This is a genomic window from Burkholderia sp. MSMB1498 (assembly GCF_001526245.1).
GTDB classification, from domain to species: Bacteria; Pseudomonadota; Gammaproteobacteria; order Burkholderiales; family Burkholderiaceae; genus Burkholderia; species Burkholderia savannae.
In genome coordinates, this window is sequence record NZ_LOYJ01000066.1 from 228359 (window position 1) to 286029 (window position 57671).

Here is a 57671-nt window from a genome sequence, read left to right on the forward strand (position 1 = left end):
CGGCGAGGGGCCGAACGGCGGGATGATCTTCGTCACGCTGAAGGACTGGAAGGAGCGCAAGCGCGCGCACGATCAGGTGCAGGCGATCGTCGCGCGGATCAACGAACGCTTCGCGGGCACGCCGAACACGACGGTGTTCGCGATGAATTCGCCCGCGTTGCTCGACCTCGGCTCGACGGGCGGCTTCGATTTCCGCTTGCAGGATCGCGGCGGGCTCGGCTACGCGGCGCTCGCCGCCGCGCGCGAGAAGCTGCTCGCCGACGGGCGCAAGAACCCCGTGCTCGCCGATCTGATGTTCGCCGGCACGCAGGACGCGCCGCAGTTGAAGCTCGACATCGATCGCGCGAAGGCGTCGGCGCTCGGCGTGTCGATGGACGAGATCAACGCGACGCTCGCGGTGATGTTCGGCTCCGACTACATCGGCGATTTCATGCACGGCGCGCAGGTGCGCCGCGTGATCGTGCAGGCCGACGGGCCGCACCGGCTCGATCCCGATGACGTGACGAAGCTGCGCGTGCGCAACGCACGCGGCGAGATGGTGCCGCTCGCGGCGTTCGCGACGCTGCAATGGACGATGGGCCCGCCGCAGCTGACGCGCTACAACGGCTTCCCGTCGTTTACGATCAACGGCTCGGCGGCGGCCGGGCACAGCAGCGGCGAGGCGATGGCGGCGATCGAGCGGATCGCGTCGGCGCTGCCCGCGGGCGTCGGCTATGCGTGGTCCGGGCAGTCGTACGAGGAGCGGCTGTCGGGCGCGCAGGCGCCGATGCTGTTCGCGCTGTCGGTGCTCGTCGTGTTTCTCGCGCTCGCGGCGCTGTACGAGAGCTGGTCGATTCCGTTCGCGGTGATGCTCGTCGTGCCGCTCGGCGTGATCGGCGCGGTGGCGGGCGTCACGCTGCGCGCAATGCCGAACGACATCTATTTCAAGGTGGGGCTGATCGCGACGATCGGGTTGTCCGCGAAGAACGCGATCCTGATCGTCGAGGTCGCGAAGGATCTGGTCGCGCAGGGGAGGTCGCTCGCCGACGCGGCGCTCGAAGCGGCGCGGCTGCGGCTGCGCCCGATCGTGATGACGTCGCTCGCGTTCGGCGTGGGCGTGCTGCCGCTCGCGTTCGCGACGGGCGCCGCGTCCGGCGCGCAGGTCGCGATCGGCACGGGCGTGCTCGGCGGCGTGATCAGCGCGACGCTGTTCGCGATCTTCCTCGTCCCGCTCTTTTTCGTGTGCGTCGGCCGCGTGTTCGACGTGAGCCCGCGCCGCCGCGGCGGCGCGAATGCGGCCCTGGAGATCAAGTGAAAGCGATGATGACACCTCTGTCCGTGCGAAACGGATCATGCCGTTCGGGGCGGCCGGGCGCGCCTCGGGCGTGGCCGATCGCGCTCGCGGCGGCGCTCGTCGCGGGCTGCACGCTCGCGCCGCGCTACGAGCGGCCGGCCGCGCCCGTGCCGGCGAGCTATGCGCGAACGGACGCGGCGGTGTCGCGGGATGCGGCGGCATCGGCGGCCGACGGCGGGGCGCGCGGCATGCCCGGCGCGCGTGACGCGGCGAACGCGAGCGGCGCGCACGAGATGCACGAACTGCATGAGCTGCAAGAGGTACACGACACGCACGACACGCGCCTCGACGACTGGCGCGCGTACTTCACCGATCCGTCGCTGCGCACGCTGATCGACGCGGCGCTCGCGAACAATCGCGACCTGCGGATCGCGACGCTGCGCATTCAGGAAGCGCGCGGCCTGTACGGCGTCGCGCGCGCGGACCGGCTGCCGTCGATCGACGGCAATCTCGGCTACGAGCGCACGCGCCAGTACGATCCGGTGCTGCGCGAGAGCGCGACGAGCACGCTGTATCGCGCGGGCGTCGGCGTGAGCGCGTTCGAGATCGATCTGTTCGGCCGCGTGAAGAGCCTGTCCGACGCGGCGCTCGCCGAATACTTCGCGACGGCCGAAGGGCGGCGCGCGGCGCACATCAGCCTGATCGCCGAGGTCGCGTCCGCTTACGTGGCCGAGCGCGCGCTCGTCGATCAACTGGCGCTCGCCGAGCGCACGCTCGCCGCGCGCGACGCGACGTACGCGCTCACGCAGCGCCGCTACGCGGCCGGCACGAGCACGGCGATCGAGCTGCGCACGGCCGAGATGCTCGTCGCGTCGGCGCGCGCGTCGAAGGCGGCGCTCGAGCGCGAGCATACGCAGGCGACGAGCGCGCTGAAGCTGCTCGCGGGCGATTTCACGACGACGTTGCCCGCCGGCGCGCCCGCGCTCGACGAGTTCGCCGTCGCGCCGGTGTCGCCGGGGCTGCCGTCGGATCTGCTCGAACAGCGGCCGGACATCCGGCAGGCCGAGCAGCGGCTCGTTGCGGCGAACGCGAACATCGGCGCCGCGCGCGCGGCGTTCTTCCCGCGCATCACGCTTACCACCGACGCCGGTTCGGTCAGCGATGCGTTCTCGGGGCTCTTCTCGGCCGGCTCGAGCGTGTGGACGTTCGCGCCGCGACTCACGCTGCCGATCTTCGCGGGCGGGCGCAATCGTGCGAACCTCGACGTCGCCGACGCGCGCAAGGACATCGCGGTGGCCGACTACGAGAAGACGATCCAGACGGCGTTTCGCGAAGTCGCCGACGCGCTCGCGGCCCGCGATCAGATCGACGCGCAGCTCGCCGCGCAGCAGGCGGCGTACGGCGCGGACGCCGAGCGGCTGCGGCTCGCGCAGCGGCGCTACGGCAGCGGCGTCGCGAGCTATCTCGAACTGCTCGACGCGCAGCGCAGCACGTTCGAATCCGGGCAGGAGCTGATTCGCCTGAAGCAGCTGCGGCTCACGAACGCGATCGCGCTGTATCGCGCGCTCGGCGGCGGCTGGTCGCGCGCCGCGTGCGGTGGCGGGGACATCTGTCCGCAAGCCTGAGCTAGCGTTCGAGCTGATCGGGCGCGCCGCGTGGCCTCGGCATGCGTGCCCGTCGGCTCAGGTAGTGCGCCGTGCGTGGCGTTGGCGCGTCGCAGCGTCGGATTCGTTGCGCGCCGGTGCGCCGCTTCTGGTTCGCTGAGCGCGAGGGCCGATCGTCCGGCCGTTGTGACGCTCGGCACGTCGATACGGAGGTCGATACGCACGTCGATACGCACGTCGATACGCAGATTCGGTGCGGCAAGCGCCGCTAGTCGACCCGCGCGCGTCGCCCGCGCGTGAATTCGCGAAGCATTCCCGCGACGCCGAACGCGTCGCTTCGCATCCGCGCCGCGGTTTTCAATTCTCGTCTTGTTGCCTCGCTGATTCCGCGTGGGCGACGCGCGCCCGCGAAATCCTATCCACCGCCTGCGCATTGCGCATCATCGCCCGGCTAACGGGCGCTCTCGCGCGTTAGCCGGGCCGGCCGCGTCGGCCGTGCGCGATCCGCATATTGGCGGCCTTCGCGATGCGCAACACGCGATGCGCACCCGTCGGCGAGCCGCACCGCTGCCGCTCGGCATCGTCGGCGAAGCGCCCGGCGCTCGCGCTCGGCGGGCGATCCGGCCGCTTCGCTTTCCGTTTCGCTTCCCGCTTTCCGCTTCGCTTCGCACGTCGCTTCTCATTGCACGCGTGACGCCGTTCGAACGTGCGTCGGCCGATCGTCTCGATCGGGGTAGCTCGCGCCAGCGCGCCGCCATCTCGCAACCCCGCGCGGCGCTCGATCGATTCGGGGCCCGCCGGCGCGTTGCGGATCGCATCCGGCAGCCGCCGAATCGCCGAATCGCCCCGATCCGCACGGCGGGGGAGGGCCGCCCCCGAGCGAATTCCACGGTCTTTTCGTTCGGCGACGTCGGCAAACGTTTGAGCACGCACACTCTCAATCGGCAAACGATTGCAAATGAATTAAATCGCTAATCGACTTATCTCATAAATACAAATGTGCAATTTAATTGTCAAATAAATTCAAATTCATGAATATTGAAATGATTGCATAAAATGAAAACATGTGAGCCGTGAGATTTCATGGATTCGCAAACGATTGCGTCAATAATTTTTAATGAGATTGATATCTCATAATTGATTGAAAGGAATATTTTGACGTTGCGATTTGACAACTCTTACAGAAAAGTCAAAAAGCAAACGTCTCTTCGGCACCTCGGGGCGGATCTGTCGGCGGCCTTCCATACCTACGTCGACACGCCGGCGAAAGGCCAATATTCCCAATTAAAACAATGCATTAACATCAAATAATCGGAGTCGCCGCTTGGCGTAAAAGTGCGGCAAATCGCCGCATTTCCGAAATTCTCCGGCACCACGAGCAAATCGTTTGTAAGGCGATAATCTGACAATGATTTACAAAATACTTTCCAAATCATATTGATAATTCGGCCCGTCGCGACGAACCAGGCCAACGCATTGCGGCGCATTTCCTTGCATTGCGAACACGTCCGACAAATCGTCAAAACCTCATTAGTCACGTTACGGAATCAGCCATGAAAAAAGCACTCCTGTCCGCCGTCGCCTTCGCCGCCCTGTCCACGTCGGCGTTCGCCGCCGGCAACGGCATCATCAACTTCACGGGCGAGATCGTCGCGGGCGCATGCGGCATCGACGCGGGCTCGGTGGATCAGACCGTGCGTCTCGGCTTCGTCCCGACCAACAAGTTCAAGGCGGCGGGCGACAAGTCGACTCCGCAGAACTTCGACATCAACCTCGTCGACTGCGACACGAGCGTCGCGAAGAACGCGTACTTCACGTTCACGGGCACGTCGAACGCGACGCAGCCGAAGCTGATCGCCACTGTCGGCTCGGCGAAGAACGTCGGCATCCGCCTGCAATCGGCGTCGGGCGAAGATCTCGACAACGGCGTGGAGCAGAAGGGCCCGCTCGTGCTGAGCAACGGCACGAGCGTCGCGCGCTTCTCCGCGATGTACGAAGCGACCGCCGCGAGCGTCACGCCGGGCACGGCCGACGGCGTCGCGAATTTCACCGTCCGCTACCAGTAAGCCCGCGCGGCTCGACGAGCCGCCCAGCGAGGAAAGGGCGCGCGCCCCTTCCTCGCGCGAATCCTTCTCGCATTCCCGTTTTCCCCGCGATCCCCATCCCGTTACGGTTTCAGTCAGTCGGCGTGCGAATCAGACTTTTCTTTCTCTGCGTGTCCATGCTGGTCGCCGGCAGCCATGCCCGGGCGACGGAGTTCAATTCGTCGTTCCTGAGCATCGACGGCAAGAACGAAGTCGACCTGTCGCAGTTCGCGCAGGCGGACTACACGCTGCCGGGCACCTATCTGCTCGACGTGCAGGTGAACGACGTGTTCTACGGCCTGCGGCAGATCGAATTCGTCGGCGAGCGTGAAGGGGCGGGCGCGCGCGCGTGCATCACGCCCGAGCTCGTCGCGCAGTTCGGCCTGAAGAAGTCGCTCGTCAACGACATGCCGCGCGTGATGGGCGGGCGCTGCGCGGATCTTTCCGCGATCGAGGGCGTGACGATCCGCTACCAGAAGGGCGAAGGGCGCCTGAAAATCACGATTCCGCAAGCGGCGCTCGAATTCACCGACACGTCGTACCTGCCGCCCGAGCGCTGGAGCGACGGCGTGAGCGGCGCGATGCTCGACTATCGCGTGCTCGCGAACGCGAACCACGCGTTCGGCGGCGGCGCGCAGCAGAACAACTCGGTGCAGGCGTACGGCACGATCGGCGCGAACTGGGGCGCGTGGCGCTTTCGCGGCGACTATCAGGCGCAGACGAACGCGGGCGGCTCCGTCTACGCGGACCGCGCGTTCCGCTTCAACCAGCTCTACGCGTACCGCGCGCTGCCGTCGATCCAGTCGACGCTGTCGTTCGGCGAGATCTACGTCGATTCGGACATCTTCAGCACGTTCTCGATGTCGGGCGTTGCGCTGAAGAGCGACGACCGGATGCTGCCGCCGTCGATGCGCGGCTACGCGCCGCTCGTCACGGGCGTCGCGCGCACGAACGCGATCGTCAAGGTGATGCAGGACGGCCGCGTGCTGTACATGACGAAGGTGTCGCCGGGCGCGTTCGCGCTGTCGAACCTCAACACGAGCGTGCAGGGCACGCTCGACGTCGTCGTCGAGGAAGAGGACGGCTCGGTCCAGCGCTTCCAGGTCGCGACCGCGTCGGTGCCGTTTCTCGCGCGCGAAGGGCAACTGCGCTACAAGAGCGCGCTCGGCAAGCCGCGCACGTTCGGCGGCGCGGGCATCACGCCGTGGTTCGGCTTCGCCGAGGCCGCGTACGGGCTGCCGTTGGACGTGACCGTCTACGGCGGGCTCATCGCGGCGTCCGGCTACACGTCGGTCGCGTTCGGCGTCGGCCGCGATTTCGGCCGCTTCGGCGCGCTGTCGGCGGACATCACGCATGCGCGCGCGACGCTCTGGTGGAGCGGCCGGACGAAGCACGGCAACTCGTACCGGATCAACTATTCGAAGCACTTCGACGCGCTCGACGCCGATGTGCGCTTCTTCGGCTATCGCTTCTCCGAGCGCGACTACACGAACTTCCAGCAGTTCTCGGGCGACCCGAGCGCGTCGAGTCTCGCGAACAGCAAGCAGCGCTATTCGGCGATGCTGTCGAAGCGCTTCGGCGACACGTCGGCCTACTTCTCGTACGACCAGACGACCTACTGGGCGCGCCCGTCCGATCAACGCATCGGCGTGACGCTCACGCGCGCGTTTTCGCTCGGCGGCCTGAAGAGCGTGAACATGAGCTTCTCCGCGTTCCGCACGCAAGGCGCGGGCGGCGGCGGCAACCAGGTGTCGCTGACGGCGACGCTGCCGCTCGGCGAGCGCCAGACGCTCACGTCGAGCGTGTCGGCCGGCCAGGGCGGCACGAGCGTGAACGCGGGCTACATCTACGACGGCATGAACGGCCGCACCTATCAGCTATACGGCGGCACGACCGACGGCCGCGCGTCGGCCAACGCGAGCTTGCGGCAGCGCACGCCTTCCTACCAGCTCACCGCTCAGGCGTCCACGGTCGCGAATTCGTACGCGTCGGCGTCGCTCGAGCTCGACGGCTCGTTCGTCGCGACGCGCTACGGCGTGACCGCGCACGCGAACGGCAACGGGGGCGACACGCGCCTGCTCGTGTCGACCGACGGGGTGCCCGGCGTGCCGCTGTCCGGCACTTACGCCCGCACGAATGCGCGCGGCTTTGCGGTGATCGACGGCGTGTCGCCGTACAACGTGTACGACGCGGCCGTGAGCGTGGAGAAGCTCGGCCTCGACACCGACGTGACGAACCCGATCCAGCGCACCGTGCTGACGGACGGCGCGATCGGCTACCTCAAGTTCAACGCGGCGCGCGGGCGCAACGTGTTCGTCACGCTGACGGGCGACGGCGGCGCGCCGGTGCCGTTCGGCGCATCGGTGCAGGACGCCGCGACCGGCAAGGAGCTCGGCATCGTCGGCGAGGCGGGTGCCGCGTACCTGACGCAGGTGCAGCCGCGCGCGAAGCTCGTCGTGCGCGCCGGCGCGAAGACGATCTGCACGCCCGCCGCGCTCCCCGACACGCTGCAGCTCGACGGCACGCCCGCGCCCGTCGCTTGCGAATCCGCGACGCAGCACGCGTCGCGCTGACCGATCCGAACGACCGAACGACCGAACGACCCGATGACGACCATGACCCCACGACTCCTTTCCGTTTCGAACGCGCGGCGCGTGGCCGCCGCGCTCCTCGCCGCGCTCGCGGGCGCCGCGCACGCGGCGATCGTGCCGGACCGCACGCGCGTGATTCTCAACGAAGGCGAGCAGGCCGCGATCGTGACGATCTCGAACAAGAGCGACGCGTATCCGTACCTCGTGCAGTCGTGGCTCGAGGACGAGCACGGCAACAAGATCACGACGCCGCTGATGGTCGTGCCGCCGCTGCAGCGCGTCGAGCCGAAGGAGCGCAACGTGCTGCGGATCGCGCGCATGCCGGGCGCGGCGCTGCCCGCCGATCGCGAATCGGTGTTCTATCTGAACATCCGCGAGGTGCCGCCGAAGACCGACACGCCGAACGCGCTGCAGATCGCGCTGCACACGCAGATGAAGCTGTTCTACCGGCCGGCCGGCGTGCAGCCCGCGCGCGACGAGGACCCGACGCTGCCGATGACGCTGCGCGTCGATGCGGCCGCGCGCCGGCTCGTGCTCGACAATCCGACGCCGTATCACATCACGGTCGTCGCGCTCGCGGCGGGCGCGAACAAGGCGCCGCTGCCGCTCGATCCGGTGATGGTGAATCCGAAGAGCGCGGCGAGCGTGCCGTTCTCGGCGTCGGCGGCGGGCGGCATCGCCGTTACGCACGTCGACGACTACGGCGGCCAGGTCACGGTCGAATACGCGTGCGACGGCAACGCATGCCGGAGCGTGAAGCAATGAGCGCGCGCCTGCGTTTTCCGCCGCGGCGCATGCCCGGCTGGCTCGCATGGATGTGCGCGGCGCTCCTCGTCGCGCTCGCGCAGCCCGCGTGGGCCGTGCGGTGCCTGACGAACAGCGGCCAGAGCTCGCTCACCGAGCCGATCGGCAACGTCGCGTCGTATCCGACCGACGCGCCCGACGGCTACGTGATCTGGATATCCGCGCCGCGCACGACGGACGGCTATTGCTACAAGGATCTCGGCGGCAAGGGCAATCTGGATATCGTCGACAACATCTACTTCTACGCGAATCCGGACGGCAAGAATCCGGCCGCGTGGGGGCTCGAGATCGGCATCCGCTATCAGGGCGTCGATCATTTCGGCGCGGGCAGCCGCCCCGGCACCGGCGTGCCGACGGGCTTCGCGGTGCCGCCGTGCCCGCAGGCGGACTTCAACGCGAAGCGCTGCCCGAAGATTCCGATCAGCATCACGTACCAGGTGGTCGTGCGCAAGAAGGGCGCGTGGGTGCAGCCGCCGAGCGACGTCTACACGGTGTTCCAGTTCGACGGCGAGAAGGGCTTGAACAACACGAACCCGAGCTTCCAGTACCGGCTGAGCGGCCTGCAGAACCTGAAGCCGACGCCGTGCATGGTCGACGTGACGGTCACGCCCGAGCCGGGGATCGTCAAGTTCGGGCAGATCCAGGCGTTGGGCAACGGCTTTTCGCCCGCCGTGCCGCGCAAGCAGTTCAGCCTCGCGCTCGCGAAGAAATGCAGCGTCCCGGTGCGCGTCGACGGTTACTTCGAGACCTCGCAGACCGTGCGCAACGGCCTGCTCGTGCCGCAGAGCGACAGCAACTTCGGCATCGGCATCGAGGACAGGAACGGCACGGCGATTCCGTTCAACCAGCAGTTCGTGCTCACGCAGATGCCGGGGAACGTGTCGTATCAGAACATCGTGCTCGACGCGGTGCTGAAGTCGTTCGGCGCGCCGAAGATCGGGCCGTTCACCGGGACGGCGACGATTCGGCTGTTCATCTACTGAGCGCGCCCGACCGGCCCGCGGCCGCCGCCGCGCACCGATGCCCCCCGAGCGTCATGCGTTCGACACCGCCGGTTCGGGCTGGCGGCGCCAGAACGTGCGGTACTCGTCGCAGGTATCGATGAGGCGCCGATGCGGGCCCGCCGCGACGAGCCGCCCGGCCGACAGAAACAGCACCTGGTCGGCCGCCTCGACGTTCGCGATACGGTGGGTGATCAGCACGAGCGTCGTGCGTCCGCGAAGACGCTCGCGAAGCATCGCGATGCCGAGCGCGTCGCTGTGCGGATCGAGCCCCGAGGTCGTTTCATCGAGGACGATCGCGGGGACGTCGACGCCCATCAGCCTGACGAGCTCGACCTTCTGCACCTGGCCGCCCGACAGGCGCGCGCCGCCTTCGCCCACTTCGCCGTCGAGATCGATGCGCCGGCCGTCCTTGTGGAACGCGAGGCGTTCGAGCAGCCGGGTCGCGTCGTCGTCGGTGAGCGTCGACGGGTAGTAGCGCACGTTCTCCCGCAGCGGGCGGTTGAAAAGCGCGACGTCCTGCGGGACGTATAGCGCGAAGCCGCTGCGCGCGGCGTCGTCGACGCCGTACAGGTCGACGCCGTCGTATGCGACGACGCCGTCGTCGGGCGGCAGCAGCCCGGCGACGATCTTCGCGAGCGTGGACTTGCCCGAGCCGTTGTGGCCGACGATCGCCGTGTAGCTGCCCGCCGGCAGGTCGAACGACAGCGGTTCGATCGCGAAGCGATCCGCCCGGCGAAACGCCAGCCGGCGAACCGCGATGTGCGCGGCCGAGCCGCCCGGCTGCGCTCGGGCGGCGCCGGCAGCGGGCGCGCGGGGCGCGATCTCGAGCGCTTCGCGCACGTTCGCGAGCGCCGCGCCCGCCTGGCGGAGCACGAACCCGTACGCGCCGAGCGGCAGCGCGAACTGCAGCACGTAGGTCTGCAGCAGCATGAAATCGCCGAGCGTGATCCGCGCGGCCGCGATGTCGCGCACGCACAGCACGAACATCGCCGCCATGCCGAGCGCGATGATGCCGTACTGATAGACGGCCGCGCGCGTGAGCAGCCACGACCGCCGCCAGTTGACGTCGAGCCGCGCGCCGGCTCTCGCCGCGACGTAGTCGATCTCCCGCGGCACCGCGCCGTTGTAGACGACGCGCGGCGCATTCGCGAGCACGTCGCCGAGCGCGGCCGACAGCGCGCCGGCGGCCTCGTTCGTCGTCGCGGCGCTCTTCTCGTACTGCTCGGCCGACAAGTGGGAGAACAGGAAATAGGCGGCCAGCACCGCGAACAGGATCGCGGCGTACCGCAGCGGCATCAGCAGCGAGATCAGCGCGAACGCGACGGCGAGCTGGATCACGACGGGCGTGATCTTCCACAGCACGCCTTCGACGATCACCTGCAGGCTGTACGGCAGGCGTTCGAGGAGGCCCTGCACGTAGCCGCTGTCGGCGCACGCGCGGCCGGCGAGCGCGGGAAGCTGCGCGCGCAGTGCACGACGCAGCAGCGCGTTCGACGCGGCGTTGACGATCCGGCCGGTGTACGCGAGCAGGACGATCGACGAGATCGCGGACGCGGACCACAGCACGGCGAACAGCACGATGTCGACGGACGCCTTCACGGTGTCGAAATGCGGGCGCGACAGCTCGTCGACCGCGAGCTTCAACGTGACCGGGCCGAGCAGCATGAACGCCGACGTCAGCGCCTCGATCAGCACGCCGGCGACGATCAGCTTTCTCGCATTCGTTTCCTTGTCGAGCATCAGACGGACGACGTCCGCCAGCGAGCGTAGTGCGGCAAGTTTCATGTCGATTCGCAATCGTGCCGGAAAGCCGGCGTTCGGGACGGGAGGGCGGGCATCTCGGCGCGCGGCGGCGCGATCCGCGGCCGCAACGGATGCGACGGATGCAACGGCCGCAACGGATGCAATGGCGAGGGCGTCATGCGGGGCGCGGCCAAACGCTTCGTCAGCATGCCACAACGTGCCGGTTCGCGACGAAATTCTGCCAGGATGCGCAAAAAACCTCCACGCACCCGACGAGCGCGAGGCTGATCGCGGCCGCATTCTGACCGACGCGCACCGCCTTGAGCGCGTGTTCGAGTTCGGCCTCGTCGATCCTGCCGCTTCGCATCAGCACGCCGTCGCGGATCAATGCGCGAAAAGCGTCGTCATGCGACACGATCCCTTTCACGAAGCCGATGCCGAACGACCCCTTGGTTCTGCGCCACAGCACGTCGACGGGCGTGTGCGCCGAGGCGATCTCGCGCAGCACGATCCGGTCGTTCCGGTGATCGAAGCTGTCGTAGCTCGGAAGGCCGAATGTCGCCTCGACGACCGGCTGCGCGAGATACGGATTGAGCCGGCTCGTATACGCGGCGTCGGTGACGGGCGTCATGATCGACACGAACCGGTCGAGCACCGAGATCGACTCGTCGGACGGCGCGTCCGCGCGCAGGTCCCGCCGCGTGCGGCCGCGCGCCTGCCGGGCCGCGGCGCGCGGCGCGAACAGCTTCGACATCGTCGGCTGCGACACCGACGCGTGCCGCCCGAACAGCCGCCTTCTCAGCGCGATCTTCGCCGCCATCAGCAGGATGCGCGGAATCGAGTCGTTGTGAAGCGTCGCGAGCTTCTCCGCCGTGCGAAGCGCGAACGACCACCCTTTGCCGCGAAGCGCGTCGAGCACCGCGTTCGCGTCCGGCACCGCCTTGAACAGCAGATCGCCGCCCTGGCCCTCGAGCAGCACCGACGAGGGGCCGATCGCGCTCGACACCGCCTTGTCGATGCCGAGAAACAGCATGTCCTGGCTCAGTGCGGCGGGCGGCGTTTGCACGATCCGTTCGGAGAACGGCAAATGGCGGTCGATGTCGATGCAGATGAGTTCCGCGCCGATCGAATCGGCCACGCGCGCCGCCATGTCGCGCTCGTAGAAATCGGGCGACGACATGGAGAACAGGTGGACGGCCGCGAGCGGCGCGCCCGCGCCGAGCGCCTTGCGCAGCAAGATCGCGCCCGCGGACGAATCGACGCCGCCCGACAGCGCGGCGCACACGTTCGGATGGCTGCTCGCGATGCTCGAATAAACGCCGTCGAGCGCGGCCGCGCACGACGCGCGGATATCGTCGGCCGCGTGCGCGCGCGGAAGCCACGCGCGCTCGATCGTGCATCGCCCGTCGGCGTCGACGACGAGCGCGCATCCGGGCGGCACCGTGCGCACCGCCGCGAATGGCGTTTCGTCGAGCGGGCCGAACTGCGTGCACGCGAATTCGATCAGGTAGTCGAGGTTCCAGTCGATCGACGCGCCGTCGAGCAGGTTCGCCGCCTGCGGATCGACGTCGACGCGGCCGTTTTCGCCGGTCCGGTAATAGAGCCGGACCGAATGCAGCGGGTCGGGCAGGAACAGGCGGCGGCCGCTCGCCGCTTCGTCGAGCACGGCGATGTACGCGCCCCAGACGAAGCGGGTGACGACCTCGCGCGCATCGGGCAGCGAGCGGGCGCGCGCGAGCGCGCGATCGAGGTTCGAGTGCGTGTCGCGCAGGTACGCGCGGCCGCGGCCGCCGGCTTCGAGCAGCGTGACGCCGATCGGCCGGTCGGGGCCGCCTTCGCCGGACAGCAGGCTGCGATAGCCGATTGCATCCGTCCACGCGCGCCGTTCAAGCCGCCAGCCCGAGCGGGGCGGCGCGTTCGTCGGGTCGGGGCGTTCGATAGATTTCGCCATAGCTCTTTTTCAGGTCCGGTTCGTCGCCGCACACGCGCCCGTCGACTTCGACCCAAGCATGGGCGACGAACGGCATCGGCCTCACGCCGATCACGAGTTGAGCGGGCACGTTCTCCCGCCTCAGATGCGTGGCGAGCGCGAGCGACATTTGCAGGCACGTGATGCGAAAGGGCGACCAGATCGACGCGCGCAGAAAGCGCTCGACCGTGTGCGACGCGTCGTTGCCGCGCGCCGGCGCGCCGTTCGCGGGGCGGGCGTCGAGCCGCTCGAGCACGGAAAGCGCGTGAAAGCCGCGCAGCTTGAGCGACGCCGCGCCGCGCACGATGCGCCAGAACGGCAGCCACTCGAAGCCGGACGCGTTGCGCTCGCCGAGCGCCCGGCTTGCCCAGATGCCCGAGTCGAACGTGTCGAAGCCCCACCCGCGGTAATCGGCGATGCGGCTTCGGGCGGGCGCCAGCGCTTCGGCGACGATAATTCGGTCGGATATCAACGGCCCCAATGCGCGCGGCGCATCGATTGGCTTGAAATCCAGATAATGGTCGGAAAAAGCCTTCGCACAGGCTTCGTCATAAAGAAAATAACGCGACCGTCGCATATCGAGTGCGACGATCGCTTGATCGAATACCGCAACATGACAACGGCGGGCTAGCATCATGGCTGTTTGTTCCGGTGGGGCGCGATGCCCCACCGGTTTCACGAATCGCTAATTAATTGAATCCGAAGCGCGAAATGACGCGATTGTCCGGCGTTTGGAAGCCCGGCGTGCCGTGCGTCGAGGAAACCGCGTCCAGGCTGACGCCGCTGGAGCCTTGGGCCGTGATACGGAGAAGCTTCGCCAAAAGTCGAACCATTTTAATCTCCTAAAAAGTATCGAATTCGCCAACCTCCTTACGTGTTAGTAAGGTGCCGGCGTTAGGTTTATAGCATCGCCCGGAAGGAAATTCAATCGGAATATTCTTTTCTTTTCGGAGGTAATTTTATATACGCGAATTCAATAATTTATCTCGTGCGGACGATTTATCTTCGATTGAAAATGGAAATCCGGATTTGTCGACTGAATTCCGGAATTTGGAAACAAAATAATATTCGCATTGCTTATCGGCGATCGCGCTTTCGCGATCACGGAGATCGGCGCGCCCGGCAGCGCCGGGCAATCCCGCCGAACTGCCGCGCCCGGCGATGCGTCAGCGCGCCGCCGGCCGCGCGCGAAGCCTGCTGCTTCGCACCAAATTTGACGCCCGAGCCCTCTGCATTCGTCCAATTTCAAAAAAATACCAGTCGGGTGTCTGATTTTTAGTGGCCCGCCGCACGGTCGGCGGCTATCGTTCGCACTACACAAGACGAACGGCGAAAGGCGCTGGCCCGATGCGCGCCGCACCGGAGACGCGCCCCGCGCGCCGTGGCCTGGAGAATAGGAGGAGCGAGTGCAGCCCGATCTCGAAGTCGTCGACGTGCGCCGCGGCGAGTCGTTCAAGGCGTGGTCGCATGGCTACCCGTACCGCACCGTGCGGTGGCACTTTCATCCGGAGTTCGAAGTGCATCTGATCGTCGAGACGACGGGCCAGATGTTCGTCGGCGATTACGTTGGCGGCTTCGGGCCCGGCAATCTCGTGCTGATGGGGCCGAACCTGCCGCACAACTGGGTCAGCGACGTGCCGGAAAGCAAGACGATCGCCGAGCGCAATCTCGTCGTGCAGTTCGGCCAGGCGTTCGCCGCGCGCTGCGCGGACAGTTTCACCGAGTGGCGGCACGTCGAGGGGCTGCTCGCCGACGCGCGGCGCGGCGTGCAGTTCGGCGCGCGCACGAGCGACGCGGTCAAGCCGCTCTTCGCCGAGCTGATCCACGCGCGCGGGCTGCGGCGCATCGTGCTGTTCCTGTCGATGCTGCAGCTCCTCGTCGACGCGCCCGATCGCGAGCCGCTCGCGAGCCCCGCGTATGAAGCCGATCCGTCGACCTTCGCGTCGACCCGCATCAACCACGTGCTCGCATACATCGGCAAGAACCTCGCGAACGAATTGCGCGAGACGGATCTCGCGCGGCTTGCCGGGCAGAGCGTGAGCGCGTTCTCGCATTACTTTCGCCGCCACACCGGCCTGCCGTTCGTCCAGTACGTGAACCGGATGCGCATCAATCTCGCGTGCCAGTTGCTGATGGACGGCGACGCGAGCGTCACCGACATCTGCTTCAGGAGCGGCTTCAACAACCTGTCGAACTTCAATCGCCAGTTCCTTGCGGTGAAGGGCATGTCGCCGTCGCGATTTCGCCGCTATCAGGCGCTGAACGATGCGAGCCGCGACGCGTCGGAGGCGGCCGCGCAGCGCGGCGCGGGCATCGCCGACGCGCCGGCGATCGTGCCCGCCGAGCAGGCGCGCGGCGGCGCCCGGCCGACTTCCGAAGTCCTGCTGTCCGGCTGAGCCGGGCCGCGTGCCCGAGCAACCCAGCAGTCACGCGTCTTCGGCGTGCCGCCCGAGCGGCGCGCGGGGCGCGCTCATGCCTAGAAAACGGAGACAACCATGATGCTTACCGCTTCCTCGACGCCGGCCGCCGGCAACCGGGCCGCGCGCGCGCTGCGCGCCGCGGCGTTCGCAATCGCGCTCGCCGGCGGCGCGGGCGCCGCGCACGCGGCGCCGCTCAAGATCGGCATGACGTTCCAGGAGCTCAACAATCCGTACTTCGTGACGATGCAAAAGGCGCTCAACGAAGCGGCCGCGTCGATCGGCGCGCAGGTGATCGTCACCGACGCGCATCACGACGTCAGCAAGCAGGTGAGCGACGTCGAGGACATGCTGCAGAAGAAGATCGACATCCTGCTCGTGAATCCGACCGATTCGACGGGCATTCAGTCGGCCGTCGCAGCGGCGAAGAAGGCGGGCGCGGTCGTCGTCGCGGTCGACGCGAACGCGAACGGCCCGGTCGATTCGTTCGTCGGCTCGAAGAATTTCGACGCGGGCGCGATGTCGTGCGACTACCTCGCGAAGGCGATCGGCGGCAGCGGCGAGGTCGCGATCCTCGACGGCATTCCGGTCGTGCCGATCCTCGAGCGCGTGCGCGGCTGCCGCGCGGCGCTTGCGAAATTCCCGAACGTGAAGATCGTCGACGTGCAGAACGGCAAGCAGGAGCGCGCGAGCGCGCTCACCGTCACCGAGAACATGATCCAGGCGCGCCCGTTGCTGAAGGGCATCTTCAGCGTCAACGACGGCGGCTCGATGGGCGCGCTGTCCGCGATCGACGCGTCGGGCAGGGACATCAAGCTCACGAGCGTCGACGGCGCGCCCGAGGCGATCGCCGCGCTCCAGAAGCCGAACTCGAAGTTCATCGAAACGTCCGCGCAGTTTCCGCGCGACCAGATCCGCCTCGCGATCGGCATCGGGCTCGCGAAGAAGTGGGGCGCCAACGTGCCGAAGACGATTCCGGTCGACGTGAAGCTGATCGACAAGGACAACGCGAAGAGCTTCAGCTGGTGAGCGAGCGAAGCGACGAGGCCGACGGCATGGACGAAGCCATGGACGAAGCGGGCGACGCGCGCCGAGCCGCCGCGGCCGGCGCGCTCGCGCGGACGGACGGCAGGCGCGGCGCGGCGCGCGCGAGCGAGGATGCGATGGACACGATACTGGCGCTGACCGGCATCACGAAGCGGTTTCCGGGCGTCGTTGCGCTGCGGGGGATCGATCTGCGCGTCGCGCGCGGCGAAATTCACGCGCTGCTCGGCGAGAACGGCGCGGGCAAGTCGACGCTGATGAAGATCCTGTGCGGCATCTACGAGCCGGACGAAGGCACGATCACGATCGACGGCGCGCCGCGCCGCTTCGCGAACTATCACGACGCGATCGCGGCCGGCGTGGGCATCGTGTTCCAGGAGTTCAGCCTGATTCCGGATCTGAACGCGGTCGACAATCTGTTCCTCGGCCGCGAGTGGCGCAACCGGCTCGGGCTGCGAAACCGCGCGCGGATGCGCCGCGCGGCGGCGGACATTTTCGCGCGGCTCGGCGTCGCGATCGATCTGTCGGCGCCGGTGCGCGAGCTGTCGGTCGCGCAGCAGCAGTTCGTCGAGATCGGCAAGGCGCTGTCGCTCGACGCGCGGATTCTGATCCTCGACGAGCCGACCGCGACGCTCACGCCCGCCGAGGCCGCGCATCTGTTCGGCGTGATGCGCGAGCTCAAGCGCCAGGGCGTCGCGATGATCTTCATCTCGCATCATCTCGACGAGATCTTCGAGGTGGGCGACCGGATCACCGTGCTGCGCGACGGGCAGTACGTCGGCACGACGGAGTGCGCGCGCACCGACGTCGGCGCGCTCGTCGAGATGATGGTGGGCCGGCGGATCGACAACACCTTTGCGCCGAAGCCGCGCCTCGCGCGCGACGCCGCGCTCGTGCTCGAAGTCGACGCGCTGCAGGTGCGCGAGGACGGCCCCGTGAACCGCTTCGCGCTGCGCGAGGGCGAGATCCTCGGCTTCGCGGGCCTCGTCGGCTCGGGGCGCACGTCGAGCGCGCTCGCGCTGATCGGCGCGAAGCCCGCGCGCGTGCGGCAGATGCGCGTGCGCGGCCGCGCGGTGCGCTTGGCGGACCCCGCCGACGCGCTCGCCGCAGGCATCGGCATCCTGCCGGAGAGCCGCAAAACGGAAGGGCTCATCACCGCATTCTCGATCCGGCACAACGTGGCGATCAACAACCTCGGCAAGCACCGCAGCCTGCGCTGGTTCATCGACGCGGGAGCCGAGACGCGCGCGACGCGCGAGCTGATGAAGCGGCTCGGCGTGAAGGCGCCGACGCCCGAGACGCGCGTGGATACGCTCTCGGGCGGCAACCAGCAGAAGGTCGTGATCGCGCGCTGGCTGAACCACCACACGCGAATCCTGATCTTCGACGAGCCGACGCGCGGCATCGACATCGGCGCGAAGGCCGAGATCTATCAACTGATGCGCGAGCTGACCGCGCGCGGCTATTCGATCGTGCTGATCTCGAGCGAGCTGCCGGAGATCGTCGGGATGTGCGATCGCGTCGCGGTGTTCCGGCAGGGCCGCATCGAGGCGATCCTCGACGGCGACGCGATCGATCCGAACACGGTGATGACTTATGCGACTTCAGACGTACGCGGAGCGAATCATGAACATGCATGAGCGGACGACGCCGCCGTCGTCTTCCTCTTCCGCGCCCGCCGCCGCGGGCGCAGCGCCGGCCGCGGGCCCGGGCGCGCCGCCGCCCGCCGGCGTGCGCGCGCGGCGCGCGTTCGCCGCGCTCAGGCGCTCGACGACGTTTTATCCGCTCGTCGGGCTCGCCGTCGTGTGCGTCGCGATGATGTTCGCGAGCGAGAGCTTCCTGAGCGCCGCGAACCTCGAGAACGTGCTGCGGCAGGTGTCGATCAACGCGATCATCGGCGTGGGGATGACCTGCGTGATCCTGACGGGCGGCATCGACCTGTCGGTCGGCTCGGTGATGGCGCTGTCGGGCACGCTGACGGCGGGCCTGCTCGTCGCGGGCGTGAACGGCGCGTTGGCGCTCGCCGCGGGCGTCGGCGCCGGCGTCGCGCTCGGCGCGGCGAACGGCTTTTTCGTCGCGTTCGCCGGCATGCCGCCCATCATCGTCACGCTCGCGACGATGGGCATCGCGCGCGGCCTCGCGCTCATCTACACGGGCGGCTATCCGATCGACGGGTTGCCCGACTGGGTCCGCTTCTTCGGCAGCGGCAACGTGCTCGGCGTGCAGACGCCCGTCGTCGCGATGCTCGCCGTCTACGCGCTCGCGTGGCTCATGCTGGAGCGCATGCCGTTCGGCCGCTACGTGTACGCGATCGGCGGCAACGAACACGCGACGCGGCTCTCCGGCGTGCGCGTCGCGCGCGTGAAGCTCGTCGTCTACACGTTCGCGGGGCTCACGTCCGCGCTCGCCGCGCTCGTGCTGACGGGACGCCTGATGAGCGGGCAGCCGAACGCGGGCGTCGGCTTCGAGCTCGACGCGATCGCGGCCGTCGTGATGGGCGGCACGTCGATCGCGGGCGGGCGCGGCGCGATCGTCGGCACGCTCGTCGGCGCGTTGCTGCTCGGCGTGCTGAACAACGGCCTGAACATGATCGGCGTGAATCCGTACGTGCAGAACGTGATCAAGGGCGGAATCATCCTGCTCGCGATCTACATCGGCCGCGAGCGGCGCAAGTGATGCACTTGACGCAAGTGACGCACGCGATGCGCACGCTGCGCGCGGCGGCGACGCGTACGGCGCGCGTCGCGCACTTCATGCACCCAACGCACCCAATGCACCCAACGCGCGTCGCGCACCTCACGTGCGTCATGCACGTCACGCGCCGCGCCGCGTCGCGGCAAGCGGCGGCCGATGCGGCTTGCGCCGCGCGGGCCGCACACGTGACGTACGCGGCGCGCGGAACGCCGAGCACGCGCGCCTCGCGCATCGGCCGCCCGGGCGTTGCCCGCTCGCCGGCCGTTTCATCCGGCATCCCTTTTCATTGAACCCAGCCAGACAAGCCCAGACCATGACGAATCGAGACAACGAAACCCGGCAGATGACGGCGATCGTCTGCCACGCCCCCGAGGACTACCGCGTCGAGCGCGTCGCGAAGCCGCGCGCGCGCGCGTGCGAGCTCGTGATCCGCATCGGCGCGTGCGGGATCTGCGCGAGCGACTGCAAGTGCCATTCCGGCGCGAAGATGTTCTGGGGCGGCCCGAGCCCGTGGGTCAAGGCGCCCGTGATTCCCGGCCACGAGTTTTTCGGCTACGTCGAGGAACTGGGCGAGGGTGCGGCCGAGCACTTCGGCGTCGCGCTCGGCGATCGCGTGATCGCCGAGCAGATCGTGCCGTGCGGCAAGTGCCGCTATTGCAAGTCGGGCGAGTACTGGATGTGCGAGGTCCACCACATCTTCGGCTTTCAGCGCGAGGTAGCCGACGGCGGGATGGCCGAATACATGCGGATTCCGCCGAACGCGATCGTCCACAAGATCCCGCTCGGCATCTCGCTCGAGGATGCCGCGATCATCGAGCCGCTCGCGTGCGCGATCCACACCGTGAATCGCGGCGACATCCAGCTTGACGACGTCGTCGTGATCGCGGGCGCGGGGCCGCTCGGCCTGATGATGACGCAGGTCGCGAGGCTGAAGACGCCCAAGCGGCTCGTCGTGATCGATCTCGTCGCCGAGCGGCTCGCGCTCGCGCGCGAGTACGGCGCGGACGTGACGATCGATCCGGCGCGCGAGGATGCGCTCGCGATCATCCGCGACCTGACGGGCGGTTACGGCTGCGACGTCTACATCGAGACGACCGGCGTGCCCGCGGGCGTCACGCAAGGCATGGACCTCATCCGCAAGCTCGGCCGCTTCGTCGAGTTCTCGGTGTTCGGCAAGGACACGACGCTCGACTGGTCGATCATCGGCGATCGCAAGGAGCTCGACGTGCGCGGCGCGCATCTCGGCCCGTATTGCTATCCTGTCGCGATCGATCTGCTCGCGCGCGGGCTCGTCACGTCGACGGGCATGGTCACGCACGGCTTCTCGCTCGAAGAGTGGGACGAAGCGATCCGGGTCGCGAATTCGCTCGACTCGATCAAGGTGCTGATGAAGCCGCGCGGCTGACCGCGCGCCGCTCACCGAAACGCGGAGGCGACATGGAATGCGTGATTGGTGTCGACATCGGCACCCAGAGCACGAAGGCGATCTTGGCCGGCGTCGACGGCGCGATCGTCGCGCAGCACGCCGTGGCGTACCGGCCGGACACGCCGAAGCCGCTGTGGGCCGAGCAGTGGCCCGCCGTGTGGTTCGACGCGGTGCGCGAATGCATCGCGCGCGTGGCGGCCGACGCGCGCGCGGCGGGCATCGGCGCGGCGTCGATCAAGGCGCTTTGCGTGAGCAGCCTGTACGGCGGCTCGGGCATTCCGGTCGATCGCGACATGCGGCCGCTCCATCCGTGCCTCATCTGGATGGACCGGCGCGCGACCGACGAAGTCGACTGGGTGCGCGCGCACGTCGACGTCGAGCGGCTCGGCGCGATCACGGGCAACGGCGTCGACAGCTACTACGGCTACATGAAGATGCTTTGGCTGCGGCACAAGCGGCCCGACGTGTGGGCGAACGTCCGCTACTTCGTGCCGCCGAACGCGTACGTCGCGTATCTGCTGACGGGCGAGCTCGCGGTCGACCACAGCGCGGCGGGCAACATCGGCGGCGTCTACGATCTGGGCCGCCGCGATTGGTCCGACGAGGCGCTCGACATGCTCGGCATCCCGGCGACGATGATGCCGGAGCGGCTCGTCGATTCCGACGCGGCGGTGGGCTGGCTGCTCGGGCGATGGGCGGACGAGCTCGGCCTCGCGGCCGGCACGCCCGTCATCGCGGGCGGCGTCGACGCGGCCGTCGCGACGTTCGCGGCGGGCGCCGCACGCCGAGGCCGGCACGTCGCGATGATCGGCACGAGCATGTGCTGGGGCTACATCGCCGAGACGACCGACGCGCGGCGCGGCCTCGTCAGCATGCCGCACGTGTTCGACGGCCGGCGCGACCTGTACGTGTTCGGCGGCGCGATCGCGGCGGGCGCGTCGGTGTCGTGGTTTCGCGAGCAGTTCTGCCACGCGGAGATCGAGGCCGCGCGCGCGAGCCCGGGCGGCGACGCACATCGCCTGCTCGAAGCCGCCGCCGCACAGGTGAGCGCGGGCAGCGACGGCGTGATGTTCCTGCCGTACCTGATGGGCGAGCGCAGCCCCGTGTGGGACGCGAAGGCGAGCGGCGCGTTCGTCGGCCTGTCGCTTTATCACACGCGCGCGCATCTGTATCGCGCGGTGCTCGAAGGCGTCACGTACGCGCTCAGGCACAACATCGCGGCGGGCGCGGCCGGCGCGCTCGCGCTCGACGAGCGGCTCGTCGTGGTCGGCGGCGCCGCGCATTCGGATCTGTGGATGCAGACCGTCGCGGACATCACGGGCTACCCGGTGTGGACGATCGCCGAGGACGTCGAAGCCGCGATGGGCGCGGCGCTGCTCGCGGCGCTCGGCGCGGGGCTCGTGTCGCGCGCCGCCGCGCGGCGCGGCTGGGTCACGCTCGCCGAGCGCGCGCGCCCTGACGCGCGGCGCACGGCGCTTCACGACGCGCGCTTCTCGCTCTACGCCGGGCTCTACCCGGCGCTCAAGCCCTTCATGCACGGATTGCAGACATCATGAGCGTCGCCTTCGATTTCAACGGCCGGTCGTTTCTCGTGACGGGCGCGTCGAGCGGGATCGGCCGCGCGACGGCGGTTGCGCTGCGCGGCTGCGGCGCGCGCGTCGTCGCGGCCGCGCGCAATCGGGGCGCGCTCGGGCGGCTCGCGGACGAGACCGGCTGCGAGCCGCTCGAGCTCGACGTCGGCGACGACGCATCGGTGAGCGCGGCGTTTTCCGGCGAGCGGGTGCGCGGCGCGTTCGACGGGCTCGTCAACTGCGCGGGCGTGACGAGCCTCGCCGCGGCGATCGACACGACGGCCGACGACTTCGACCGCGTGATGGCCGTCAACGCGCGCGGCGCGTTCGGGGTCGCGCGGCGCGTCGCGCGCGCGATGATCGGCGCGGGGCGCGGCGGCAGCATCGTCAACGTGTCGAGCCAGGCGGCGCTCGTCGCGCTGCCGTCGCATCTGAGCTATTGCGCGTCGAAGGCTGCGCTCGACGCGATGACGCGCGTGCTGTGCGTCGAGCTCGGGCCGCACGGCATCCGCGTGAACAGCGTGAATCCGACCGTCACGCTCACGCCGATGGCCGAGGCGGCGTGGAGCGATCCGGCGCTGAGCCGGCCGATGCTCGCGTCGATTCCGCTCGGGCGCTTCGCGAGCGAAGCGGACGTCGTGGCGCCGATCTTGTTCCTGTTGAGCGATGCGGCCGCGATGGTGAGCGGCGTCGCGCTGCCGGTCGACGGGGGCTACACGGCGCGGTAGCGCGGGCGGTTCGGCGCGTGGCGGGCGAAGAGAGCGAAGAGAGCGAAGAGAGCGAAGAGAGCGAAGAGAGCGAAGAGGGTGAAGACGGCGAGGCGCGCCGGACGCCTGGCGCGGGGGCCGCGCACGCCGGCGGGCCCGCTCGCGCCGCCGCGCATCACGAACACGTCACGAGCGCATCACGAGCGCATCACGAACACGTCACGCGCGCAGAAGGCTCGCGAGCGCGGCCTGCGGCACCGTGAGCGGCGGCGGCCCGAGCGTCACGTCCGGCGCGGCGATCGCCATCGACGTCTGCGCGAACGCGACGACGTCGAAGCGCTGCGCGTACGCGGCGTCGGCCGCCTGCGCGAGGCGCGCGCGGTAGCCGGCCGCATCGCCCGCATGAAAGCGCGCCCATGCGTCCGGCACGATTCGCACCTCCACTTGCGCGCCCGCGCCGCGCGCCGCCGCTTCGAACAGCCGGCGAGTCGGCCCTTGCGTGCTCGGCGCCGCGCACAGCACGGCAATGCGCCGGCCGGCGCGCGCGCATGCGCGAGCGAGCGCCGCGTCGGCGCGCACGATCGGCGTCGGATGCGCGGCGAGCGCGTCGACGCTCGGCCCGAGCGTCGAGCACGTGAGGAGCGCCGCATCGGCCCCGCGCGCAAGCGCGACGAGCGCCGCGCGGGTCGGCCCGGCGACCGATTCGGGCAGGCCGGCGCCGGCCGCGGCCGCGCGCTCGGCGGCGGCGAGCAGGTCGGAGCGCACGCCGTGCATGAGCGATCCGGGCGCAAGACCGAGCGCGGCGGCCGCCTGCTCGAAGAGCGGCACGTTGCTGTCGGCGGTGTGCAGGCATGCGATGAGCGGCATCGAGGGAAGGGTCGCGACGGACGCGATGGAAAGGGCGGATGCCGCATCGTACCGTCATCGTTGCATCCGCAGCAATGATTGACGACCGAAGCGCCGCAATACGAGATATCCCGCGAGATTATCAGGTTATAAATAAATCAGATTGAGAACGATTCGCGTTTACGTTAGATTGCCGCCATTGGGCAAACATCTGGAGAATCCATGGCGGCAGTGCTCGCCCGGCCGGCGCCGGCAAAACCGTTACCGATCCCCGATTCGCACGCGGTGCTTCCGCCTGGCCCGCGCGCGGCGTCCGCTCCCGCGCACGGCGCGCTCGTGGACGTGCTCGTCGCGAACCGGCCGATGCTCGTCAAGCTCGCGCGCGGCTTCGTCGGCTGCGCGAGCCGGGCCGAGGACGTCGTGCACGACGTGTTCGTCAAGCTCGTCGATTTCCCGAACCAGGAGGCGATCCGGCAGCCGGTCGCATACGTGACGCGGATGGTGCGCAACGCGTCGATCGACGCGTGCCGCCGCCAGACGCTCGAGAACACCTACCACGCCGACGAGGACGACGGCCTCGACGTGCCTTCGCCGGAGCTGTCGCCCGAGGCGGCGCTCGTCGTGCGCGACACGCTGCGCCACGTGTACGACGCGCTCGCGCAACTGCCCGCGCGCAGCCGCGCCGCGTTCGAGATGGTGCGGCTGCGCGAGGAGACGCTGCAAAGCGCCGCGCGCGCGCTGAACGTATCGCAGACGCTCGTCCATTTCATGGTCCGCGACGCCGAGCGGCACTGCATGGCGTGCGTCGACGCGTCCGAGCGCGGGCTCGCATGCCCGGCGTTCTGCGGCGGCCGCGCGCGCGGCCGGTAAAAAAATGCGCGCGCGATTCGTCTATCGAGTAGACGCGGCGCACGCCGTGCGCCGTCCATCCAACTTTTCCAGCGAGCTTTCCCGATCATGACGCAAGCCCAGCCACCCGCGAGCGCGCCGGCCGACGCCGACGACGTCGTCTACGCGGTCGTCGTCAACGACGAAGAGCAGTACTCGATCTGGCCGACGTTCCGCGCGGTGCCGGCCGGCTGGCGCGAAGTCGGCGTGCGCGGCCCGAAGGCCGACTGCCTCGCGCATATCGAGGCCGTGTGGACCGACATGCGTCCCGCGAGCCTGCGCCGTCACCTGGACGCGGCGAACGCGTCGTAAACCGGCGCGCGTCGCGTCCGTATCGCAAGAGGATTCCCGGATGACTCAGCTTTCGATGCCGGCCGTAGCAGCCCGCCCGACGCTCGACGACCTGCGCGTCGAGCCCGGCCTGCCGACCGTCGTGTCGCCGCGCGATGGCGCGGACATCGCGCTGCACGAAGCCGCGCCGCTGTTGCGCGAGATCGCGAACGACGTCGTCGAGCGCGCGGGCGGCGTGCTCTTCACCGGCTTTCGCGTCGCGTCGATCGAGACGTTCCAGCGCTTCGCGGCCGATTTCGGCGATCCGCTGATCGGCTACGAGTTCGCGTCGACGCCGCGCAGCCAGGTGGAGGGCGCGGTCTACACGTCGACCGAATACCCGCCGCACCGCTCGATTCCGCTGCACAACGAGCAGTCGTACACGCGCGAATGGCCGCTGCGGATCTGGTTCCACTGCGCGCTCGCCGCGCGCACGGGCGGCGCGACGCCGATCGCCGACAGCCGCGCGGTTCTTCGCGCGCTCGATCCGGTGCTCGTCGCGCGCTTCGCGCAGCGCGAGCTGCTGTACGTGCGCAACTTCGGGCAAGGGCTCGATCTGCCGTGGCAGCAGGCGTTCGGCACCGGCGATCCGCGCGAAGTCGAGCGCATCTGCGCCGCGCGCGGCATCGACTGCGAATGGCGCGAAGGCGACGACGACGAGCCGCTGCTGCGCACGCGCGAGCGCTGCCAGGCGGTCGCGCGCCATCCGCGCACAGGCGAGCTCGTGTGGTTCAACCAGGCGAATCTCTTTCACCTGTCGGCGCTCGACGAGGACATGCAGGAGGCGCTCGTCGACGCGGTCGGCATCGAGAACGTGCCGCGCAACGTCTATTACGGCGACGGCGCGCCGCTCGAGGCGGACGCGCTCGCGCAGATCCGCGGCGTGCTCGACGGGCAGCGGATCGTGTTTCCGTGGCGGACGGGCGACGTGCTGATGCTCGACAACATGCTGAGCGCACATGCGCGCGATCCGTTCGAGGGGCCGCGCAAGGTCGTGGTCGCGATGGCGCGGAGCTACAGCGAAAAGAAGGGGAGTTAGCGGATGACGAAACAATGAAGAACGAAGCGGTGGCGGCACTCGCGGCGCGTGCGTTGAGTGTCGGCTACCGGGATCATCGGGTGCTCGACGGCCTCGATCTGTCGATCGCGGCGGGGCGCGTGACGGCGCTTTGCGGGCCGAACGGCTGCGGCAAGAGCACGCTGTTGCGCACGCTCGCCGGGCTGCAGCCCGCGCTGGCGGGCGCGGTCGAAGTCGATGGCGCGCCGCTCGGTTCGTACCGGCGGCGCGCGCTTGCGCGCACGCTGACGATGCTCGCGCAGTTCAACCAGATTCCCGCGGGGCTCACGGTGCGCGAGCTCGTCGCGTACGGCCGCTACGCGCACGGACGCTGGCTGCGCGGGCTATCGCGCACCGATCGCGCCGCGATCGACGAAGCGCTCGCGGCGACGGGCCTCGAGCGGGACGCGGCGCGCGACGTCGCCGCGCTGTCGGGCGGCGAGCGGCAGCGCGCGTGGATCGCGATGGCGCTCGCGCAGCAGGCGCCCATCGTGCTGCTCGACGAGCCCACCACCTATCTCGACATCCATCACCAGCTCGACATCCTGCGCGAGTTGCGCCGGCTCAATCGCACGCGCGGCCTCACGATCGTCTGGGTGCTGCACGACCTCAACCAGGCGGCCGCGTACAGCGACGAGATCGTGCTGATGCGCGCGGGCCGGATCGTCGCGCAGGGCACGCCCGACGCGATGCTCGAGCCGCATCATCTGCAGACGGCGTTCGGCGTGACGATGCTGAAGACGTCGCACCCGCTCACGGGCGCGCCGATGTGCGTGCCCGCATACGAGGGCGTGCTCGACGCCGATCCGGCCGCGGGCGTCGGCGAAATCGGCGGCGACGGTGAAGGCGACGCGCGCGGCGAAGACGAGGGGGCCGGGGAATCCGGGGAATCCGCCGCGCGTCGCGCCGACGCGCGTGCGCCGCAACGGGATCTCGCCGCATGACGACGCTCGCCGTCCGCAAGCGCCTGCGCGGCGGCGCGCGCGCGCGCGAAGCGTCGCGCGCGGCGCCGGCGAGCCGCGTCCGCGCGATTGCCGGCGCGCTCATCGCGCTCATCGTCGCCACCGCCGCGATGCGGCTCGCGCCCGAGCTGCGCGCGTGGCTCGCCGCGCCGGACGGCAGCGACGCCGCGCAGCTCGCGCACATCATGCTGTTCGAGCTCGCCGCGCCGCGCGTCGCCGCGGCGCTCGTCGCGGGCGGCTGCCTCGCGGTCGCGGGCGCGCTGTTCCAGTCGCTCACGCGCAACCCGCTTGCCGCGCCCGATCTGCTCGGCATCACGGGCGGCGCGCAGCTCGGCCTGGTCGCCGCGATGCTGGTGCCAGCGCTGGCCGCTCATGCGTCGGTGCCGCTGCTGTTCGTCTGCGGGCTCGCCGCCGCCGGCTGCGTCGCGGCCGCCGCGGGCGGCTGGCGCGCGACGCCGTTGCGGCTCATTCTCGCGGGCAGCGTGTGCATGCTGCTGTTCTCGGCGATCACGACGCTGTTGCTCGCGTTCTTCGAGGAAACGGTCGCCGGCGCGTCGCTGTGGGCGAGCGGCAGCCTGTATCAACCGGGCGCGGCCGGGCTGCGCGACGCGCTGCTGTGGCTCGTCGCGCCGCTCGTCGCGCTGCCGCTCGTGATCCGGCCGCTCGATCCGCTCGCGCTCGGCGACGACGCGGCGGCCGCGGCCGGCGTGCGCGTCGATGCGACGCGGCTCGCGGCGACGCTCGTGGCGGTCGGCTTCGCGAGCGTGGCGGTCAGCATCGCGGGGCCGCTATCGTACGTCGGCCTGATCGCGCCGAACCTGATGCGGCAGGTGCGCGGCGCGAAAGCGTCGAAGCTCGGTGCGCTCGTGCCGCTTGCCGTGCTCGCGGGCGGCGCGCTCGTGCTCGTCACCGACAGCGCGGTGCTCGCGTTCGGCCTCGATTCGACGCTGTCGACGGGTGTCGCGATCGCGTTCGTCGGCACGCCGCTGATGCTCGCGATGATCCGGCGCGGCGCGGCGTGGTCGGGCGCGGCGCAGCAGGCGGCTCACGCGCAGGCGAGCACGCGAGGCGGCGCGCGCGTCGTCCGCGCGCTCGCCGCGCTGCCGTGGCCCGCCGTCGCGGCGCTGCTGCTGTTGACGGGCGCTGCGGCGCTCGCGGCGGGCGCCTCGTTCGGTCCGGTGTGGATCGGCCCCGGGCGCTGGATCGCGGCGCTCGCGCAGCGCGACGACGTCGCGCGAATGATGCTCGAGCTGCGCGTGCCGCGGCTGCTTTGCGCGCTGCTCGCGGGCGCGCTGCTCGGCGCGTCCGGCGTGCTGATGCAGAGCGTCGTGCGCAATCCGCTCGCCGGGCCGGAAGTGCTCGGCGTCACGCAGGGCGCGGGGTTCGCGACGCTCGCCACGCTCGTCGCGTGGCCGCTCGCCGCGCACGGCACGCTCGTCGCCGCGTCGCTCGCGGGCGGCGGCGCCACGCTCGCGCTCACGCTCGCGCTCAATCGCAGGCATCGCTATGCGCCGCTCGCCGTCGCGCTGTCGGGCATCGTGATCGGCACGCTGTGGACGACGCTCGCGCAATGGCTGATCACGCAGGAGAGCGTGCAGCCCGCGCGCTTCGTCGTATGGCTCGTCGGCGGCACGTACGGGCGCAGTTGGGGCGAGGTCGTCGCGCTGCTGCCGTGGTGCGCGCTCGCGCTGCCGGCGCTCGCGCTGCTCGCGAAGCCGCTCGATCTGCTCGCGCTCGGCGACGACCAAGCGGCCGCGCTCGGCTTGCCGATCGCCGCGCTGCGCCCGCTCGTGCTGACGATCGCGACGCTCGCCGCCTGCGCCGCGGTCGCGGCGGTCGGCCCGGTCGGCTTCATCGGGCTGATGGCGCCGCATCTCGCGGCGATGCTCGGCGCGCGCGCGCATGCGACGCGTCTCTGGGTGGCCGCCGCGTGCGGCGCGCTCGTGCTCGCGGCGGCCGACATCGTCGCGCGCACGCTGCTCGCGCCGCGCGAGATTCCGGCCGGCGTGCTGACGGCGCTGATCGGCGCGCCGTATCTGCTCGCGTTGCTGATCGCCGAAGCGCGGCGCGAGCGGCGGGGCGGACGGTGACGGCGCGCGTTCGCGCGACGCGCTTTTCGACGTTCGCGCCGGCATCGATCGCGCATTACCTCGAGCATGTGTGGCTCGGCGCGCCTGACGCGGGCGACGAGCCCGCGCTCGCCGCCGACGGAGGCGAACCGCCGGAGCTGATTCCGGCCGCGGCGCTCGCCGGACGGCGCGACGCGCTCGTCGCCGCGATGGTCGCGCTGTACGGCGGCGACGCGTGCGCGCACGCGCGCGCGCTGCTGTCGCAATGGAGCAAGTACTACTTCAACCTGGCCGCGTCGGCGGGCTTCGCCGCCGCGGTGCTGCTCGGGCGGCCGCTCGACATGACGCCGCAGCGGATGCGCGTCGTGCTGCGCGCCGGCATGCCGAGCGCGCTGATCTTCGACGCCGACGCGCTGCGGCCCGCGCAAGCCGAGCCTGCGCCGCGCTACGCGGCGCTTGTCGACCACCTGCGCGCGACGATCGATTCGCTCGCCGCGCTCGCGAAGCTGTCGCCGCGCGTGCTGTGGGCGAACGCGGGCAACCTGCTCGACTACCTGTTCGAGCAATGCGCGCACGCGCCGCGCGCGGCGGCCGACGCCGCGTGGCTGTTCGGCCCCGTCGACGCGCGCGGCGAAGCGAATCCGCTGCGGTTGCCGGTGCGCCGCGTGAAGCCGTGCTCGGCGCGGCTGCCCGATCCGTTCCGCGCGCGCCGCGTGTGTTGCCTGCGCAATGAAATTCCTGGGGAAGACCAACTGTGTGGAAGCTGTCCGCTGTTGTTGACGATGTGCGACGACGAGCTCGCGAAGCAGGACGCCGCGCATTGACGGCGCGGGCGCGACGCTCGCCGGCCGGCGAGCGCGCGGCATCGTTCGTTCGGGCGATGCCGGTCGCGGGTGCGACGCTCGCGACGCGCGCGTGGCGAGCGCAGCCGTCAATCGGAGCGGCGGGCGGCGCGCGAGGAGCGCCACTGCGGGCCGCCGCCGTCGCGACGCTCACCGTCGTCGCGCTCGCATTCGCACCGCTCGCATACGCCGGCGAGCTGCCCGCCGCCTGCCGGCCGCTCGCCGGCGATCCGACCGTGTCGCAGTTCAGCCGCGCGTTGCCGGTGCGGCCGATGCGCATCATCGTGCTCGAATTCATGTTCGCCGAGGATCTCGCCGCGCTCGGCATCACGCCGGTCGGCATGGCCGATCCCGCGTACTACCCGATCTGGATCGGCTATGACGACGCGCGGCTCGCGCGCGTGCCGGACGTCGGCACGCGGCAGGAGCCGAGCCTGGAGGCGATCGCGGCCGCGAAGCCGGACCTGATCCTGGGCGTCGGGCTGCGGCATGCGCCGATCTTCGACGCGCTGTCGCGAATCGCGCCGACCGTGCTGTTCAAGTACAGCCCGAACTACGTCGAGGACGGCCGGCAGGTCACGCAATTCGACTGGGCGCGCGCGATCCTGCGCACGATCGGCTGCCTGACGGGGCGCGAGCAGCAGGCGCGCGAGGTGTTGGCGCGGGTCGACGCGGGGCTCGCGCGCGACGCCCGGCGGATCGCCGCGGCGGGGCGCGCGGGCGAGCGCGTCGCATGGCTGCAGGAGCTGGGCTTGCCGGATCGCTACTGGGCGTTCACGGGCAACAGCGCGTCGGCGGGCATCGCGCGCGCGCTCGGCCTCGATCCGTGGCCGGGCGAGCCGACGCGCGAGGGCACCGCGTACGTGACCTCGGAGGATCTGCTGAAGCAGCCGGACCTCGCCGTGCTGTTCGTCAGCGCGACGCAGCCGGGCCTGCCGCTCGACGCCAAGCTCGACTCGAAGATCTGGCGGTTCGTGCCGGCGCGCAAGGCGGGCAGGGTCGCGCTCGTCGAGCGGAACATCTGGGGGTTCGGCGGGCCGATGTCGGCGTTGCGGCTCGCCGACGAGATGACGGAGCGGTTGCTGGCGTTGCCGAAACCGGATTCGCGCGCGCAAACGCGGTGACGCTTGCTGTCGTCATCAACGACCAACAGCCAACGGCCAACAGCCAACAGCCAACGGCTAACGGCCAATGGCTAACTGCTAATGGCAATGGCCGGGGGCCGACGGCGACGGGCTGTGCGACAAGCGCGCTTGCGGATACTCCGTCCCCGGCCGAGGCCCGCTAGGGCGGTAGATTCGGGCGATTCATTTCAAGTCGTCTCCTTTCGGGAGGGGAACCCGAAAAAGACGCCCGCCCGGCGAACCGGGAGGGCGTCTTGAAACGGCTTCGATTCCGTGGGCCGCGTCACCGACCGACGACGACGCGCCGCGCGCTCACGCTACCGTCGCGTTCTCGTTCGCGAGCGCCGCGTGTCGCGCGCCGTATGTCTCGCTGACGATCTTGCCGTTGTCGAGCTTGAGCACCCGGTCCGCGATCGGGAAGTACCGATCGTCGTGGCTGATCACGACCACCGTCTTGCCGCGCGCGCGCAGCTCCGGCAGCAGTTGCTCGTAGAACACCGCCTTGAACGCCGGGTCCTGATCCGCCGCCCATTCGTCGAACAGATACAGCGGCCGATCCTCGAGATACGCGACGACGAGCGCCAGCCGCTTGCGCTGCCCGGTCGACAGCGCGCGCGTCGAGAACGCGCCGTCGACGACCTGCACCTTGTGGTCGAGCGCGAGTTTCGCGACGAGCGCGTTCGCGCGCGCGTCGGCCTGCGCGCGCGCCGCGTCGTTCGGATCGACGATGCCGAGCAGCGCGTCGAACAGATGGAAATCGTTGAACACGGCCGAGAAGCGCTCGCGGTACGCGGCGCGCTCGGGCAGGCCAACCGGCTTGCCGTCGAGCTCGATCGCGCCGCTTTCCGGCTCGTAGAGGCCCGTGAGCACCTTCGCGAGCGTCGTCTTGCCGCTGCCGTTGCCGCCGACGATGAACACCAGCTCGCCCGGCTTCAGCGTGAGATCGATCGGGCCGACGCGGAACATCCGCTCGTCGCGCTCGTGGAAGTACGAGTGCGTGACGCCGCGCAGCGCGAGCGTGTCGAACGGCGCGTGCGACGCGGATTCGTCGGGCGGCGGGGCCGTGCGCAGCGCGCCGAACTGCGCCATCAGCTTCTCGATGCGCTCGAGCGACACGCGCGCCGCGTTCAGCGTCGGCACGTTGTTGAGCAGCCCGTCGAGCGGCAGCAGCATGAACAGGAACACGACGACGTAGCCGGACGCCGCGGGCGCGTCGCCGCGCACGCCGAGCGCCGGCCAGAACGCCGCGACGCCGAGGAACACGTAGAACAGGAACACGATCCAGCCGACGCCGATCGCGTATGCGCTGAACGCGCGGCGCCGGTGGTCGCGCACTTCGGCGATCGCGGCGCCCAGTTGGCCGTCGACGAACTGGCGCGAGCGCGCCTGGTGCAGCTTCAGCTCCTTCGCGCCCGAAAAGAGCGCGCCGAGATAGCCGAACAGCTTGTCCTGCGAGCGGCCGGCGTCCTCGAGCCACGCGATCGCGCGCTTGTCGCCCGCGTGGTAGCCGAGCGAGCCGACGACGATCGCCGCGACGGCGAGCAGGCACACGGGCCACGACAGCCACGCGAGGTAGCCGAGGCAGCCGAACACGATCGAGCCGTGCATCACGAGGTTCGGCAGCGCGAAGAACAGCATCGACACGTTGGTCGCGTCGTCGGTCAGCACCGACTGGACGGGCGCCGCGCCGATCCGCTCGACGTCCTGCAGTTCGGCCGCCGCGACGCGCCGCGCGACGTGCTCGCGCAGCTGCGCCATCGTGTCCTGCGACAGGCGCGCGAACAGCACGCCCGTCACGATCCGGGTCACGAGCGCGATCACCGCGCACAGGCCGAAGCGCCACGCGAGCATCGCGTCGGCCGCCTGCGGCTCGGACAGCGCGCGGCTCAGCGTCGCGACGAGCAGCACGCTCGACGCGCCGTTCAGCACGCACGCGGCGAGCGCGATCCCGAACGTGCCGCGGGAGCGGTTCAGGAGCGCGAGAATCAGGCGCCGCGCGTACTTCGCGGCGGGTTGGGAATCGGTCGAGGGCGGGGCGTCGAGGCGCCCGGTGGCATCGGTCATCGGCGGAGCACTGGTCAAGAGGAGTCGGGGCGGCGCTTCGGCGCGGCGAAGCGAACGGCGAGGCGTGAGCGCGCCTCTCTGACTGCTAGACGAACGGGCGAGCGCAATCTTTACCCGCGCGGCGTTACCCGCGCGATGCGCCGGCGAACGGCGCAGGCGGCGCCGCTGCCCGCGGGCTCGGGAAGCGAGGCCGACGTGCCGCGCATCGGGCGTCGCGCCCGGCACGCGGGCGAGTGCGGGCGGGCGCGGGCGAGGCAGGGCGAGGCAGGGCGAGGTAAACAACTCGGTAAAAAATTTCGCGCGTGATTCGTCTCACTGTTGAAGCGGCCCTCTCGCGGCCGGCGACATGAACGAAGCGGCCGAAGCGGCCGGACCCAACGGACTTCACGCCCTATGACGAGCTTTCCGACTGCGCTGCATCATCGAATCCACGCGCTCGCGCGACTCGCCCCCGACGCGCCCGCGCTCGCGTCGTTTGCGCCCGACACCGTGCGCCTCACGCGCGGTGAACTCGACGACCGCGCGGCGCGCCTCGCCGCGAAGCTGCGCGCGGCGGGCGTGACGACGGAGGTGCGCGTCGGCGTGTGCGTCGCGCGCTCGTGCGATCTGTTCGTCGCGCTTCTCGCGGTGATGAAGGCGGGCGGCGTGTTCGTCGCGCTCGATCCGCGCCATCCGGCCGCGCGCCTCGACTGGGTCGCGCAGGACGCGGGGCTCGCGCACGGCATCGTCGACGCGTCGGCCGACGCCGCGATGCGCGCGCGCTTCGCGCAGTGCTTCGATGTCGCGAGCGTCGCCGGGGCGGCCCCGTCCGAGCCGCGCGTGCACGGCGACGAGGCGGGCGGCGCGGTCCATCCGCGCGCGGCCGCCTACATGATCTACACGTCCGGCTCGACGGGCACGCCGAAGGCAGTCGTCGTCGAGCACGGCCCGCTCGCCGCGCACGGCGATGCGCTCGCCGAATCGCTGCCGATCGGCCCCGACGACCGCGTGCTGCATTTCGCGTCGGTGAATTTCGACGTCGCGATCGAGGCGTGGCTCGTGCCGCTCGCGGTGGGCGGCAGCGTCGTCATCAGCGATCCGCCGCCGTTTCCGCCCGACGCCGCGCATGCGCTGATCCTGCGCGAGCGCGTGACGAACACGACGCTGCCGCCCGCGTACCTGCGCGAGTTCGCGGCGGTGTGCGCGCGCGAAGGCGTGCCGCCGTCGCTGCGCGTGCTGCTGTTCGGCGGCGAAGCGATGTCGCAGGACGCGTTCGACGAGATCCGCCGCGTGTTTCCGTCGATCCGGCTCGTGAACGGCTACGGGCCGACCGAAACCGTGATCTCGCCGATGCTCTGGCCGGTCGATCCGGGCACTGCGCCCGCGCTCGACGCCGGCAACGGCTACGCGTCGCTGCCGATCGGCTGGCCGATCGGCCGGCGCGTCGCGCGCGTCGAGCAGGCGAACGGTCCGGTCGCGCGCGGCGACGCGGGCGAGCTCCTGCTCGGCGGCACGTGTCTCGCGCGCGGCTATCACGGCCGCCCCGCGCTGACGGCCGAACGCTTCCTGCCGGACCCGACCGGCGAGCCGGGCGCGCGGATCTACCGGACGGGCGACCTTGCGCGCGAACGCGCGGACGGCTCGTTCGACTATCTCGGCCGCATCGACGATCAGGTGCAGGTGCGCGGCGTGCGCGTCGAGCCGGGCGAGATCGCCGCGTGCCTGCTCACGCACGCAGGCGTGCGTGACGCGGGCGTGCTCGCCGAGACGGCGGGCGGGCGCACGCAACTGATCGCGTGCGTGGCGCTCGCTAACCGTCGGGGCGACGCGCACGCCGGCGCCGGCGATTCCCGGTCGAACGCGCAGCCGGACGACGACGCGCTGCGCGCGCACATCGCCGCGCACCTGCCCGCCGCATGGCTGCCGCACCGGTTCGTGCGTTTCGACACGCTGCCGTACACGCTGAACGGCAAGCTCGACCGCGCGGCGCTGCGCGACGCGGTCGCGGCGCAGCCGATCGAGGCCGCCGCCGATTTCGACGCGCCGCGCACCGACACCGAGCGCCGCGTCGCCGCGCTGTGGCGGCGCCTGTTGAACGATCCCGCGCCGATCGGTCGCGTCGACCGCTTTTTCGTGCGCGGCGGCGATTCGCTTGCCGCGATGCAACTGCAGGCGGCGATCCGGCTCGAATGGCGCGTGAACGTGCGGCTCGACGCGATTTTCGACGACGCGCCGCTCGCCGAGCTCGCCGCGCGCATCGACGGCGCGCAGCCCGAGATGGACAGGCCGGCGGCGAGCGCCATGCCGGCGATGCGCGCCGCGACGGCCGACGCGGCCCAAGCGGGCGGCGCCGTCGAGCGCCCCGCGTCGTTCGCGCAGCAGCGCTTCTGGGTGCTCGCGCGCACGCAGGACGCGGGCGCCGCGTATCACGTGTCGTTCCATTGGGACGTCGACGGCGCGCTCGACATCGATACGCTGCAGCGCGCGCTCGACGCGCTGATCGCGCGCCACGAGGCATGGCGCACGACGCTCGTCGAGAACGACGACGGCATCGTCGTCCAGCGAATCCACGCGGCGCTGCCGGTGCGGATCGCCGCCGTCGATCTGCGCAGCGAGCTCGAATCGTCGCGCGCCGCGCGCCTGGCCGAGCTGACCGAGCGCCACACGAGCGCGCCGTTCGATTTGTCCGACGGCCCGCTCGTGCGTGCGCTGCTCGTGACGCTCGCCGCCGGCGCGCAGCGCTTGCTGTTGACGACGCACCACGCGGTCAGCGACGGCTGGAGCTCGCGCTGCGCGTTCGACGAGCTGACGCGCGCGTATGCGGCGTTCGCCGGCGGTCGCGCGCCCGAGCTGCCGGCGCTGCCGATCCAGTATGCGGACTATGCGCAATGGCAGCGCGACGCGCTCGACGCGGACGAGACCGCGCGCCAGCTCGCCTACTGGCGCGACGCGCTCGCCGACGCGCCCGCGCCGCTCGCGCTGCCGCTCGACCGGCCGCGCGCGGCCGAGCGCGACTATCGCGGCGGGCGGCTTGCGCGGCGTCTTTCGCCCGCGGCGTCCGGCGCGGTGCGCGACGTCGCGCGCCGGCTGCACGCGTCGCCGTTCACCGTGCTGCTCGCCGCGTTCGACGCGTGGCTCTTTCGCGTCACGGGCGAGCGCGACGTCGTCGTCGCCGCGCCGATCGCGCAGCGCGCGCGCCCGGAAACCGCGCCGCTCGTCGGCCTGTTCCTCAACACGCTCGCGCTGCGCGCGCGCGTGTCGCCCGAGCAGTCGTTCGAGTCGCTCGTCGCGTCGGTGCGCGACGCCGCGTTCGGCGCGTTCGCGCATCAGGACGTGCCGTACGACAAGGTGATCGACGCGGCGAAGCCGCCCGTGCGGCGCGGCGACGAGTGGCTGCGGGTCAAGTTCGCGCAGCAGTTCGATCTCGAGCTGTCCGCAACGCTGCCGGGCGCGGCCGTGCGCATGGCGCCGGGGCTCGATCCGGCCGCGCGCTTCGATTACGCGCTCGATTTCACCGACGACGCGCGCGGCATCGAATTCGTCGCCGCGTACGCGCAGGACGGGATCGACGAAGCGACCGCGCACGCTTGGCTCGACAGCTTCGCCGCGCTCGTCGAGGACGCGGTGCTTCACCCGCGCCGCGCGATCGCCGAGCTCGCGATCGCGCACGGCGGCGCGCCGCGCGCGTGGCTCACGGGCCGGCCGCTCGCGACCGCGTCCGACGTGCTCGCGCTCTTCGCGCGCGAGGCGGCCGAGCATCCGCATCGCGTCGCGCTCGCGGACTCCGACGCGCAGCTCACGTTCGCCGAGCTCGACGACGCGTCGAACCGCGTCGCGCTCGCGCTGCGCCGCGACGGCGCGCGCGCGGAGACGCCGGTGGCGATCTGCATCGAGCGCTCGGCGCGCTTCGCGGCCGCGTTCGTCGGCGTGCTGAAATCCGGCGCGTACGCGGTGCCGCTCGATCCGGCGTCGCCGCGCGAGCGGATTGCCGCCGCGCTCGCCGCGTGCGGCGCGCGCCGCATGCTCGCGGCGGGCGATCTCGACGCGCTCGGCGCGTTCGACGGCGTCGCCGTGCAGGACGTCGACGCGTGCGCGCGCGACGCGTCGCTCGCGCACGCCGCCGCGCCGCGCGTGCCGCCGCTGCCCGAGCAGGCCGCCTATCTGATTTTCACGTCGGGCTCGACGGGCGAGCCGAAGGGCGTCGTCGTGCCGCATCGCGCGCTCGCCGACTACGTCGCCGGGATGCTCGACGAGCTCGCGTTCGCGCCCGGCGCGTCGATGGCGATGGTGTCGACGGTCGCGGCCGATCTCGGCCATACGACGCTGTTCGGCGCGCTGTGCTCGGGCCGCACGCTGCATCTGCTGCCCGCGCACGCGGCGTTCGATCCGGACCGCTTCGCGCACGAGATGGCGACGCGCGACGTCGGCGTGCTGAAGATCGTGCCGAGCCATCTGCACGCGCTCCTCGACGCGCAGCGCGCGGCCGACGTGCTGCCCGCGCACGCGCTCGTGACGGGCGGCGAGGCGCTGCCGTGGGCGCTCGTCGAGCGGATCGAGGCGCTCAAGCCCGGCTGCCGCGTGATCAATCACTACGGGCCGACCGAGGCGACCGTCGGCGCGCTCGTGTGCGACACGTCCGCGCCCGAGCAGGCGGATCTGCGCGCGACGGCGGCGGGCGCGAACGGCGTGGCGACGCCCGTTGAGGTGACGCCCGATGCCTCGGCGCGCGGCGTGCCGCTCGGCCGGCCGCTGCCGAACGCGCACGCGTGCGTGCTCGACGCGCACGGCGCGAGCGTGCCCGTCGGCGCGATCGGCGAGCTGTACCTGGGCGGCCCCGGCGTCGCGCGCGGCTATCTGGGCCGCGCGGGCGCGACCGCCGAGCGCTTCGTCCCGCATCCGCACGAGGCGGGCGCGCGCGTCTACCGGACGGGCGACCGCGTGCGGCTGCGCGCGGACGGCCGGCTCGACTTCCTCGGGCGTCTGGACGATCAGGTGAAGATCCGCGGCTACCGCGTCGAGCCGGGCGAGGTGAGCGCCGCGCTGCGCGCGCTGCCCGGCGTCGCGCAGGCGCAGACGCTCGCGATCGAGCAGGACGCGCGGCTGCGCCTCGTCGCGTTCGCGACGCCCGCATCCGGCGCGCGCATTGCGGGCGAAGCGTTGCGCGACGCGCTCGCCGCGCGCCTGCCCGACTACATGGTGCCCGCCGCGCTCGTCGTGCTCGACGCGCTGCCCGTGACCGCGAACGGCAAGGTCGATCGCGCGGCGCTGCGCGCGCTCGCGGCGACGCCCGCCGCCGCGAGCGCCGCCGACGAGGACGCGCCGCAAGGCCACGTCGAAGAAACCCTCGCGGCCGTCTGGCGCGACGTCCTGAAAGCGCCGCGCGTCGGCCGTCGCGACAACTTCTTCGAGCTCGGCGGCGATTCGATCCTCGTGCTGCAGGTGATCGCTCGCTCGCGCAAGCGCGGCGTCAAGTTCACGCCGAAGCAGCTGTTCGACGGCCCGACGGTTGCCGAGCTCGCGCGCGTCGCGGTGGAAATCGACGCCGTCGCGCCGAAGGACGGCGCGACGGCCGCCGCGCGGCAGGCTTTCGCCGCCGTGCCGGACGAAGCGCGGCTCACGCCCGCGCAGCTGCGTTTCTTCGCGCTCGACATTCCGCGCCGCGGACACTGGAACCAGTCGATCGAGCTCGACGTCGCCGGCGCGTTCGATTTCGACGCATTCGCCCGCGCGTTCGACGCGTTGCTGACCCACCATCCGGTGTTCCGCGAGCGCTTCGTGCAAACGGGCGCGAGCGGCGCATGGCGGCTTTGCGTCGCGCCGCGCGCGTTCGACGCGCTGCCGCTCGCGGCCGCCGCCGCGCGCGACGAGGCGGACGCGCTCGCGCAATTCGACGCGCTGCAAAGCACGCTCGACGTGACGCACGGCCCGCTCGCGTGCGCGTTCGCGGCGGCGCTGCCGAATGGGACAGCGGGAACAGCGGGAACAACGGCGGGCGCGACGAAGCTCTATCTGGCGATCCATCACGCGATCGTCGACGGCGTGTCGTGGCGCGTGCTGCTCGACGATCTCGACGCGGCGTACCGCGCCGCATGCGAGCGCCGCGCGGTGCGGCTCGGGCCGACGGGCGCGAGCGCGTCCGAATGGGCGGCCCGGCTCGCGCGCGCGGCCCGCGATCCGGCGGGGCCGTTCGCGGCCGAGCTGCCGTACTGGGCGGCGCTCGCCGCGCCGCACGACGATCTGCGGCTCGACCGCCCCGACGCCGCGGCGACCAACGCGCACGCCGACGTCGTGATCCAGACGCTCGATCCGGCGCTCACGCGCGGCGTGCTGACCGATGCGAACGCCGCGTACCGCACGCATGCGGTCGAGCTGCTGATCGCGGCGCTCGTCGCCGCGCTCGGCCGGCATGCGGGCGCGGCGTCGTGCCGGCTCGAACTCGAAGGGCACGGCCGCGAGGCGCTCTTCGACGACGTCGACGCGAGCCGCACGCTCGGCTGGCTGACGAGCCACTATCCGGTTGCGTTCGCCGTCGAGCCGACGCCGGCCGCCACGCTCGCCGGCGTGAAGGACGCGCTGCGCGCGGTGCCGAACAAGGGGCTCGGCTTCGGCGTGCTGCGCCACTACGGCGACGACGCGACGCGCGCGGCGCTCGCCGCGGTGGAGCGGCCGCGCGTGACGTTCAACTACCTCGGCCAGTTCGACGCGCCGCGCGACGCGGCGCTCGTGCCGCGCTTCGGCGGCGCGGGCCGCGAGCGCGACCCGGCTGGGCCGCTCGGCAACGCGCTCGCGATCCACGCGTACGTCGACGCGAACGATGGCCGTGCGCTGAAAGTGCATTGGGTGTACGGCGCGACGCAGTTCGAGCGCGCGACGATCGAGACGCTCGCCGCGCGATTCGACGCCGCGCTGCGCGAGCTCGCCGCCGCGTGCGCGGCGCGCGTCGCCGAGCGCGGCGCGGGCGCGACGCCCGGCGACTATCCGCTCGCACGCGCGGGCGGCCTCACGCAGGAAGCGCTCGAGCGCCTGCCGTTCGACGCGCGCGCGATCGACGACATCTATCCGCTGTCGCCGATGCAGCAGGGGATTTTGTTCCATTCGCTGTTCGCGCCGGAGCGCGCGACGTACGTGAACCAGCTCGTCGCGACGCTCGTCGCGCCGGACGTCGAGCGGCTGCGCGCCGCGTTCGACGCGGCCGTTCCGCGCCACGACATCCTGCGCACCGGCTTCGCCGCGCACGAGGCCACGCCGATGCAGATCGTCCATCGCCACGCGCGGATGCCGGTCGAGATCGTCGACTGGCGCGGCGCGCACGCGAGCGCCGAGCGGCTCGATGCGGCGCTCGACGCGTGGCTCGCCGCCGACCGCGCGCGCGGCTTCGATCTCGCGACGCCGCCGCTGATGCGCGTGACGCTGATTCAGACGGGCGAGACCGAATGGCGTCTCGTCTGGACCCGCCATCATCTGCTGCTCGACGGCTGGAGCACCGCGCGACTCTTCGCGGACGTGCTGCGCGATTACATCGAGCCGCCGCGCGCGAATCCGTTCGCCGCGCCTGCGCGCACGCGCTATCGCGATTTCATCGCGTGGCTCGCGCGCCGCGACGCCGATGCCAACCGCGCGTTCTGGCTCGAACGCCTCGCGCGGCTCGACGAGCCGACGCACGTCGCCGAGCGCGAACATGGCGCGCACGATGCCGCGCGCGGCGGCGACGCGGCCCGCCGCGCGAACTGGCGCGCGGCGCTGCCCGCCGCCGACACCGCGCGCGTGGCCGAAGCGGCGCGCCGCCTGAAAGTGACCGTCAACACGATCGTGCAAGGCGCCTGGGCGCTCGCGCTGCAGCGCACGACGCACCGCGCGGCGGTCGCGTTCGGCGCGACGGTCGCGGGGCGCCCGGACGCGCTGCCCGACGTCGATACCGTGCTCGGCCTTTTCATCAACACCGTGCCGGTGATCGCCGCGCCGCTGCCGCAGCTCGTCGCGCGCGACTGGCTCTCGAGTCTGCAGCGCGAGAACGCGGCGGCGCTCGAGCACGCGCACACGCCGCTCTACGAAATCCAGCAATGGGCGGGCGCGGGCGGCGCGCTCTTCGACACGCTCGTCGTGTTCGAGAACTACCCGGTCGACGAAGCGTGGCAGGGGCGCGATCCGCGCGCGCTGCACAAGCGCGATCTGCGCAACATCGAGGCGACCGACTTCGCGCTGACGCTCGTGGTCGAGGCGGGCGACGCGCTCGCGATCGACTACGGCTACGATCCCGCGCGGATCGGGCAGGCGCGGGTCGAGGCGCTGCACCGCGCGTTCGCCGCGTGCATCGACGGGCTGATCTCGAACCCGGACGCGCCGCTCGGCGCGATCTCGTGCGCCAGCGCCGACGATCTCGCGCTGATCGCGCGCAGCAACGCGACGAGCGTGAACTGGCCCGACGCACAGCGCGCGCCGCTCTTCACGCAATTCGAAGCGGCCGCACGCGCTCGGCCCGATGCGATCGCGCTCGAATTCGCCGACGCGGCCGACGGCGGCGACGGTGCGCTCGCGCGGATGCGCTACGCCGAGCTCGACGCGAAGGCCGACCGCGTCGCCGCGGCGCTCGTCGCATCCGGCGTGCGGCCCGATTCGGTCGTCGCGCTGTGCGTCGAGCGCTCGTTCGACATGGTCGTCGCGCTCCTCGGCGCGATGAAGGCGGGCGCCGCGTATCTGCCCGTCGATCCGGACTATCCGGCCGAGCGGATCGCCCACCTGCTCGGCGACGCGAAGCCGCCCGTCGTGATCACGCAAGCGCATCTGCGCGCGCGCGTCGACGCGGCGCTGTCGGGCGGAGCCGCCGCCGCCGTCGTGACCGTCGACGCGCTGCTCGAGCGCGCGCCGGCCGCGCGTCCCGGCGGGGCGGCCGAAGGGGCTGAAGGGGCCGAAGGGGCTGAAGCGGCAGAGCTCGCCGAAACCGCTGAGTGCGCCGCTGCGCGGGCCGCCGCGCCCGGCCAGCTCGCCTACCTGATCTACACGTCGGGCTCGACCGGCAAGCCGAAGGGCGCGGGCAACACGCACGCCGCGCTCGCGAACCGGATCGCATGGATGCAGCATGCGTATCGCCTCACGCCCGACGACGTCGTGCTGCACAAGACGCCGTTCGGCTTCGACGTGTCGGTGTGGGAGTTCGTGTGGCCGCTCGCGGTCGGCGCGAAGCTCGCGATCGCGGCGCCCGGCGACCATCGCGATCCGGCGCGCCTCGTCGCCGCGATCGAAACGCACCGCGTGACGACGCTGCATTTCGTGCCGTCGATGCTCGCCGCGTTCGTCGCGCATCTCGACGATTTCGGCGCGGCCGCGCGCTGCGCGAGCGTGAGAACGATCATCGCGAGCGGCGAGGCGCTCGCGCCCGAGCTCGTCGCGCGCGTCGCCGCGCTGCTGCCGCACGCAAGGCTGCACAACCTGTACGGCCCGACCGAAGCCGCGATCGACGTGTCGCACTGGAGCTGCACCGCGGACGACGCGTCAGCGGCCGCGGTGCCGATCGGCCATCCGATCGCGAACGTGCAACTCCATGTGCTCGACGCGGCGCTGCAACCGGCGCCCGTCGGCGCGGCGGGCGAGCTGTACCTCGGCGGCGCGGGGCTCGCGCGCGGCTATCTCGGCCGCGCGGCGCTCACGGCCGAGCGCTTCGTGCCCGATCCGTTCGCACCGGGCGCACGCCTCTACCGGACGGGCGACCTCGCGCGACGGCGCGCCGACGGCGCGCTCGACTATCTCGGCCGGATCGACACGCAGGTGAAGCTGCGCGGCCAGCGAATCGAGCTGGGCGAGATCGAGGCGCTGCTGCGCGCGGCCCACGGCGTGCGCGACGCGGTCGTGATCGTGCGCGACGAGCGGCTCGTCGGCTACGTCGCATGCGCGGCGCCCGCCGAATTCGACGCCGCCGCGCAGATCGAGCGGCTGCGCGCGCAGTTGCCCGCGTACATGGTGCCCGCGCAGCTCGTCGCGCTCGCCGTGCTGCCCGTGACGCCGAACGGCAAGTGCGATCGCCGCGCGCTGCCCGAGCCCGCGTTCGACGAGCGCGTCGTCGACGCGCCGCAAACCGACACCGAGCGCGCGCTCGCGGCGATCTGGCAGCGCGTGCTGAAGCTCTCCGACATCGGCCGCGACGACGATTTCTTCGCGCTCGGCGGCCATTCGCTGCTCGCCGCGCAGGCGAACGCGCAGGCGAACCTGCAGTGGTCGCTGACGCTGCCGCTGCGCGTGATCTTCGACGAACGCACGCTCGCGCGCTGCGCGGCGGCGATCGACCGCGCGTGCGACGCCGGCCGCGACCACCACGCCGCGAGCGCGATCGACGCGCTGCTCGGCGAGCTCGAAGCCCAGTAAGGAGCCCGCATGACCACACCCGATCTGCTGTCGCTCGCCGCGCGCTTCGCGCGGTTGCCCGACACGCAGCGCAAGCAGTTCCTCGCGAAGCTCGGCGACGCGGGGATCGATTTCCGGATGCTGCCGATTCCGCCGCGCGAAGACCGCGCGGCGAGCGTGCCGGCGTCGTTCGCGCAAACGCGCCTCTGGCTGCACGCGCGCTTGCTCGGCGAATCGGCCGCGTATCACATCACCGAGCGGCTGCGCCTCGACGGCGCGCTCGACGCGAACGCGCTGCGGCTGTCGTGCGACGCGCTGATCGCGCGCCACGAGGCGCTGCGCACGACGTTCGCCGAAGGCGCCGACGGCGTGCTGCAGACGGTGCACGCGCCGATGCGCTGCCCGTGGCGCTACACGGATCTCGCCGACGCCGATGCCGATGCGGCCGACACGCCCGCCGCGCCGCGCGACGCGCGCGCCGCGGCCGTCGCCGCGCGGGAGGAGGCGCAGGCGTTCGACCTCGCGCGCGGCCCGCTCGTGCGCGCGCACCTGATCCGGCTCGACGCGGCGACGCACTGGCTCGTGCTGACGACGCACCACATCGTGTCCGACGGCTGGTCGGCCGACGTGATGCTCGCGGAGCTGTCGTCGTTCTACCGGTCGTTCGCGACGGGCGAGGCGGTGTCGCTCGCGCCGCTGCCGATCCAGTACGCCGACTACGCGCTGTGGCAGCGCCGCTGGCTCGACGCGGGCGAGGGCGAGCGGCAGCTCGCGCACTGGCGCGCGGCGCTCGACGCGAGCCGCGACGCGCTGCTTTTGCCGGGCGCGGCGACGCGCCCCGCGCAGCGCAGCGCGAGCGGCGCGCGCCACGCGTTCGACGTGCCCGCCGCGCTCGCGCGGCGCGTGCGCGCGCTCGCGCAGGCGCGCCGCGCGACGCCGTTCGCGGTGCTGCTCGCCGCGCTCGCGACGCTGCTCGCGCGCGCGTCGGGCGAGCCCGAGATCCGGATCGGCGTGCCGTCGGCGAACCGCGAGCGCGGCGAGACCGTCGGGCTGATCGGCTTTTTCGTCAACACGCTGACGCTCGCGGCGCAAACGGGCGCGACGCGCGCGTTCGACGCGCTCGTCGACGCGACACAGCGCGGCCTCGTCGATGCGCAGTCGCATCAGGACGTGCCGTTCGATCAGGTGGTGGACGCGCTCGGCGTCGCGCGCAGCGCGAGCCACCATCCGCTCTTTCAGGTGATGGCCGCGTACGGCGCGCGGCGCGCGCTGCCGTCGTTCGCCGACGTGCGCGCAACCGAATTGCCCTCGGGCATGCCGTACGCGAAATTCGATCTCGCGCTCAGCTTCGACGAGCGTGACGACGGCGGGCTCGACGCGCGCTTCGTGTACGCGACCGACATCTTCGACGCCGACGCGATCGAGCGCTTCGCCGCGCGCTACGTCGAGCTGCTCTCGCACGCGCTGGAGGCGCCCGGCGCGGCGCTCGGCGATCTGCAATGGCTGCCCGAGGCGGAGCGCCGCCAGCTCGCCGCGTGGAACGGGCAGACGCACGATTTCACGGATCGCGAGCGCGGCGGCGCGGCGTCGGCGCGCGTTGTCGTCGAGACGCCGGGCGAGCGGGCCGGCAGGCCCGTCGACGCAACTTTCGGCGAGCTTGCCGGCACGCCTTCGGGCGCGGCTTTCGATGAACCGTTCGTGTCGGTCCACGACCGGATCGCGGAACACGCGCGGCGTCGCCCGGATGCGCGCGGCGCCGCCGACGTCGAGCGCGCGCTCACGCGCGGCGAGGTCGAGCAGCGCGCGACGCGGCTCGCGAAGCGGCTCGTCGCGGCGGGCGTGCGCGCGGAGACGCGCGTCGGCGTCGCGCTGTCGCGCTCCGTCGATCTGCTCGTCGGCCTGATCGCCGTGCTCAAGTCGGGCGGCGCGTTCGTGCCGCTCGATCCGAGCCACCCGCGCGAGCGGCTCGCGCAGATGCTGGACGACGCGCAGATCGCGCACGTGATCACCGAGCGCGGCAGCATCGACGCGCTGCCGCTCTCGGGCGCCGCGCACGCGTGGCTCGTCGACGACGCGATCGCCGACGCCGGGATCGACGGCGTCGCGCTGCCGGAGGTGTCGCCGCACCAGGCCGCGTACGTGATCTACACGTCGGGCTCGACGGGCAAGCCGAAGGGCGTCGTCGTCGATCACGGCGCGTTTGCACGCCATTGCGAGGCGATCGCCGCGCGCTACGGAGCGACCGAGCGCGACGTGTTCATGCTGTTCCAGTCGGTCAATTTCGACGGCGCGCACGAGGGCTGGTTTTCGCAATACATGTCGGGCGCGGCCGTCGCGGTGACGGCCGACACGCTGTGGCCGCCCGCGCGAACCTGCGCGCTGATCGCGCGCGAGGGCGTGACGATGACGTACGTGCCGCCCGGCTGCGCGACGCAGCTCGCCGAATGGGCGCTCGAGCACGGCGCGCCGCCGTCGCTGCGCTCGATCACGGTGGGCGGCGAGGCGACGTCGCGCGAGGCGTTCGCGCTGATGCGCCGCGCGTTTCCGAACGCGCGCGTCGTCAACGGCTACGGGCCGACCGAAACGGTGATCACGCCGATGCTGTGGATGTTCGAGCCGGGCGACGATCCGGCAAAGCTCGCCGACGCGGCGTATCTGCCGATCGGCACGCTGGTCGGCGCGCGCACCGCGCACGTGCTCGACGCGCGCCTGAATCCGCTGCCCGTCGGCGTGATCGGCGAGCTGTATCTGGGCGGCGAGGGGATCGGGCTCGCGCGCGGCTATCTGGGCCGCGCCGCGCTCACGGCCGAGCGCTTCGTGCCCGATCCGTACGGCGCGCCGGGCGCGCGCCTGTATCGCACGGGCGACCTCGTGCGCCGCCGCGCGGACGGCGTGTTCGATTTCCTCGGCCGCATCGACCATCAGGTGAAGCTGCGCGGGCTGCGCATCGAGCTGGGCGAAATCGAGGCGCAGCTCGCCGCGCACGGCGACGTGCGCGAGGCGGTGGCGGTGGTGTTCGGCAAGGGCGCGCAGGCGCGGCTCGTCGCGTTCGTCGAATTGACGGGCGACGCGCGCGAGCGCGCGGCGCGCGCCGACGCGGCCGAGCTCGACGCGCACCTGCGCCGCACGCTGCCCGACTACATGGTGCCCGCGCACATCGTCGTGCTCGACGCGCTGCCGCGCAACGCGAACAGCAAGGTCGACCGCGCGGCGCTGCCCGAGCCCGCGCACGCCGCGCGCGCGTACGAAGCACCCGTGAACGACATCGAGGCGGCGCTCGCCGAGATCTGGCGCGAAGTGCTCGGCGCCGAGCGGATCGGCCGCGCCGATCACTTCTTCGAGCTGGGCGGCCATTCGCTCGCCGCGGTGCGCGTCGCGACGCGCGTCGCCGAGCGGCTCGCGCGCGACGTGCCGGTGCGCGCGCTCTTCGAGGCGCCGATTCTCGCGCCGTACGCGCTGCGCGTCGCGGCCGCCGCGCAGGTGGAAGCGGCGCACGGCGCGGGCGATGCGCCCGCCGCGCCGTACGCGCGGGACGCCGACGGCGTATTGCCGCTGTCCGCCGCGCAGCGCGGGCTGTGGTTCCTGTGGCGCGCGCAGCCGGACAGCGCCGCGTACAACATTCCGGTCGCGCTGCGGCTGCGGGGCGCGCTCGACGCCGACGCGCTCGCCGATGCGTTCTCGCATGCGGACGCCCGCCATCCGGCGTTGCGCACGCGGATCGTCGCGCGCGCGGACGGCGCGCCGGGGCAGCGGATCGCGCCCGCGCGGCGCGTCGAATGGCCGATCGTCGATCTGCGCGCGGCCTCGGGCGCGGCGGACGACGACGCGCGGCTCGCCGCCGCCGTCGCGCTGACCGACGAGGACGCGCTCACGCCGTTCGATCTCGCCGCCGACGCGCCGCTCTGGCGCGCGCGCGTGATCCGGCTCGGCGCTGACGATCACGTGCTGTCGCTCGTCGTCCATCACATCGTGTCGGACGGCCAGTCGATCGAACTGTGGCTCGACGAGGTCCGCTCGGCGTACGTCGCGCGGCGCGTGGGCGGCGGGCAAGCGGCCGCGGAGCCATCCACGGCGTCCGGCGCGCCGGCGGAATCGCTTGCGGAAAAGCGCTCGGCCGCGCCGCCGGCAACGCTTGGCGAAACAGTTGCCCAAACGCGCGCGGATTCGCTCGACATCGACACGCCGGTGCTGCCCGCCGCCGCGCCGCACGCGCGCCTCGCGTTCTGGCGCGAGGCGCTCGCGGGCGCGCCGTCGCACGCGCTGCCGCCGCCGCGCGCGGGCCGCGCGGCGGCGCCGCGCTGGGACGCGGGCCGTCTCGCGTTCGAGCTCGACGGCGCGCTCACGCGCCGCGCGCGCGCGATGGCGCTCGACGCGCACGCGACGCTGCCGATGCTGCTGCACGCGGCGTTCAACGCCGCGTTCTACCGCACGACGGGCGCGACCGACCAGCCGGTCGGCGTGCTCGCGTCGACGCGCGAGCTGACGGGCGAGCCCGCCGAGCGCGCGCTCGGGCTCTTCATCAACGCAGTCGTCGTGCGCACGCGCATGACGAGCGCCGATACGCCCGCGACGCTCGTCGCCGCGGTGCGCGACGCGGCGCTCGCCGCGTATGCGCACGCGGACGCGCCGTTCGGCGACGTCGTGGCCGCGCTGCGCACGCCGCGCGCGGTCAACGGCAATCCGCTGTTCCAGGTGATGTTCAACTACCTGCGGCCAGCGGGCGCCGCCGCGCGCGACTGGGCGGGGCTTGCCGTCGAGGCATTCAACGACGTCAGGCACCGCGTGGTGTTCGAGCTGGAGCTCGACCTCGTCGAGCATCCGGACGGCCGCGTGACGGGCGCGTTCTCGTACGCGACGGAACGCGTCGACGGCGCGTTCGTCGCCGCGCTCGCGGCCGATTATCTCGACGTCGTGCGCGGCTTCGTCGACGCGCCCGCGCGCGCGCTCGGCGCATCCGCCGCGCGTTTTCCGCTCGACGCGCACGACGTGCACGACCCGCGCGACGTGTGCGACGCGCTCGCCGCACGGTCGTCGTCGTCATCGCGCGCGGCGGGCGGCGACGAGCGCGCGCGCGAGGCGGGCGGCCGCGCGCACGCGCTCGCCGACGTATGGCGCGCGTGCTTCGGGCGCGCCGCGCCCGCGCCGGAGCACGACCTGTTCGAAGCGGGCGCGACGTCGTTCGACGTCGTGCGCTTCGTCGACGCGGCGCGCTCGGCCGGCTTCGCGCTCGCGATCGCCGACGTGTTCGCCGCGCCGAGCTTCGCGGCGCTCGCCGCGCTCGGGGCGCACCCGGCCCGCGCGGCCGGCCAGCCCGCCACCGAGGCGCGCGATGCCGATTGAGCGCCGCCTGCCGCCGTCACGCCCGGCCCGGATCGGCCGCGTCGCCGATGCGCGCGATCCGCGTCACGTTTTTGTCCAGCCGGCGCCGTCAGCGCGCCGGCCACACCGTTAAGGGAATCAGAGACATGCAGAGAGATACCGTATTCGACCTGATCGGCGTCGGTTTCGGACCGTCGAACCTCGCGCTCGCCGTGCGCCTCGCGGAAGCGGGCGACGCGGCCGCGTTCACGCATTGCCATGTCGAGCGCCAGCCGGCCTTCGGCTGGCACCGCGGGATGCTGCTCGACGACTGCCGGATGCAGATTTCCTTCCTGAAGGATCTCGTCACGCTGCGCGATCCGAAGAGCCGCTTCACGTTCGTCAATTACCTGTACGAGCACGGACGCCTGAGCGAATTCGTCAACCTGAAGAACTTCTATCCGACGCGCGTCGAGTTCCACGATTACCTGAGCTGGGTCGCGAACGCGTTCGACGATCGCGTCCACTACGGCGAGACGGTGACGGCGATCGAGCCCGTCGCCGCGCCGGGCGCGAGCGGCGAGATCGACGCGCTGCGCGTGTTCTCGAAGGACGCCGACGGCCGCGAGCGGCAGCGCGTCGCGCGCGCGCTGTCGGTCGGCGTCGGCGGCGCGCCGAGCGTGCCCGACGCGTTCGCCGCGCTCGGGCCCGATCTCGTCGTCCATTCGTCGAACTACCTGACGTCGATCGACCGGCTCGTCGGCGCGCCGGAAGCCCGTACGCCGGATGCCCGTTCGAAGAAACGCGTCGCGGTGATCGGCGCGGGGCAGAGCGCGGCGGAGGTGTTCGTCGATCTCGCGCGGCGCTTTCCGCACGTGGAGGCGAGCCTCGTGATCCGCTCGGGCGCGCTCAAGCCGGCGGACGACAGCCCGTTCGTCAACGAGATCTTCAATCCGGCGTTCACGGACGTCGTCTACGCGCAGCCGGCGAGCGGCCGGCGCTCGCTGATCGAGCGCTTTCGCGACACGAACTACGCGGTCGTCGACCGGCCGCTCATCGAGCAGATCTACGAAATGCTCTACCTGCAGCGCGTCGCCGACGCGAAGGGCGATGCGCCGCGCCACCGGCTGCTCGCGAACGCCGCGATCGAATCGGCCGCGCGCACCGCGAACGGGCAGGCTGAACTTGTGCTGCGCGACCGCCTGACGGGCGACGCGCGCACCGAGCGCTTCGACGCGCTCGTGCTCGCGACGGGCTATCGCCGCGACACGCATCTCGCGCTTCTCGACGGACTCGCGCCGCATCTCGGCGACGCGCTCGCGGCGGGCGACGTCGCGCGCGACTACCGGCTCGCGACGCCCGCGCACTTCAAGCCGCGCATTTATCTGCAAGGTTGCTGCGAGGACAGCCATGGGCTGTCCGACACGCTGCTGTCGGTGCTCGCGCGCCGCGCCGACGAAATCGCCGCGTCGCTCGCCGAGTGCGCGCACGGAGCAGAACACGAAGAAGCCGCCCGGCCTGAAGGCCGCGCGCGGCCACGACACGATAACAACGGGGTGAGCGGCGGCCGGCTGGCCATCGCTCTTTGATGAAGGCGCGGCCTCGCGGCCGCTTTGCAACTTGGAGCAACGGAAGATGGAGTGGGCAACCAGCACGCGCGTGCGTGCGATCGCGGCCGCGGCGGGCGTGGCGTTTTACGCGGCGGCGAGTCATGCGCAGGCACAGGCGGTGCAGCCGGGGGGAGACGCGCGGCAGCCGGGCAGTCAGGTGAATGGGGATACCGCGTCGGGCGGCACGTTGCCCGCGATATCGGTGTCGGCGGATGCGCCGCGCGACGCGACCATCGGTCTCGTCGCGCGGCGCAGCACGAGCGGCACGAAAACGGATACGCCGATCGTCGAGATCCCGCAGACGATCAACATCGTCACCGCGCAGCAGATCGAGGCGACGGGCGCGACCGACATCAATCAGGCGTTCCGCTACATTCCGGGCTTTTCGAGCTACGGATCGGACAACCGCTCGGACTGGTACGCGGCGCTGCGCGGCTTCACGCCGACCGTGTTCGTCGACGGGCTGCAGGTGCCGAACACGCTGAACCTGTCGAGCTGGCGCGTCGATCCGTACATGGTCGACAGCATCGCCGTGCTGCGCGGCCCGACGTCGGTGCTGTACGGGCAGGGCGACCCCGGCGCGATCGTCGACGTGCAGAGCAAGCTCGCGAACGGCGAGCGGATTCGCGAAGTCGGCGTGCAGGTGGGCAACTACGCGCGCAAGCAACTGATGTTCGACGTCGGCGACAAGATCGACAAGGACGGCACGCTGTCGTACCGGATCGTCGGCGTCGGCCGCGACGGCAACGCGCAGACGGGGCCGCTCGCCGATCAGCGCGTGTCGTTCGCGCCGTCGCTCAAGTGGCAGCCGAACGCGGACACGTCGCTCACGCTCGCCGCGACGTACCTGCAGGACTGGGGCGACACGTCGAGCAACTTCCTGCCCGCGCAGGGCACGGTGCTGCCGAACCCGAACGGCACGATCTCGGACGATCTGTATACGGCCGACGCGAATTTCGATCACTACCGGAAGAAGCAATGGTCGCTCGGCTATCAGTTCGAGCACAAGCTGAACCCGGTATGGACGTTCCGTCAGAACGTGCGCTGGATGCACCTGTCGCTCGACGACGCGTCCGTCTACGGCGGCGGCCTCGACGGCGCGGACCCGACGATGGCGACGCTCACGCGCTACGCGGGCCTGTTCCAGTTCAACTACAGCCGCTTCGACGTCGACAACCAGGCGCAGGCGAAATTCACGACCGGCCCGCTTTCGCACATGCTGTTGTTCGGCTTCGACTACAACCGCCAGACGACGACGGACAGCGAATGGCTCGCGAAGGCGCCGAGCCTCAACCTGTACCGGCCGGTCTACACGCCGATCCCGGCCGACATCTTCAGCGGGCCGGGCGCGTATCCGCGCACCGACACGAAGACGACGCTCAACGTATTCGGCCTGTACGTGCAGGACCAGATCAAGTGGCAGCGCTGGGTGCTGACGCTGGGCGGCCGGCAGGACTGGACGCGCACGTCGCAGGACGACATCGCGAATTCGGCGAGCTTCAAGCAGAACGATCACGCGTTCAGCGGGCGCGTGGGCCTGACCTATCTCGGCGACTACGGCCTCGCGCCGTACATCAGCTATTCGACGTCGTTCAATCCGCAAATCGGCCTGAAGCTCTCGGGCGGCGGGCTCGCGGTGCCGACCAAGGGCCGCCAGATCGAGGCCGGCCTGCGCTGGCAGCCGCCCGGCAAGAACCTGATGCTGAACGCGGCCGTGTATCAGATCAACCAGACCAACGTCGCGATGAGCAATCCGAACGATCCGACGAGCAGCACGTTCGTGCAGGTGGGCGAAGTGCGCTCGCGCGGCATCGAACTGAGCGCGGTCGGCAATCTGTCGCGCGAGCTGTCGGTGATCGCCGCGTATGTCTATCAGGACGTGAAGAACGTGCAGGCGAACGACAACACGCTGAACAAGTGGCCCATCGACGTTCCGCGTCCGCGCCAGATCGCGTCGCTGTGGGCCGACTGGACGTGGCGCAACGGGCCGCTCACGGGCTTCGGGATCGGCGCGGGCGTGCGCTACATGAGCGCGGCGGCGGGCGCGGCCGACAACTCGCTGACGGTGCCGAGCTACACGCTCTTCGACGCCGCGCTGCATTACGAAATGCGCAACTGGCGCTTCGCGGTCAATGCGACGAATCTGTTCAACCGGCGCTACGTGTCCGGCTGCCAGTCGGATTCGGTATGCATGTACGGCAACCAGCGCACCGTGATCGCGACGGCGAAATACAACTGGTGAGCGCGTCTCATCATCCCATGGGCGGCGCGGCGGCGCGCCGCCCGAACGAGAGGACAACACTGCGATGGCAAAGAAGAAACTCGTCTACATCTGGTCGCTCAGAAACGCCGCCGCCGACAAGGCGGGGCAGCAGGTCGACTACAGGGGCGGCAAGCGCTACATGAAATCGGTGCTCGAATCGCTCGTCGGGGCGTTGAACGACACCGAGCTCGGCGACGCGTACTCGCTCGAGCGCGTGATCTACGACGACGACGCGGGTTCGCCGCTCGACCGCGAAAAGCTCGCCGAATACGGCTTTGCGTACGAGCCCGGCAAGCGCTGGTTCTATCCGCCCGAGCTGCGCGTAGCGGGCCGGCTCGTCAACGACCTGCTGCTCGCGATTCCGTCCGAATACCGGCGCGAGCCGCTCGATTCGCCCGCGCGGCCGGCGGGCAAGCGCGCGTTCGAAGCGCATCTGCGCGACACGCTCGACGCGCTCGGCGCCGATCTCGTCGTGCTCGACGGGCTGCTCGTGATCCTCGACGAACTGGTGCGCCCGGGCGCGCCGTACTGCCGGCGGATCGTCAACATCCATCCGGGCATCACGCGCGCGGAGTCGCCGTACGAGCGACGCGGCGCATATGCGACGCTCGACGCGCTCTTCGGCGCGCGCGGGCAAAAGGTCGTCGACTGGAAGACGATGGAGACCGTGCCCGTCGAGCCGGTGAAGATGACGGGCGCATCGTTTCATTACGTCGACAACGGCGTCGATTCGGGCGAGGTGATCCACGACGTGCTGAACACCGAGATCGATCCCGGCGACACGATCCTCGAGCTGCGCTGGAACAATTTCAACCGCAGCCTCTTTCCGGCGTTGAACGAAGGGCTCGCGATCATGGCGGGGCTCGACGCGCGCGTCGAGTGAGCGGGCCGCGCAAGCAGCGGTTCTTTCGGCTCGGTAAATGAACGAAGCGGGTACGCCGTATCGGCGGCATGCCCGCTTCGTTGCGTGTCGTTTGCCGGCAAGGCGAGTGCGGCGCCATCGCGCACGCCGGCCGGGCCCGTCGAGCCGGCCGGCCACGCCGCGCCGTGCCGTCGATTTTGGCGTCGTATAATCCGATGCGCATCGCCAGTCCGACCGAAGCAGCCTTTCTTTTGCCACGACCCGGCAGGCGCTGACCGACCGCAATGCTTCGCGAAAGAAGGGGTGTGTGACATGGAAAACGACGCGTCGCAAGTATTCCAGAAGATCTACGACGAAAAAGGTTGGCATTCGCAGGAGAGCGTGTCCGGCTGGGGTTCCGAGCTGAAGAATGCGGCGCAGATCATTCGCGAATTGCCCGGGCTGCTGCGCCGCTTCGGCGTGAAGTCGATGCTCGACGTGCCGTGCGGCGATTTCAACTGGATGCGCCACGTCGATCTCACCGGCATCGACTATATCGGCGCCGACATCGTGCCGGATCTCGTCGCCGCCAACCAGCAGGCGTGGGCGGCGGCGAACCGCCGCTTCATGCATCTCGATCTCCTGCACGACGCGCTGCCGCAAGCCGATCTGATTCTGTGCCGCGACTGCCTGTTCCATTTTTCTCACGCCGACGTGTTCCGCGCGTTCGAACGTTTCGCGAACACGTCCGCACGCTTTCTGCTGACCACCACCTTCGTGTATCGCACGTATCCGCGCAACGCGGACATCGTCACCGGCCAGTGGACCCCCATCAATCTGGAGATGGCGCCTTACGATCTCGATGCTCCGCTGTCGCTGCTGATCGAGGGGAGTCACGAAAGCATCATCTACGGGCCCGACATCGGCGTGGTGCCGATGTCCGATCGCTGCCTCGGGCTATGGGACATGGACAGCGTGCGCAAGCGGGTCCGGCGCCGGGCCGAGGAGCTGCAGGCCACGCCATGATCGTGCTCAGCCATTTTTGCCATCCCGCGCCGGCCAGCCTCGCCAATCATCGGCAGTATGCGCGGTTGCACGGATATCGCCACGAGGTGATCGACGCCTGCGCGATGCCGCAAGCGCTTCCGCTGCGTGCGCTGTACCGCTACGAAGCGCTGCTCGACGCGTTGCGGCGCGCGCGGCCGGGCGAGCTCGTGCTGCTGCTGAGCGAAGACGCGGCGATCGTCGAGCCCGTTGCGATCGAGCGCCTGATGGCCGGTCGCGACATGCTGCTCGTGCGCACGTCCTCGCATGCGCTGCCGCAGGTCGACGTGCAGTTCTGGCGCAACACGCAAGCCGTGCGAGAGGCCGTGCTGCGGCTCGTGAAGCAATGCCGGCTCGGCGGCGAGGGCCCGCCGACGTCCGAAGCCGCGTTGCTCGCCGGTCTCGACACGCAGCACTACATGACGTTGATCGACGGGATCTGCGCCGTCATGCCGACGGGATACAACTACGATCCGCTCTGGAGCCGGGTGCCGACGTTCGCGGTCAGCATCGACGACGCGCCGGATTCGCCGGATCACAAAGGCGTGACGCCGCGCTTCCGGGACGTGCTCGTCGAGCACGTCAACCGGTGCCGCGCCGCCGCGCTGCCGATGTTTTCGTTTCCGCAGTATCCGGCCGCCGACGCCGCCGAGCGCAGCACGTACAATCCCGGCCGCGCGATCGCGCTCACGACGCTCTATACCTCCCACATCGAAAGTTATGCGCGAATCGCGGAAGGCAATTTCCGCCGCTACTGCGAAGCGCAGGGCTACACGCTCTACGTGCATCGCGACATTCCGCGCGAAATCGGCCTGGACGCAACCGGCAACTGGTTCAAGCCGTGGCTGCTGCACAGCTACCTGCAACATCACGACTGGGTCGTCTGGCTCGACGCCGACGTGCTGATCGCCGACCCGCATCGCAAGCTCGAGCCGATGCTCGAAGGCCGCGACGTGCTGCTCGCGCGCGACGTCGGCCAGTGGCCGTTCAACTCGGGGGTGATGGGCTTTCGGCGCACGCCGCGCAACGACGCGATGCTGCGCGATCTCATGGCGACGATCGCCGCGATGCCCGACCGATCCGGCGTCTACGCCGGCGACGGCGACCAGCTCCAGTTCATCGAGGCGATGTCGAGGGCCGGCTTGCTTCAGGACGAAGCCGTCTTGGACATGATCGGCATCAACACGCCCTGGCTGTTTCGCCGCCCCGACAGCTTCATCGTGCATTACTACGGAATGTGGCACGACATGCGCACGCTGATGATGGCGCACGACGACACGCTGCTCGCTTGATGCCCGCGGCCGCCGCGGCGAGAGGCGCTTGCGGCGCGCGCCGCGCGCGGGCGAAGCGTCGCCGCCGAGCGTCGCGCCGGCCGGCTGCCGCGCGTGTGCGGAGCGGCTGCCGCGGCGCGAACGCGCGGCCTGCTGAAATTCAACCCCGCGTTGCAATTCCGCGTTGCCGCCCGGCGAGGCATGACGGCGGGCGCGACCCGGCTGCCCGAGCCGGGCGGCAACGCGTCAGAGCATGTCGCCCGCGAAAAGCGCCGCCGCCGCGCGCGGATTCGACGGCCAGTACGCATGCAGATAGGTCGCGACGATCGGGCCGTGCCGATACACGGCTTCGCCCGCCGCGCCGTCGTCCGGCCGCGTCGCGGCGGCGGCGGGCGCAAGCGGCGTCGCGAAGCGCGAATAGTGGAACGTATGGCCCGTCATCGCGCCGAAGCGCGTCGCGAGTGTCTGCATGCCGAGCGCGGCGAAGCGCCGCTGCATCGCCGCGTGGCCCGGCACGAGGCCGAGCATCGGCGTTTTCACGCCGTCGGCGTCCGTCAGCGAATCGCTCAGGTACAGCATGCCGCCGCATTCCGCGACGACGCGCCGGCCCGCCGCCACGTGCGCGGCGATCGAGCGCGCGGCCGTCGCGTTCGCCGCGAGCCGCGCCGCGTGCAGCTCCGGATAGCCGCCCGGCAGATAGAGCGCATCGGCGCCGTCCGGCACCGGCTCGTCGGCGAGCGGCGAGAAGAACGCGAGCTCGGCGCCGAGCGCCTCCAGTTGATCGAGGTTCGCCGGGTAGATGAACGAGAACGCCGCGTCGCGCGCGATCGCGATCCGTTTGCCGGCGAGTCGCGACGCGGCGTCGTTGGTCGCGCGGGCCGGCGCGGCGGACGCGGCGCTGTCGCCGTCGCCGTCCGAGTGATTGGCCGCCGCGATCGTTTCGCGCGCACGATCGGCGGCGTCCGCCTCATCCGCCTCATCCGCCTCATCCGCCTCATTGGCCTCATTGGCCTCGTTCGCCTCGGTGGCCTCGTTCGCCTCGGTGGCCGCATTCGCCGCCGCCGCGACATCGTCGCGATCGTCGGCGGCGCGGGGCGTCGAAGGCGCGCGATGGCGGGCGTGAGCGGCGCACGGCGTCGCGATGGTGCCGCCGCCGTCGCGGCCCGCTTCGAACGCGAATTCGACGACGGGCGGCAATTCCGCGAGCGCCGTGTGCGCGATCGCGTCGGCCGCGCGGTCGAGGCGCGCATCGAGATCGGCGACGTCGTCCGGCTGATGCAGCCCGAGATGCCGCTCCGGCAGCGCGATCTGTGCGTCACGCGGCAGATGGCCGAGCCAGCGGATCGAGGCGGGCAGCGCGCCGCGCAGCAGCTGCGCGTGACGCTCGGAGCCGACGCGGTTCGCGAACACGCCGTGAAACGGCACGCCGGGGCGGAAACGCGCGAGCCCGAACGCGAGCGCGGCGAAGGTCTGCGCCATCGACTGCGCGGAGATCACCGCGGCGACCGGCACGCCAAACGCCTGCGCGAGATCGGCGCTCGACGGCGTGCCGTCGAAGAGCCCCATCACGCCTTCGATCAGGATCACGTCCGCGTCGGCCGCCGCGCGCGCGAGCAGCGTGCGGCAGCCGCGCTCGCCGACCATCCCGAGATCGAGCGAATAGACGCTCGCGCCGCTCGCGCGCGCGAGCAGCATCGGGTCGAGAAAATCCGGGCCGGTCTTGAACGCGCGCACGCGCCGCCCGAGCCGCCGGTGATGGCGCGCGAGCGCCGCCGTCACCGACGTCTTGCCCTGGCCGGACGCGGCGGCGCTCACGAAGAGCGCGGGGCAGGCGGGCATCGCGTCAGAACTCCACGCCGCGCTGCGCCTTCACGCCTTGCTCCTTGTACGGATGCTTGACGAGCCGCATCTCGGTGA

At 71.0% G+C, this 57671-nt stretch carries 36 protein-coding genes (2 of these 36 running past the window's edge); 28 read left to right on the forward strand and 8 right to left on the reverse strand.

The genetic code is table 11. From position 1 onward, the window contains the following. From WS91_RS13270 to WS91_RS13300, 7 genes are all read left to right on the forward strand, one after another. Positions 1-1294: the end of a multidrug efflux RND transporter permease subunit gene (locus WS91_RS13270; RefSeq protein WP_059670387.1), read on the forward strand. Its footprint begins 1838 nt before the window's first position; only the last 1294 of its 3132 coding nucleotides appear in the window; the start codon falls outside the window, past its left edge; the stop codon is at positions 1292-1294. A 5-nt stretch (positions 1295-1299) separates the two neighbouring features. Beyond that, positions 1300-2898: an efflux transporter outer membrane subunit gene (locus WS91_RS13275; protein WP_059670426.1), complete on the forward strand. Its 1599-nt coding sequence runs from the start codon at positions 1300-1302 to the stop codon at positions 2896-2898. Between the two features lie 474 nt (positions 2899-3372). Continuing rightward, the gene (locus tag WS91_RS35820) at positions 3373-3852 is read left to right on the forward strand and encodes a hypothetical protein (RefSeq protein ID WP_145986772.1); all 480 of its coding nucleotides are present in this window, start codon (positions 3373-3375) and stop codon (positions 3850-3852) included. A 578-nt stretch (positions 3853-4430) separates the two neighbouring features. Then, the gene (locus WS91_RS13285) at positions 4431-4943 is read left to right on the forward strand and encodes a fimbrial protein (protein WP_038743082.1); all 513 of its coding nucleotides are present in this window, start codon (positions 4431-4433) and stop codon (positions 4941-4943) included. Positions 4944-5092: 149 nt separating this feature from the next. Next, positions 5093-7534, forward strand: a complete 2442-nt coding sequence (locus WS91_RS13290; protein ID WP_197422240.1) for a fimbria/pilus outer membrane usher protein — start codon at positions 5093-5095, stop codon at positions 7532-7534. A gap of 33 nt (positions 7535-7567) precedes the next feature. Further along, positions 7568-8317, forward strand: a complete 750-nt coding sequence (locus tag WS91_RS13295) for a fimbrial biogenesis chaperone (protein WP_038743080.1) — start codon at positions 7568-7570, stop codon at positions 8315-8317. Further along, a complete protein-coding gene (locus WS91_RS13300) occupies positions 8314-9339 on the forward strand; it encodes a fimbrial protein (protein WP_059575012.1) in 1026 nt (341 codons plus the stop codon). The genes WS91_RS13295 and WS91_RS13300 overlap by 4 nt, the downstream gene beginning before the upstream one ends. Before the next feature lie 51 nt (positions 9340-9390). Here the strand turns inward: WS91_RS13300 and WS91_RS13305 are convergent, their stop codons facing one another. The 4 genes from WS91_RS13305 to capA form a co-directional block, all read right to left on the reverse strand. Beyond that, the gene (locus WS91_RS13305) at positions 9391-11145 is read right to left on the reverse strand and encodes an ATP-binding cassette domain-containing protein (protein WP_038743078.1); all 1755 of its coding nucleotides are present in this window, start codon (positions 11143-11145) and stop codon (positions 9391-9393) included. 160 nt (positions 11146-11305) lie between these two features. Further along, positions 11306-13054 (reverse strand): lasso peptide isopeptide bond-forming cyclase, encoded by a 1749-nt coding sequence (locus WS91_RS13310; protein ID WP_059670390.1) that lies wholly within the window; start codon positions 13052-13054, stop codon positions 11306-11308. Further along, positions 12990-13709 (reverse strand): lasso peptide biosynthesis B2 protein, encoded by a 720-nt coding sequence (locus WS91_RS13315; protein WP_038743076.1) that lies wholly within the window; start codon positions 13707-13709, stop codon positions 12990-12992. The genes WS91_RS13310 and WS91_RS13315 overlap by 65 nt, the downstream gene beginning before the upstream one ends. Before the next feature lie 52 nt (positions 13710-13761). Then, positions 13762-13905, reverse strand: a complete 144-nt coding sequence (gene capA / locus WS91_RS35825) for a capistruin family lasso peptide (protein WP_145986771.1) — start codon at positions 13903-13905, stop codon at positions 13762-13764. Positions 13906-14478: 573 nt separating this feature from the next. Here capA and WS91_RS13320 point away from each other — a divergent pair. The 7 genes from WS91_RS13320 to WS91_RS13355 all read left to right on the forward strand — a co-directional run bounded on the left by WS91_RS13320 (position 14479) and on the right by WS91_RS13355 (position 22952). Beyond that, the gene (locus tag WS91_RS13320) at positions 14479-15468 is read left to right on the forward strand and encodes an AraC family transcriptional regulator (protein ID WP_059670391.1); all 990 of its coding nucleotides are present in this window, start codon (positions 14479-14481) and stop codon (positions 15466-15468) included. Positions 15469-15567: 99 nt separating this feature from the next. Then, on the forward strand, positions 15568-16518 hold the full coding sequence (locus WS91_RS13325) for a substrate-binding domain-containing protein (protein ID WP_059670392.1): 951 nt from the start codon (positions 15568-15570) through the stop codon (positions 16516-16518). Further along, complete coding sequence (locus tag WS91_RS13330) at positions 16512-18173, forward strand: sugar ABC transporter ATP-binding protein (protein ID WP_442854973.1); 1662 nt, start codon at positions 16512-16514, stop codon at positions 18171-18173. The genes WS91_RS13325 and WS91_RS13330 overlap by 7 nt, the downstream gene beginning before the upstream one ends. Continuing rightward, positions 18166-19209 carry an ABC transporter permease gene (locus WS91_RS13335; RefSeq protein ID WP_038743073.1) on the forward strand — a complete coding sequence of 348 codons (1044 nt, stop codon included), beginning with the start codon at positions 18166-18168 and terminating at the stop codon, positions 19207-19209. The genes WS91_RS13330 and WS91_RS13335 overlap by 8 nt, the downstream gene beginning before the upstream one ends. A 331-nt stretch (positions 19210-19540) precedes the next feature. Beyond that, entirely contained in the window at positions 19541-20632 is a 1092-nt protein-coding gene (locus WS91_RS13345; protein WP_059670394.1) for an alcohol dehydrogenase catalytic domain-containing protein, read from the forward strand. A gap of 32 nt (positions 20633-20664) precedes the next feature. Further along, positions 20665-22209, forward strand: coding sequence for an FGGY-family carbohydrate kinase (locus tag WS91_RS13350; RefSeq protein ID WP_059670395.1), 1545 nt, complete (start codon positions 20665-20667; stop codon positions 22207-22209). Beyond that, entirely contained in the window at positions 22206-22952 is a 747-nt protein-coding gene (locus tag WS91_RS13355; protein WP_059575001.1) for an SDR family oxidoreductase, read from the forward strand. The genes WS91_RS13350 and WS91_RS13355 overlap by 4 nt, the downstream gene beginning before the upstream one ends. A 198-nt stretch (positions 22953-23150) precedes the next feature. On the opposite strand, the gene WS91_RS13365 is transcribed toward WS91_RS13355, so the two are convergent. Beyond that, the gene (locus WS91_RS13365) at positions 23151-23798 is read right to left on the reverse strand and encodes an aspartate/glutamate racemase family protein (protein ID WP_038743068.1); all 648 of its coding nucleotides are present in this window, start codon (positions 23796-23798) and stop codon (positions 23151-23153) included. A gap of 201 nt (positions 23799-23999) precedes the next feature. Here WS91_RS13365 and WS91_RS13370 point away from each other — a divergent pair, with 201 nt between their 5' ends. The 7 genes from WS91_RS13370 to WS91_RS13400 all read left to right on the forward strand — a co-directional run bounded on the left by WS91_RS13370 (position 24000) and on the right by WS91_RS13400 (position 31049). Then, the gene (locus WS91_RS13370; RefSeq protein WP_059574999.1) at positions 24000-24647 is read left to right on the forward strand and encodes an RNA polymerase factor sigma-70; all 648 of its coding nucleotides are present in this window, start codon (positions 24000-24002) and stop codon (positions 24645-24647) included. Positions 24648-24734: 87 nt separating this feature from the next. Beyond that, a complete protein-coding gene (locus tag WS91_RS13375) occupies positions 24735-24977 on the forward strand; it encodes an MbtH family protein (protein ID WP_038743066.1) in 243 nt (80 codons plus the stop codon). A gap of 40 nt (positions 24978-25017) precedes the next feature. Then, complete coding sequence (locus WS91_RS13380; protein WP_038743065.1) at positions 25018-26034, forward strand: TauD/TfdA family dioxygenase; 1017 nt, start codon at positions 25018-25020, stop codon at positions 26032-26034. A 14-nt stretch (positions 26035-26048) separates the two neighbouring features. Continuing rightward, positions 26049-26996, forward strand: a complete 948-nt coding sequence (locus WS91_RS13385; protein WP_059574994.1) for an ABC transporter ATP-binding protein — start codon at positions 26049-26051, stop codon at positions 26994-26996. Then, a complete protein-coding gene (fhuB, locus tag WS91_RS13390) occupies positions 26993-29104 on the forward strand; it encodes a Fe(3+)-hydroxamate ABC transporter permease FhuB (protein WP_059670397.1) in 2112 nt (703 codons plus the stop codon). The genes WS91_RS13385 and fhuB overlap by 4 nt, the downstream gene beginning before the upstream one ends. Continuing rightward, positions 29101-29907: a siderophore-iron reductase FhuF gene (gene fhuF / locus WS91_RS13395; RefSeq protein WP_059647934.1), complete on the forward strand. Its 807-nt coding sequence runs from the start codon at positions 29101-29103 to the stop codon at positions 29905-29907. Before fhuB ends, fhuF begins: the two co-directional genes overlap by 4 nt. A 56-nt stretch (positions 29908-29963) precedes the next feature. Then, entirely contained in the window at positions 29964-31049 is a 1086-nt protein-coding gene (locus WS91_RS13400; RefSeq protein WP_082758186.1) for an iron-siderophore ABC transporter substrate-binding protein, read from the forward strand. A 312-nt stretch (positions 31050-31361) separates the two neighbouring features. Here the strand turns inward: WS91_RS13400 and WS91_RS13405 are convergent, their stop codons facing one another. Beyond that, the gene (locus WS91_RS13405) at positions 31362-33113 is read right to left on the reverse strand and encodes a cyclic peptide export ABC transporter (protein WP_059574986.1); all 1752 of its coding nucleotides are present in this window, start codon (positions 33111-33113) and stop codon (positions 31362-31364) included. A gap of 393 nt (positions 33114-33506) precedes the next feature. On the opposite strand from WS91_RS13405, the gene WS91_RS13410 reads away from it, so the two are divergent. The 7 genes from WS91_RS13410 to WS91_RS13440 all read left to right on the forward strand — a co-directional run bounded on the left by WS91_RS13410 (position 33507) and on the right by WS91_RS13440 (position 55775). Further along, complete coding sequence (locus WS91_RS13410) at positions 33507-43448, forward strand: non-ribosomal peptide synthetase (protein ID WP_059670399.1); 9942 nt, start codon at positions 33507-33509, stop codon at positions 43446-43448. A 9-nt stretch (positions 43449-43457) separates the two neighbouring features. Beyond that, entirely contained in the window at positions 43458-48767 is a 5310-nt protein-coding gene (locus WS91_RS13415; RefSeq protein ID WP_059670400.1) for a non-ribosomal peptide synthetase, read from the forward strand. A 125-nt stretch (positions 48768-48892) separates the two neighbouring features. Continuing rightward, a complete protein-coding gene (locus WS91_RS13420; protein WP_059574981.1) occupies positions 48893-50314 on the forward strand; it encodes a lysine N(6)-hydroxylase/L-ornithine N(5)-oxygenase family protein in 1422 nt (473 codons plus the stop codon). Between the two features lie 46 nt (positions 50315-50360). Beyond that, positions 50361-52577, forward strand: coding sequence for a TonB-dependent siderophore receptor (locus WS91_RS13425; protein WP_059670401.1), 2217 nt, complete (start codon positions 50361-50363; stop codon positions 52575-52577). Positions 52578-52641: 64 nt separating this feature from the next. After that, positions 52642-53481, forward strand: a complete 840-nt coding sequence (locus WS91_RS13430) for a formyltransferase family protein (RefSeq protein WP_038743055.1) — start codon at positions 52642-52644, stop codon at positions 53479-53481. 291 nt (positions 53482-53772) lie between these two features. Next, positions 53773-54465 (forward strand): class I SAM-dependent methyltransferase, encoded by a 693-nt coding sequence (locus WS91_RS13435; protein ID WP_052144962.1) that lies wholly within the window; start codon positions 53773-53775, stop codon positions 54463-54465. Continuing rightward, complete coding sequence (locus WS91_RS13440; protein WP_059574975.1) at positions 54462-55775, forward strand: hypothetical protein; 1314 nt, start codon at positions 54462-54464, stop codon at positions 55773-55775. Before WS91_RS13435 ends, WS91_RS13440 begins: the two co-directional genes overlap by 4 nt. Before the next feature lie 225 nt (positions 55776-56000). Here the strand turns inward: WS91_RS13440 and WS91_RS13445 are convergent, their stop codons facing one another. Both WS91_RS13445 and cobO read right to left on the reverse strand, forming a co-directional pair. Beyond that, complete coding sequence (locus WS91_RS13445; RefSeq protein ID WP_059670402.1) at positions 56001-57593, reverse strand: cobyrinate a,c-diamide synthase; 1593 nt, start codon at positions 57591-57593, stop codon at positions 56001-56003. Between the two features lie 4 nt (positions 57594-57597). Further along, a protein-coding gene (cobO, locus tag WS91_RS13450; RefSeq protein WP_059670403.1) for a cob(I)yrinic acid a,c-diamide adenosyltransferase crosses the window boundary here: on the reverse strand, positions 57598-57671 show its 3' portion. The gene runs 529 nt beyond the window's last position; only the last 74 of its 603 coding nucleotides appear in the window; its start codon lies beyond the right edge, outside the window — the gene reads right to left on this strand; its stop codon occupies positions 57598-57600.

What these genes read in the sequence shown, in the direction of transcription:
- WS91_RS13275 (WP_059670426.1), top strand. Translation starts at nt 1,300, where the DNA reads ATGATGACACCTCTGTCCGTGCGAAACGGATCATGCCGTTCGGGGCGG.
- WS91_RS13285 (WP_038743082.1), top strand. Translation starts at nt 4,431, where the DNA reads ATGAAAAAAGCACTCCTGTCCGCCGTCGCCTTCGCCGCCCTGTCCACG.
- WS91_RS13295 (WP_038743080.1), top strand. Translation starts at nt 7,568, where the DNA reads ATGACGACCATGACCCCACGACTCCTTTCCGTTTCGAACGCGCGGCGC.
- WS91_RS13300 (WP_059575012.1), top strand. Translation starts at nt 8,314, where the DNA reads ATGAGCGCGCGCCTGCGTTTTCCGCCGCGGCGCATGCCCGGCTGGCTC.
- WS91_RS13305 (WP_038743078.1), bottom strand. Translation starts at nt 11,145, where the DNA reads ATGAAACTTGCCGCACTACGCTCGCTGGCGGACGTCGTCCGTCTGATG.
- WS91_RS13310 (WP_059670390.1), bottom strand. Translation starts at nt 13,054, where the DNA reads ATGGCGAAATCTATCGAACGCCCCGACCCGACGAACGCGCCGCCCCGC.
- WS91_RS13315 (WP_038743076.1), bottom strand. Translation starts at nt 13,709, where the DNA reads ATGATGCTAGCCCGCCGTTGTCATGTTGCGGTATTCGATCAAGCGATC.
- capA (WP_145986771.1), bottom strand. Translation starts at nt 13,905, where the DNA reads ATGGTTCGACTTTTGGCGAAGCTTCTCCGTATCACGGCCCAAGGCTCC.
- WS91_RS13325 (WP_059670392.1), top strand. Translation starts at nt 15,568, where the DNA reads ATGATGCTTACCGCTTCCTCGACGCCGGCCGCCGGCAACCGGGCCGCG.
- WS91_RS13335 (WP_038743073.1), top strand. Translation starts at nt 18,166, where the DNA reads ATGCATGAGCGGACGACGCCGCCGTCGTCTTCCTCTTCCGCGCCCGCC.
- WS91_RS13345 (WP_059670394.1), top strand. Translation starts at nt 19,541, where the DNA reads ATGACGAATCGAGACAACGAAACCCGGCAGATGACGGCGATCGTCTGC.
- WS91_RS13350 (WP_059670395.1), top strand. Translation starts at nt 20,665, where the DNA reads ATGGAATGCGTGATTGGTGTCGACATCGGCACCCAGAGCACGAAGGCG.
- WS91_RS13355 (WP_059575001.1), top strand. Translation starts at nt 22,206, where the DNA reads ATGAGCGTCGCCTTCGATTTCAACGGCCGGTCGTTTCTCGTGACGGGC.
- WS91_RS13365 (WP_038743068.1), bottom strand. Translation starts at nt 23,798, where the DNA reads ATGCCGCTCATCGCATGCCTGCACACCGCCGACAGCAACGTGCCGCTC.
- WS91_RS13370 (WP_059574999.1), top strand. Translation starts at nt 24,000, where the DNA reads ATGGCGGCAGTGCTCGCCCGGCCGGCGCCGGCAAAACCGTTACCGATC.
- WS91_RS13375 (WP_038743066.1), top strand. Translation starts at nt 24,735, where the DNA reads ATGACGCAAGCCCAGCCACCCGCGAGCGCGCCGGCCGACGCCGACGAC.
- WS91_RS13380 (WP_038743065.1), top strand. Translation starts at nt 25,018, where the DNA reads ATGACTCAGCTTTCGATGCCGGCCGTAGCAGCCCGCCCGACGCTCGAC.
- WS91_RS13385 (WP_059574994.1), top strand. Translation starts at nt 26,049, where the DNA reads ATGAAGAACGAAGCGGTGGCGGCACTCGCGGCGCGTGCGTTGAGTGTC.
- fhuB (WP_059670397.1), top strand. Translation starts at nt 26,993, where the DNA reads ATGACGACGCTCGCCGTCCGCAAGCGCCTGCGCGGCGGCGCGCGCGCG.
- WS91_RS13400 (WP_082758186.1), top strand. Translation starts at nt 29,964, where the DNA reads ATGCCGGTCGCGGGTGCGACGCTCGCGACGCGCGCGTGGCGAGCGCAG.
- WS91_RS13405 (WP_059574986.1), bottom strand. Translation starts at nt 33,113, where the DNA reads ATGACCGATGCCACCGGGCGCCTCGACGCCCCGCCCTCGACCGATTCC.
- WS91_RS13410 (WP_059670399.1), top strand. Translation starts at nt 33,507, where the DNA reads ATGACGAGCTTTCCGACTGCGCTGCATCATCGAATCCACGCGCTCGCG.
- WS91_RS13415 (WP_059670400.1), top strand. Translation starts at nt 43,458, where the DNA reads ATGACCACACCCGATCTGCTGTCGCTCGCCGCGCGCTTCGCGCGGTTG.
- WS91_RS13420 (WP_059574981.1), top strand. Translation starts at nt 48,893, where the DNA reads ATGCAGAGAGATACCGTATTCGACCTGATCGGCGTCGGTTTCGGACCG.
- WS91_RS13425 (WP_059670401.1), top strand. Translation starts at nt 50,361, where the DNA reads ATGGAGTGGGCAACCAGCACGCGCGTGCGTGCGATCGCGGCCGCGGCG.
- WS91_RS13430 (WP_038743055.1), top strand. Translation starts at nt 52,642, where the DNA reads ATGGCAAAGAAGAAACTCGTCTACATCTGGTCGCTCAGAAACGCCGCC.
- WS91_RS13435 (WP_052144962.1), top strand. Translation starts at nt 53,773, where the DNA reads ATGGAAAACGACGCGTCGCAAGTATTCCAGAAGATCTACGACGAAAAA.
- WS91_RS13440 (WP_059574975.1), top strand. Translation starts at nt 54,462, where the DNA reads ATGATCGTGCTCAGCCATTTTTGCCATCCCGCGCCGGCCAGCCTCGCC.
- WS91_RS13445 (WP_059670402.1), bottom strand. Translation starts at nt 57,593, where the DNA reads ATGCCCGCCTGCCCCGCGCTCTTCGTGAGCGCCGCCGCGTCCGGCCAG.